Annotated in this window: 75 protein-coding genes and 1 tRNA gene (2 of these 76 only partly in view); 34 read left to right on the top strand and 42 right to left on the bottom strand. The window is 62.0% G+C overall.

Translation table 11 applies throughout. The features are described from left to right. From B4I46_RS01380 to B4I46_RS01290, 19 genes are all read right to left on the bottom strand, one after another. On the bottom strand, positions 1–1475 hold the 5' portion of the coding sequence (locus B4I46_RS01380; RefSeq protein ID WP_286898232.1) for an anti-CBASS protein Acb1 family protein. It extends 313 nt beyond the left edge of the window; the window shows 1475 of its 1788 coding nt (coding positions 1–1475); it begins with the start codon at positions 1473–1475; its stop codon lies beyond the left edge, outside the window. Beyond that, the gene (locus B4I46_RS01375) at positions 1475–2761 is read right to left on the bottom strand and encodes a terminase large subunit domain-containing protein (RefSeq protein WP_286898230.1); all 1287 of its coding nucleotides are present in this window, start codon (positions 2759–2761) and stop codon (positions 1475–1477) included. The genes B4I46_RS01380 and B4I46_RS01375 overlap by 1 nt, the downstream gene beginning before the upstream one ends. Beyond that, positions 2748–3209 carry a DUF2280 domain-containing protein gene (locus B4I46_RS01370; RefSeq protein ID WP_286898228.1) on the bottom strand — a complete coding sequence of 154 codons (462 nt, stop codon included), beginning with the start codon at positions 3207–3209 and terminating at the stop codon, positions 2748–2750. The genes B4I46_RS01375 and B4I46_RS01370 overlap by 14 nt, the downstream gene beginning before the upstream one ends. A 31-nt stretch (positions 3210–3240) precedes the next feature. After that, positions 3241–3849, bottom strand: coding sequence for a putative metallopeptidase (locus B4I46_RS01365; RefSeq protein WP_286898226.1), 609 nt, complete (start codon positions 3847–3849; stop codon positions 3241–3243). Positions 3850–3896: 47 nt separating this feature from the next. Continuing rightward, the gene (locus tag B4I46_RS01360; RefSeq protein ID WP_286898225.1) at positions 3897–4214 is read right to left on the bottom strand and encodes a hypothetical protein; all 318 of its coding nucleotides are present in this window, start codon (positions 4212–4214) and stop codon (positions 3897–3899) included. Then, positions 4214–4585, bottom strand: a complete 372-nt coding sequence (locus B4I46_RS01355; protein WP_054915223.1) for a hypothetical protein — start codon at positions 4583–4585, stop codon at positions 4214–4216. Before B4I46_RS01355 ends, B4I46_RS01360 begins: the two co-directional genes overlap by 1 nt. Before the next feature lie 215 nt (positions 4586–4800). Further along, positions 4801–5025 carry a hypothetical protein gene (locus B4I46_RS01350; protein WP_054915224.1) on the bottom strand — a complete coding sequence of 75 codons (225 nt, stop codon included), beginning with the start codon at positions 5023–5025 and terminating at the stop codon, positions 4801–4803. A gap of 709 nt (positions 5026–5734) precedes the next feature. Further along, on the bottom strand, positions 5735–6325 hold the full coding sequence (locus B4I46_RS01345) for a hypothetical protein (protein ID WP_286898218.1): 591 nt from the start codon (positions 6323–6325) through the stop codon (positions 5735–5737). Beyond that, positions 6316–6447: a hypothetical protein gene (locus tag B4I46_RS01340; protein ID WP_286898216.1), complete on the bottom strand. Its 132-nt coding sequence runs from the start codon at positions 6445–6447 to the stop codon at positions 6316–6318. The genes B4I46_RS01345 and B4I46_RS01340 overlap by 10 nt, the downstream gene beginning before the upstream one ends. Continuing rightward, positions 6444–7046 (bottom strand): recombination protein NinG, encoded by a 603-nt coding sequence (locus tag B4I46_RS01335; protein ID WP_286898215.1) that lies wholly within the window; start codon positions 7044–7046, stop codon positions 6444–6446. Before B4I46_RS01335 ends, B4I46_RS01340 begins: the two co-directional genes overlap by 4 nt. Further along, positions 7043–7489 carry a recombination protein NinB gene (locus B4I46_RS01330; protein WP_210015049.1) on the bottom strand — a complete coding sequence of 149 codons (447 nt, stop codon included), beginning with the start codon at positions 7487–7489 and terminating at the stop codon, positions 7043–7045. The genes B4I46_RS01335 and B4I46_RS01330 overlap by 4 nt, the downstream gene beginning before the upstream one ends. After that, positions 7482–7673 carry a hypothetical protein gene (locus B4I46_RS01325; RefSeq protein ID WP_210015050.1) on the bottom strand — a complete coding sequence of 64 codons (192 nt, stop codon included), beginning with the start codon at positions 7671–7673 and terminating at the stop codon, positions 7482–7484. The genes B4I46_RS01330 and B4I46_RS01325 overlap by 8 nt, the downstream gene beginning before the upstream one ends. Further along, positions 7666–8091: a hypothetical protein gene (locus B4I46_RS01320; protein ID WP_286898208.1), complete on the bottom strand. Its 426-nt coding sequence runs from the start codon at positions 8089–8091 to the stop codon at positions 7666–7668. Before B4I46_RS01320 ends, B4I46_RS01325 begins: the two co-directional genes overlap by 8 nt. Continuing rightward, a complete protein-coding gene (locus B4I46_RS01315) occupies positions 8088–8384 on the bottom strand; it encodes a hypothetical protein (RefSeq protein WP_286898206.1) in 297 nt (98 codons plus the stop codon). Before B4I46_RS01315 ends, B4I46_RS01320 begins: the two co-directional genes overlap by 4 nt. Further along, positions 8384–8593, bottom strand: coding sequence for a hypothetical protein (locus B4I46_RS01310; protein ID WP_286898204.1), 210 nt, complete (start codon positions 8591–8593; stop codon positions 8384–8386). Before B4I46_RS01310 ends, B4I46_RS01315 begins: the two co-directional genes overlap by 1 nt. Further along, on the bottom strand, positions 8593–9387 hold the full coding sequence (locus tag B4I46_RS01305; protein ID WP_286898201.1) for an ATP-binding protein: 795 nt from the start codon (positions 9385–9387) through the stop codon (positions 8593–8595). Before B4I46_RS01305 ends, B4I46_RS01310 begins: the two co-directional genes overlap by 1 nt. Next, a complete protein-coding gene (locus B4I46_RS01300; RefSeq protein ID WP_258658520.1) occupies positions 9377–10216 on the bottom strand; it encodes a replication protein in 840 nt (279 codons plus the stop codon). Before B4I46_RS01300 ends, B4I46_RS01305 begins: the two co-directional genes overlap by 11 nt. A gap of 321 nt (positions 10217–10537) precedes the next feature. Continuing rightward, a complete protein-coding gene (locus B4I46_RS01295; protein ID WP_064314396.1) occupies positions 10538–10729 on the bottom strand; it encodes a hypothetical protein in 192 nt (63 codons plus the stop codon). Between the two features lie 27 nt (positions 10730–10756). Continuing rightward, positions 10757–11005: a transcriptional regulator gene (locus tag B4I46_RS01290; protein ID WP_210015055.1), complete on the bottom strand. Its 249-nt coding sequence runs from the start codon at positions 11003–11005 to the stop codon at positions 10757–10759. A 96-nt stretch (positions 11006–11101) separates the two neighbouring features. Between B4I46_RS01290 and B4I46_RS01285 the strand changes: the two genes are divergently transcribed. The 3 genes from B4I46_RS01285 to B4I46_RS01275 are packed head-to-tail and all read left to right on the top strand — an operon-like array spanning position 11102 to position 12685. Beyond that, positions 11102–11944 carry a S24 family peptidase gene (locus B4I46_RS01285; RefSeq protein WP_258658524.1) on the top strand — a complete coding sequence of 281 codons (843 nt, stop codon included), beginning with the start codon at positions 11102–11104 and terminating at the stop codon, positions 11942–11944. A 23-nt stretch (positions 11945–11967) separates the two neighbouring features. Then, positions 11968–12279 carry a hypothetical protein gene (locus B4I46_RS01280; protein WP_286898195.1) on the top strand — a complete coding sequence of 104 codons (312 nt, stop codon included), beginning with the start codon at positions 11968–11970 and terminating at the stop codon, positions 12277–12279. Next, positions 12272–12685, top strand: coding sequence for a hypothetical protein (locus tag B4I46_RS01275; RefSeq protein ID WP_258658532.1), 414 nt, complete (start codon positions 12272–12274; stop codon positions 12683–12685). The genes B4I46_RS01280 and B4I46_RS01275 overlap by 8 nt, the downstream gene beginning before the upstream one ends. Positions 12686–12718: 33 nt before the next feature. Here the strand turns inward: B4I46_RS01275 and B4I46_RS01270 are convergent, their stop codons facing one another. Further along, on the bottom strand, positions 12719–13045 hold the full coding sequence (locus B4I46_RS01270; protein WP_286898192.1) for a DUF1654 domain-containing protein: 327 nt from the start codon (positions 13043–13045) through the stop codon (positions 12719–12721). Positions 13046–13492: 447 nt separating this feature from the next. On the opposite strand from B4I46_RS01270, the gene B4I46_RS01265 reads away from it, so the two are divergent. The 14 genes from B4I46_RS01265 (at position 13493) to B4I46_RS01200 (ending at position 20593) form a co-directional block, all read left to right on the top strand. Next, entirely contained in the window at positions 13493–14137 is a 645-nt protein-coding gene (locus B4I46_RS01265; protein ID WP_258658549.1) for a hypothetical protein, read from the top strand. Between the two features lie 349 nt (positions 14138–14486). Beyond that, positions 14487–14822: a hypothetical protein gene (locus tag B4I46_RS01260; RefSeq protein WP_286898187.1), complete on the top strand. Its 336-nt coding sequence runs from the start codon at positions 14487–14489 to the stop codon at positions 14820–14822. Continuing rightward, entirely contained in the window at positions 14819–15004 is a 186-nt protein-coding gene (locus B4I46_RS01255; RefSeq protein ID WP_286898184.1) for a hypothetical protein, read from the top strand. The genes B4I46_RS01260 and B4I46_RS01255 overlap by 4 nt, the downstream gene beginning before the upstream one ends. 20 nt (positions 15005–15024) lie before the next feature. Beyond that, positions 15025–15438 (top strand): hypothetical protein, encoded by a 414-nt coding sequence (locus B4I46_RS01250; protein WP_286898181.1) that lies wholly within the window; start codon positions 15025–15027, stop codon positions 15436–15438. After that, positions 15435–15626 carry a hypothetical protein gene (locus B4I46_RS01245; RefSeq protein ID WP_254506338.1) on the top strand — a complete coding sequence of 64 codons (192 nt, stop codon included), beginning with the start codon at positions 15435–15437 and terminating at the stop codon, positions 15624–15626. The genes B4I46_RS01250 and B4I46_RS01245 overlap by 4 nt, the downstream gene beginning before the upstream one ends. Beyond that, positions 15623–15844, top strand: a complete 222-nt coding sequence (locus tag B4I46_RS01240) for a hypothetical protein (protein WP_060537438.1) — start codon at positions 15623–15625, stop codon at positions 15842–15844. The genes B4I46_RS01245 and B4I46_RS01240 overlap by 4 nt, the downstream gene beginning before the upstream one ends. Next, a complete protein-coding gene (locus tag B4I46_RS01235) occupies positions 15841–16167 on the top strand; it encodes a hypothetical protein (protein ID WP_286898176.1) in 327 nt (108 codons plus the stop codon). Before B4I46_RS01240 ends, B4I46_RS01235 begins: the two co-directional genes overlap by 4 nt. Before the next feature lie 288 nt (positions 16168–16455). After that, positions 16456–17580, top strand: a complete 1125-nt coding sequence (locus B4I46_RS01230) for a hypothetical protein (protein WP_286898174.1) — start codon at positions 16456–16458, stop codon at positions 17578–17580. A gap of 7 nt (positions 17581–17587) precedes the next feature. Continuing rightward, complete coding sequence (locus B4I46_RS01225; RefSeq protein WP_286898172.1) at positions 17588–18364, top strand: ERF family protein; 777 nt, start codon at positions 17588–17590, stop codon at positions 18362–18364. After that, positions 18348–18965 (top strand): lambda exonuclease family protein, encoded by a 618-nt coding sequence (locus B4I46_RS01220; RefSeq protein WP_282361282.1) that lies wholly within the window; start codon positions 18348–18350, stop codon positions 18963–18965. The genes B4I46_RS01225 and B4I46_RS01220 overlap by 17 nt, the downstream gene beginning before the upstream one ends. 14 nt (positions 18966–18979) lie before the next feature. Further along, positions 18980–19468: a single-stranded DNA-binding protein gene (ssb, locus tag B4I46_RS01215; RefSeq protein WP_286898168.1), complete on the top strand. Its 489-nt coding sequence runs from the start codon at positions 18980–18982 to the stop codon at positions 19466–19468. A 2-nt stretch (positions 19469–19470) separates the two neighbouring features. Beyond that, positions 19471–19659: a hypothetical protein gene (locus tag B4I46_RS01210; protein ID WP_286898166.1), complete on the top strand. Its 189-nt coding sequence runs from the start codon at positions 19471–19473 to the stop codon at positions 19657–19659. 81 nt (positions 19660–19740) lie between these two features. Continuing rightward, a complete protein-coding gene (locus tag B4I46_RS01205; RefSeq protein ID WP_019751313.1) occupies positions 19741–20106 on the top strand; it encodes a hypothetical protein in 366 nt (121 codons plus the stop codon). Beyond that, entirely contained in the window at positions 20081–20593 is a 513-nt protein-coding gene (locus tag B4I46_RS01200; protein ID WP_286898160.1) for a hypothetical protein, read from the top strand. Before B4I46_RS01205 ends, B4I46_RS01200 begins: the two co-directional genes overlap by 26 nt. A gap of 3 nt (positions 20594–20596) precedes the next feature. On the opposite strand, the gene B4I46_RS01195 is transcribed toward B4I46_RS01200, so the two are convergent. Then, complete coding sequence (locus tag B4I46_RS01195; protein WP_286898157.1) at positions 20597–20785, bottom strand: hypothetical protein; 189 nt, start codon at positions 20783–20785, stop codon at positions 20597–20599. 150 nt (positions 20786–20935) lie between these two features. Here B4I46_RS01195 and B4I46_RS01190 point away from each other — a divergent pair, with 150 nt between their 5' ends. The 10 genes from B4I46_RS01190 (at position 20936) to B4I46_RS01145 (ending at position 27510) form a co-directional block, all read left to right on the top strand. Continuing rightward, the gene (locus B4I46_RS01190) at positions 20936–22645 is read left to right on the top strand and encodes a DNA cytosine methyltransferase (RefSeq protein ID WP_286898154.1); all 1710 of its coding nucleotides are present in this window, start codon (positions 20936–20938) and stop codon (positions 22643–22645) included. Positions 22646–22875: 230 nt separating this feature from the next. Then, positions 22876–23607, top strand: a complete 732-nt coding sequence (locus B4I46_RS01185; protein ID WP_286898153.1) for a hypothetical protein — start codon at positions 22876–22878, stop codon at positions 23605–23607. A gap of 90 nt (positions 23608–23697) precedes the next feature. Further along, a complete protein-coding gene (locus B4I46_RS01180; protein WP_063611983.1) occupies positions 23698–23991 on the top strand; it encodes a hypothetical protein in 294 nt (97 codons plus the stop codon). A 60-nt stretch (positions 23992–24051) separates the two neighbouring features. After that, the gene (locus tag B4I46_RS01175) at positions 24052–24642 is read left to right on the top strand and encodes a hypothetical protein (protein WP_286898150.1); all 591 of its coding nucleotides are present in this window, start codon (positions 24052–24054) and stop codon (positions 24640–24642) included. Beyond that, positions 24639–24947, top strand: coding sequence for a hypothetical protein (locus tag B4I46_RS01170; protein WP_286898148.1), 309 nt, complete (start codon positions 24639–24641; stop codon positions 24945–24947). Before B4I46_RS01175 ends, B4I46_RS01170 begins: the two co-directional genes overlap by 4 nt. Then, the gene (locus B4I46_RS01165) at positions 24944–25360 is read left to right on the top strand and encodes a hypothetical protein (protein WP_286898146.1); all 417 of its coding nucleotides are present in this window, start codon (positions 24944–24946) and stop codon (positions 25358–25360) included. Before B4I46_RS01170 ends, B4I46_RS01165 begins: the two co-directional genes overlap by 4 nt. Positions 25361–25406: 46 nt before the next feature. Beyond that, entirely contained in the window at positions 25407–25604 is a 198-nt protein-coding gene (locus B4I46_RS01160; protein ID WP_286898145.1) for a hypothetical protein, read from the top strand. Between the two features lie 56 nt (positions 25605–25660). After that, the gene (locus tag B4I46_RS01155; protein ID WP_286898143.1) at positions 25661–26017 is read left to right on the top strand and encodes a hypothetical protein; all 357 of its coding nucleotides are present in this window, start codon (positions 25661–25663) and stop codon (positions 26015–26017) included. Positions 26018–26056: 39 nt separating this feature from the next. After that, positions 26057–26461 (top strand): hypothetical protein, encoded by a 405-nt coding sequence (locus B4I46_RS01150; protein ID WP_286898141.1) that lies wholly within the window; start codon positions 26057–26059, stop codon positions 26459–26461. Then, complete coding sequence (locus B4I46_RS01145) at positions 26347–27510, top strand: tyrosine-type recombinase/integrase (protein ID WP_286898266.1); 1164 nt, start codon at positions 26347–26349, stop codon at positions 27508–27510. The genes B4I46_RS01150 and B4I46_RS01145 overlap by 115 nt, the downstream gene beginning before the upstream one ends. A 79-nt stretch (positions 27511–27589) precedes the next feature. On the opposite strand, the gene B4I46_RS01140 is transcribed toward B4I46_RS01145, so the two are convergent. From B4I46_RS01140 to thrS, 9 genes are all read right to left on the bottom strand, one after another. Then, positions 27590–27666 (bottom strand) — tRNA-Pro (locus B4I46_RS01140). 106 nt (positions 27667–27772) lie between these two features. Continuing rightward, the gene (locus tag B4I46_RS01135) at positions 27773–28129 is read right to left on the bottom strand and encodes a MerR family transcriptional regulator (RefSeq protein WP_043860798.1); all 357 of its coding nucleotides are present in this window, start codon (positions 28127–28129) and stop codon (positions 27773–27775) included. Beyond that, complete coding sequence (gene ihfA / locus B4I46_RS01130; protein WP_002553164.1) at positions 28110–28412, bottom strand: integration host factor subunit alpha; 303 nt, start codon at positions 28410–28412, stop codon at positions 28110–28112. The genes B4I46_RS01135 and ihfA overlap by 20 nt, the downstream gene beginning before the upstream one ends. Positions 28413–28415: 3 nt before the next feature. After that, the gene (gene pheT / locus B4I46_RS01125; RefSeq protein ID WP_054915261.1) at positions 28416–30791 is read right to left on the bottom strand and encodes a phenylalanine--tRNA ligase subunit beta; all 2376 of its coding nucleotides are present in this window, start codon (positions 30789–30791) and stop codon (positions 28416–28418) included. A 35-nt stretch (positions 30792–30826) separates the two neighbouring features. Beyond that, positions 30827–31843, bottom strand: a complete 1017-nt coding sequence (gene pheS / locus B4I46_RS01120) for a phenylalanine--tRNA ligase subunit alpha (RefSeq protein ID WP_054915262.1) — start codon at positions 31841–31843, stop codon at positions 30827–30829. Between the two features lie 107 nt (positions 31844–31950). Beyond that, complete coding sequence (rplT, locus tag B4I46_RS01115; protein ID WP_043860801.1) at positions 31951–32307, bottom strand: 50S ribosomal protein L20; 357 nt, start codon at positions 32305–32307, stop codon at positions 31951–31953. A 29-nt stretch (positions 32308–32336) separates the two neighbouring features. Then, a complete protein-coding gene (gene rpmI, locus B4I46_RS01110; RefSeq protein WP_027620572.1) occupies positions 32337–32531 on the bottom strand; it encodes a 50S ribosomal protein L35 in 195 nt (64 codons plus the stop codon). 60 nt (positions 32532–32591) lie between these two features. Then, positions 32592–33143 (bottom strand): translation initiation factor IF-3, encoded by a 552-nt coding sequence (infC, locus tag B4I46_RS01105; protein ID WP_173925091.1) that lies wholly within the window; start codon positions 33141–33143, stop codon positions 32592–32594. Continuing rightward, positions 33143–35065, bottom strand: coding sequence for a threonine--tRNA ligase (thrS, locus tag B4I46_RS01100; RefSeq protein WP_043860803.1), 1923 nt, complete (start codon positions 35063–35065; stop codon positions 33143–33145). The genes infC and thrS overlap by 1 nt, the downstream gene beginning before the upstream one ends. A gap of 370 nt (positions 35066–35435) precedes the next feature. Here thrS and B4I46_RS01095 point away from each other — a divergent pair, with 370 nt between their 5' ends. Both B4I46_RS01095 and B4I46_RS01090 read left to right on the top strand, forming a co-directional pair. Beyond that, positions 35436–35732 (top strand): hypothetical protein, encoded by a 297-nt coding sequence (locus tag B4I46_RS01095; protein WP_054915263.1) that lies wholly within the window; start codon positions 35436–35438, stop codon positions 35730–35732. Positions 35733–35895: 163 nt separating this feature from the next. Continuing rightward, positions 35896–36108, top strand: a complete 213-nt coding sequence (locus B4I46_RS01090) for a cold-shock protein (protein ID WP_003179963.1) — start codon at positions 35896–35898, stop codon at positions 36106–36108. Between the two features lie 81 nt (positions 36109–36189). Here the strand turns inward: B4I46_RS01090 and B4I46_RS01085 are convergent, their stop codons facing one another. Both B4I46_RS01085 and B4I46_RS01080 read right to left on the bottom strand, forming a co-directional pair. Next, positions 36190–36510: an I78 family peptidase inhibitor gene (locus B4I46_RS01085; RefSeq protein ID WP_043860805.1), complete on the bottom strand. Its 321-nt coding sequence runs from the start codon at positions 36508–36510 to the stop codon at positions 36190–36192. Positions 36511–36649: 139 nt separating this feature from the next. Next, on the bottom strand, positions 36650–36952 hold the full coding sequence (locus B4I46_RS01080) for a hypothetical protein (protein WP_054915264.1): 303 nt from the start codon (positions 36950–36952) through the stop codon (positions 36650–36652). Between the two features lie 324 nt (positions 36953–37276). Between B4I46_RS01080 and B4I46_RS01075 the strand changes: the two genes are divergently transcribed. Then, complete coding sequence (locus tag B4I46_RS01075; RefSeq protein WP_043860807.1) at positions 37277–37507, top strand: hypothetical protein; 231 nt, start codon at positions 37277–37279, stop codon at positions 37505–37507. Here the strand turns inward: B4I46_RS01075 and B4I46_RS01070 are convergent. From B4I46_RS01070 to B4I46_RS01040, 7 genes are read right to left on the bottom strand one after another with little or no spacing between them, the layout of a single operon-like run. After that, a complete protein-coding gene (locus B4I46_RS01070; RefSeq protein ID WP_058541296.1) occupies positions 37479–38504 on the bottom strand; it encodes a nucleoside hydrolase in 1026 nt (341 codons plus the stop codon). The genes B4I46_RS01075 and B4I46_RS01070 overlap by 29 nt on opposite strands. Before the next feature lie 30 nt (positions 38505–38534). Continuing rightward, on the bottom strand, positions 38535–38939 hold the full coding sequence (gene rbsD, locus B4I46_RS01065) for a D-ribose pyranase (protein ID WP_043860809.1): 405 nt from the start codon (positions 38937–38939) through the stop codon (positions 38535–38537). Continuing rightward, on the bottom strand, positions 38936–39853 hold the full coding sequence (rbsK, locus tag B4I46_RS01060; protein ID WP_054915266.1) for a ribokinase: 918 nt from the start codon (positions 39851–39853) through the stop codon (positions 38936–38938). Before rbsK ends, rbsD begins: the two co-directional genes overlap by 4 nt. Positions 39854–39865: 12 nt before the next feature. Continuing rightward, on the bottom strand, positions 39866–40888 hold the full coding sequence (locus B4I46_RS01055) for a LacI family DNA-binding transcriptional regulator (protein WP_043860811.1): 1023 nt from the start codon (positions 40886–40888) through the stop codon (positions 39866–39868). A gap of 3 nt (positions 40889–40891) precedes the next feature. Continuing rightward, positions 40892–41887: an ABC transporter permease gene (locus B4I46_RS01050; protein ID WP_286898138.1), complete on the bottom strand. Its 996-nt coding sequence runs from the start codon at positions 41885–41887 to the stop codon at positions 40892–40894. Further along, a complete protein-coding gene (locus B4I46_RS01045) occupies positions 41884–43434 on the bottom strand; it encodes a sugar ABC transporter ATP-binding protein (RefSeq protein ID WP_286898137.1) in 1551 nt (516 codons plus the stop codon). The genes B4I46_RS01050 and B4I46_RS01045 overlap by 4 nt, the downstream gene beginning before the upstream one ends. Positions 43435–43480: 46 nt before the next feature. After that, positions 43481–44437 (bottom strand): sugar ABC transporter substrate-binding protein, encoded by a 957-nt coding sequence (locus tag B4I46_RS01040; RefSeq protein ID WP_043860814.1) that lies wholly within the window; start codon positions 44435–44437, stop codon positions 43481–43483. Positions 44438–44772: 335 nt separating this feature from the next. Here B4I46_RS01040 and B4I46_RS01035 point away from each other — a divergent pair, with 335 nt between their 5' ends. From B4I46_RS01035 to B4I46_RS01025, 3 genes are all read left to right on the top strand, one after another. Next, complete coding sequence (locus B4I46_RS01035; protein ID WP_043860815.1) at positions 44773–45861, top strand: asparaginase; 1089 nt, start codon at positions 44773–44775, stop codon at positions 45859–45861. A 197-nt stretch (positions 45862–46058) separates the two neighbouring features. Further along, positions 46059–46304: a DUF1654 domain-containing protein gene (locus tag B4I46_RS01030; protein ID WP_043860816.1), complete on the top strand. Its 246-nt coding sequence runs from the start codon at positions 46059–46061 to the stop codon at positions 46302–46304. Positions 46305–46391: 87 nt separating this feature from the next. Continuing rightward, positions 46392–47459, top strand: coding sequence for an endonuclease/exonuclease/phosphatase family protein (locus tag B4I46_RS01025; RefSeq protein ID WP_236176631.1), 1068 nt, complete (start codon positions 46392–46394; stop codon positions 47457–47459). A gap of 43 nt (positions 47460–47502) precedes the next feature. Here the strand turns inward: B4I46_RS01025 and B4I46_RS01020 are convergent, their stop codons facing one another. Together B4I46_RS01020 and B4I46_RS01015 are read right to left on the bottom strand one after the other, a co-directional pair. Beyond that, entirely contained in the window at positions 47503–48468 is a 966-nt protein-coding gene (locus B4I46_RS01020) for a DUF559 domain-containing protein (RefSeq protein WP_278929106.1), read from the bottom strand. 145 nt (positions 48469–48613) lie between these two features. After that, positions 48614–49282 carry an FMN-binding negative transcriptional regulator gene (locus B4I46_RS01015; protein WP_058541302.1) on the bottom strand — a complete coding sequence of 223 codons (669 nt, stop codon included), beginning with the start codon at positions 49280–49282 and terminating at the stop codon, positions 48614–48616. A 98-nt stretch (positions 49283–49380) separates the two neighbouring features. On the opposite strand from B4I46_RS01015, the gene B4I46_RS01010 reads away from it, so the two are divergent. After that, a complete protein-coding gene (locus tag B4I46_RS01010) occupies positions 49381–50874 on the top strand; it encodes a PLP-dependent aminotransferase family protein (RefSeq protein ID WP_123752364.1) in 1494 nt (497 codons plus the stop codon). On the opposite strand, the gene B4I46_RS01005 is transcribed toward B4I46_RS01010, so the two are convergent. Then, positions 50853–51027: the end of an HD domain-containing protein gene (locus B4I46_RS01005; RefSeq protein WP_286898132.1), read on the bottom strand. The gene runs 251 nt beyond the window's last position; the window shows 175 of its 426 coding nt (coding positions 252–426); its start codon lies off the right edge, out of view; its stop codon occupies positions 50853–50855. The two genes, B4I46_RS01010 and B4I46_RS01005, sit on opposite strands and share 22 nt — an antisense overlap.

Below are 51027 nucleotides of genomic sequence, written 5' to 3'. Positions count from 1 at the left end.
CTGTAGGCGATGGTGACGTGCAGGTCATCTGCAGAGACGGTGGTCTCGAAGCCCTGGTCCTTGGCCCATGCCAGGATGTCGGAACCGTTGGTGACCTTGCGCTGCACGTAGAGAGGTCTCGGCGCGGCATCGCCAATGGCGGTTGATCGCGACTGGGGTTTGTCGCCCGCAACGTCGTCCTCCTGATCCTCGTCAGGCAGCTCGGCGCCGTACTTAGCGATGGCCGCCTCCAGCCCAGGTACCACTCCCTCCTCCACCAACAACGTGGCAGCGGCAACGCTCAGGGCTTCCTCAGGGAACAGGCCAGACTCCTTGAGTGCCTTGATGGTCTCTGCAGTGCGCTTGCTGTTCTCCGACTTCTCGGCAGCGGTTGGCTGCCAGAGCGGGAGCCATGAGTAGTGGATCTTGGGATCGCGGGTGCCTAGGGCTGAGCGGATAAGGCACTCGTCCAGCACAGCCATCGCAGGCCGTACATCCAGCTCCTGCATGGCCTGGATGCGGTCGTAGTAGTTGCGCAGGTCCGACTCGCCCGTGCTGCTCATGCCGGCTGGGGATTGTCCGGCCAGGCGCGTCAGCGGGATGTCGGCAGCACCAGCTACGGCCTGGAGGAAGCGGTCGATGACGTCAGGCAACCCACTGAAGCTGGCCGACTTGCTCTCGTACTCTTCTTCAGCGTCGAGCAGCACCTGGCCATTGATACCCTTGGCCATGGCGGCGAGGCGCAGGCGCTCCATAACCTGCTTGGTGAACTCCTTGTCCTGCAGGTTCTGCATGAAGTTCGGGATCTTTATCACGTCGACCTTCGCCTCAAACACGAGACTTGCCACGTTGGCCATGGTGCCGTCCGACTGCTTGATCGAGTCGAGGATCGCCTGCAGGACCGAGTCGCCCCAGCCCTGATCGACGCCGAAGTCGATTTCGGGATCTGGCAGCTCGGCGCCGATGAAGACCACCAGCCGCGACGGGTGAACCTTGATCTGGCTCCCAGTGAGCGTGTACCACTTGGGCAGTCCGAACAGGTCGGACTGTGGGTCCTGCTCGATGTCGCCACGAGCCAGTTGACGCTTGCTCATCACCGTGAGGTAGCGGATTCCGCCTTGCTGGAGACGGGACGGATCGAGCGGCAGAGACGTATCGCGATCGTTGGTGCCGATGTATAGCGCAGCCCCGCCGAACAGTCTCGCCCGCGTCATTGACCGCTTAACCTTGCGGCGCACGTCGAGCCTCTTTTCCTCTGCCTCCAGTAGTTGGATCTGGTCCTTGCTGGCCTGCCAGCCCCGCCAGCGCCGTGTTGCGTCCAGCGGGGGGATATCGACGATCTTGCGCGGCAGCCAGGCCCCACGGTAGGCATTGCTCAACTCCTGCTCGGTAAGCAGCACCGGTGCATAGGTGGAGCTCGACGCCTTGTCGCGCTCGGTACCCAGGTTCGCCACCAGGTTGACCAGCTTGTCGCTGAAGTATCGGACGACGCCCATTAGGAAACACCTGAGAGGGAGTACTTGTTGATTGGGTACTCTTTATGGATGAAGTAGCCGCCGGCGTCTGGCCGGTGGTCGTTGCCCTGCTTCTTGTCCGGCTCGCCGTTGTCGCCCCAGATCTGCTGCTCGAGGTCATCGGCGTAGGTCGGGCACTTGTCGGCGTTGATCCGGTACCGGCGCTGGCCGGCGGCGTTGCAGAACATGGCGTTCATGGAGTTGATTCGGTCTTTCACCGGAGGGTTTGCACCGGGCGCCGAGACCATGAAACCGGCCTGCTTGAGCAGTGAGATGTCGGTCTCGCTGGCCCGGACGGACTTGCGAGAGTCGCCCGAGGCATCCGGATAGACCCGGATCTGTCGGGTGTTGCGGTAATCGCTGCCGTCGTAGAGCCAGTAGCGCTCCTTGATCTGTTTGATCATGTCCGGCGTGTCGTAGCCGTTGATGATCTCGTCCACCGCGTGCGGCAGGCCCAGGCGCTTCACGTGCACCACTGCCGACATCTTGCCGACGTTGAAGTCCATGCCGATGAACAGGGCCTCGCCAGGCTGGATAGTCTCCTGACTGCCGTTGAGCTTGCGGTCGTAGGCGGTGTAGATCGTCCCGGACGTCAGGTTGACGAACTGGCCGTTCAGGTAGGCCATGATCAACTGCTCAGGGTACGAGTCCATCAGCGACGGAATGTAGTCCGGCGGCAGGTTCAGCTCGTTGTCGAACGTGCTCGCCTGCACCAGGCCGTACATGTCGTTCAGCGCCGGCTTCTCGCGCAGCTGCTTCACGAACTGCTGATAGACGAACTTGAACCCCTCGGGGGTCGTGGTGACGTCTACACCGTTCTTGAGCCCGTCCACGTTGTAGCGCATACGGGCGATGATCTTTCGCCAGGCGTGCTCAGCCTTGAGCTTAGGCAGGACATCCAGCTCATCGACCAGGGCGTGCCCGATCTTGAAGCCGACGATGGTCTGGGGCTTCTCCATCGAGCGGCAGATGGTCGTGCTGCGGTACTGGCCGCCGCTGTAGAACTCGACCTCCTTGTCGCTCTCCTTCGTCTTGACCTTCAGGCCCCAGTCGAAGGCGACCTCCTCGATAGTCGGGAAGAAGATGTCGCGGATCTGCGGGTACGTCGGGGCGAAGTAGCCGGAGTTGATCCTGGGCCATTCCCACACGTGCTTGCAGATGCCTGCGCAGCCTACCCAGGTCTTGCCTGAGCCGAACCCGGCGACGAAGCCGCGGAACTTGTGCGGCATGTTGATGAAGGTGGCCTGGGGGCAGTTAAGCGTCGGCATCGCGCTTCCTCGCATCCATCACCGTGACCTGCACCGAGGTGGGTACCGCATTGTCGAGCAAGCTATCAACCTTCGTCTGCCGGTTCACGTACACGTCGCCGACCTCCTTGGCTGCCTGCTCCAGTAGCTGGGCAGTCAGGGCCATGTTCTTCATCGACTCGGCCTTCTCAGCCATCCGCCCCAGCGCACGGAGGCGGTATGCGCGGTGCGCGATCGGAATGTCGGCCGTCTCGGCGGTGAACCGCTCACGGCATGCGTGGAACATGTCCGCCCAGCGCTTGGCCAGGCCGCGCCCGGCGTACTTGGTTGGGTCATGCCCTTCGCACACTTGGCGACTGACATCTACACCGAATTCTTTCTTGACGGCCTCCACCACCTGGCTGGGTGTATCGAAGCAGGCCAGAGCCTGAACAATGAAGGCTTTGACCTCGCTTCGTAGTGCTGCCATGTGAATGTCATCCGTCAGGACCTGTCAGGATTCAGGCCGACTTGAGCAGGCAGGTTCCGCAGGCCCTCGAAATGTTGATCTTGGCCACCTCAGGCGGCCGGCTTGCAGCGTCGATCAGCTGCTGTACGTCGTTGCTGGCACCGTAGCGCTTCACCACACCGACAAACTCTTCGACGTCATGCCCCCGCATCTCAAGCTTGGGCATACCGTCCTGGGTGAATGCCGGGGCACCGTACTTATCGAGCTTGTGCGCTATGTGGTAGAGCTCGTGTTCGACCAGGGCGCAGAACTCAGCCTCGGTGCACTGGGCGCAGTAGTCCGCGGCGAGGGTGATCAGGAACTCAGGCTCTTCGCCGAACCAGTCGCGCATCTGCTGCTCTTGGCGTGCCTTCTGCCAGCCACCCGCGCGGATCATCAACTGCTCAGCTTGGCCCAGCACTGACCTGCCCTTCTTCGCGAAGCTGGACGACGCCCACATGACTCCGACGCTCGCATCGATCAGATGGCCGTGTTCTTCGTTGTGGATGCTGCCGGTGGTAGCGAGGATCTCGCGCTGTATCCACTCCCAGACTTCAGGTGCGGGGCGCAAGGTCAACCAAAGCGATTCGAGCAGGTCGGCCGGTGGCTTTGGTCTGCTCATGCTCACTCCCGCGCCACGAAACGGCGCAACTCGATTTTGTGGCGCGGCTATGGGGAAACCCGATTGAGCGCCTCATCAGCCTTGTCGGCGGCTTTGGTAGCTGCGGTCGCCGCCTTGGTGGCTTTCTCGGCTGCCGTGCTGGTCTTGTTGGTCAGCTCATCGAGTCGATGGTCACGCTGCCGAGTGGCCTCGTCGTAGGCGGCGCGGATCTCGGCGACCTGCTGACGGTAGGAATCTGCCAGTGCCCACTGACCAAGCTGGAAGCCGAAGAACACACCGCCGGTGACCAGCAGCATGGCGATGAACCACACCTCAACCCGGCGCCACCAGTGGCGGGCCATGAACTGGATTGCGCACTTGTCCATCAGGTAGTGCCTCCCAACTTGATGCGCAGGCGGGCGATCTCGTCGCTTTGAAGCGTCACCCGCTCTGTGAGGTTGGCGACCTGACTGGTCAGGGCTTCGATCTTCCCTTCCATGCGGCCAACGGTTGCGGCTAGGTCATTGCGCTCCTTGGCAAATTGGTCGGCGCGGGCCTCGGCAAGCTTGCGGGCCTCACGCTCGGAGTCGAGCAGTTCGTTCAGCCGGCGGACGGTGCCTATGTCGGCATTGTCCATGGCGCGGTCAGCTGCATCCTTGGACAGGAACTTACGCAGCCATAGGAAGCCGCCTAGCAATACGGTGCCTGTTCCACCCAGCCAGGTGGCTGTGCCTGGGCCGAGGTCGGTAGGGTCCATTCTTAACTCCGGAAACGAAAAAGCCCCGGCAAATGCCGAGGCTTCAATAAAAAACCCGGCCTTTCGACCGGGTATCCCGAACCGCCTTGCCGACCCGTGTTGCCACGAGCATGTGCAGTTCGGATATCCATACTGCCAGGTACTCGCTGCATCCGCCACGTCAGCCGGAGACGCACGTCACCGGTGAACCGCAAAAGCTCAACGCAGATAGAGCTTCACGCTTGCGGGGCGGGAACTTCATCAACGCTGATGCAGTGCTCAATTTCGGTGATCTTCACAAGGGCCTGCTCTGCGAGCGGATAAGCGCCAAACACCCGACCTTGGTAGAACACAACCCATACGAACTCTACCGGTTCAGAGCCACCGAAAGTGCGAACCAGATCTTGGAACCTCTCAGCCAAGTCATCGAAATGCATCTGCGCCATGCCACGCAACACCATGCTGAACGCTCCTTCACTCAAAGCTGCATTCTGCGCTCAGTGAAATGTGTGGGCAACTCGCTGGTTGACTTCAAGGGATGCAGAGGGCCGGTGCTTACCCGGCTTGATGGGCTGGATCGCTGGGTCACGTACCCCAGCCCCTCATCGCGTAACCGATCAGGGCGCGCAAGGCTTTGATCGATGCCACTACCGACTTAGCCCAGCTGCTTGGGCGTGTCATCTGCATAAAACGGGACGGCCGACACAGCCAAGATCCTCGGCATTGCCTAGACTGCAGCCCAGACCGACATGATAGGAATCGTGATGAGATTTAGAATTGACTATTTCCTGAGGGGAAAGGAGCGATGGTGGTGCTGCGAGGCATCAACTGACACCCTATCGCTCGATGATGCTTTGCTCGCACTCATCACGCTCCACATGTCCTATGAGGACCAGGTGTTGCGCGTCGATCTGCCTCGCACCTCAGCTCTGGATCACATTCAGCTGGCGAAGGAGCTCGGTATCTCAGACGTGAGAGTGAGCCCCTCAATGACAAAAAACCCTGACTTGTAGGCCTGAGCTCGCCTGTGTCGTTCCGCTTGCAAGCCGCATAAACGAAAAGCCCAGCACGACGGCTGGGCCTTGTTGGATCTTAAGAGTAATTTGCCAAAGGCAAAACTCTAACAATGGCGATACAGTATCACCAGCCGTGCGGGAACGCAATAGGCCCTCAAGCGGCCTCCTTCATTTCGTAAATTGCGGCTGCCACCGGCGACAGAGCACGCTTGTCCAGGTCCTCGCAAACCTCGAAGCAGATCTGCACGAAGGGCTCCCAATCGCGGGCCCAGGCGCAGGACGGCAGCGTCACCCCATAGACCTCGTCGATCCAGCGCTTGAACCACTCCGGGCTGGCGAATGGGTCCTGCGCTGAGGATTGCCCGCCCTGGTGCATGCGGCGATACCGGAACATCACGCCCTTGGCAACGTACTCACAGCGCTCGACCTTCGCCGCGGTCATTCGCCCGGTCCGACTCATGGCCATGCTGAAGACAGCCTCCTCTGCCGCCTCACGGTCGTCATCGCTGCAGCTTGGCGCGTACATGAAGTTGCCGAACGCTCGCAGCTGGCTGGGCAGTCTTGAGATTGCCGCCTGCACTCCGCCTGCCAGCACCTGGTGCACAGCATGACTCGCATGCCGCTGCTTCTCCGTGGCCTGGACCATCGCACCCAGCAGGCCAAGCTGCTCAATGAACGATCCCTGGCTGTCCCAAGGCTGGTAGTAGCAATCGTGCCAGACCTGACGCGCGCTGTTCAGTTGCATGGGCCGCCCTCCTCGCGCTTGCGCTTTATCGCGATCAACTGGCCGCGCCCGAGGCACCAGGTGGAACCGATTGCCATGGCCAGCAGGAACATGCAGGCCGTATCGGTGATAGTCCAAGTCATGCTGCAGCCTCCTTCAGCTGTTTGATCTTTGCCCGGTACTCGGACTTGATGGCCTTGAGGTCGTCGATTGTGTACTTGCGGGCCTGATGAGGGCCTTCCAGCCAGTCCACCTGGTCGGCGCCGATGCGCTGCACCAGCCGGATGCGGTACTCGACCGCGTTACCCGACAGATTGCGATTGCACTTCACGCACTGGCGGTGGACGTTGAGCGGCTCGAAGCGCAGTTCCGGGCATGCGCCCACCGACCGGTAGTGACCGGCGTCCCAGCGGCTGCCTGTGATCAGGTCGTGATCGCTGGGCAGCGAGTCGCAGCTGATGCACGGCAGGTGCTGGTCGCGCAGGCGGATGTAGGTGTTGAATTCGGCCTGGGCCTCGCGCAGGTAGTCGGCGCGGCTCTTCAGCTTCTCCTTGCGCACCTTGATGTCGCGGCGCTCACGCTGGTCGATGGCCTTGCGGGCCTTGTCACGGTTCACCGGCGCGATGGCCAGGCCGCAGGCTGGACTGCAGACGGCCTGGCCCAGGCGGCGCGGCGGGAAGCTGGCGCCGCACGCAGGGTTCTTGCACTTCTTCGGGCGTGGTTGTTTGGCCGGGAGACTCATGCGGCCCTCCCCCGGCGCTCGCCGTAGATCGCCATCATCAGGTCATCCGGGTGCGGCAGCAGGAGCTGCAGGTGCTCGGCGCTGTAGGCGTCCAGCAGCTCTAGGTAGGTGGTCATCTGCTGGGTGTTGAACTTGCGGGTCTTGGCCCGGCCTACGCGGTACCGGGTGCCGTCAGGCAGTTCCACCGGATGCACTTCGGCAGGCCAGAGCTTGGCCACGAGGATCTCGTGCCACTCTTCGGCGCTGGCCAGCTGGCCGTGCGAGTCGCGCAGGTGCGCCTGGATCAGCCCGTTCCACATCCACAGCAGGCGGTTCTGGGCGTCGCTGCGCTTGTTGCGCACTTCGACGATGGTCAAGCGGCGCGGCTTGGCCAGGTCAAGTCCGGTGAGGTAGCCGATCAGGCGGGCGCGGTCTTGCTCGGTGCGAAGCATGAGGTCAGCCATGGAAAGCCACCTCCGCCTTTGCAAGCGCTCGGTCATGGCAAACAAGCCCGCGCGCCTTCGAGTGCAGAGCAAGTCGGCGGATATCGCCGTCACGGTGATCCTTGAAACCCTCCCAAGTCGTGTACCACTGCTCAAGCATGGAGAGGGAAATCTGGATGATCAGGAGTCGGCGGTTATCAATCACGATTCGCCTCCTTGGCCATGGCCGCGCGCCCGGCGATATACTCGGGCAGGTTTCGGCAACCTTCGTCATCCTCATAAAGGGCAAGAGGATCGCTCAGGGCATTGCGCAGCGCCTCGTTCTCGGCCTTGAGCTCGTCCACTTGGATCATCAGTTCTCCCCGTGCACGCAGATCCTGACTGCTCGCTGATTTCCATGCCTCCATTTGCTGCTGGTAGGAGACTTGGCCAGCCGGCGGCGAAAGCCGCTCGATCTCCGCGAGCAGGGCCAGAACAACAGCAGGGTTCGCGGCATCGTCATAGGCGAGCTCAGCGGAGTGCCAGGCTTCGGCAAGCTCGTCCCCACCGTGCTCGCACAGTGCCGCATAAGATTCATTGGCGGCTTCGGCCAGCGCCTTGAGCTTTGCCTTGTCGATGGTCATGGCGCCACCTTCAGGCCCTGGGCCTCGATTACAGAGCGGCACTCACCAAGGGCGTGGTTGTAGGCGTCTTGGGCTGCCTCCTCCTTCGACGTACTGGTCCTGCAGGTGTCCTCGGACGGCAGCTCCACCACCACGGCCTCGCGGGAGGCCTGCCAGCCCCACCACGCAATCGACATATCGCCATGCGCCTTGGAATCGCCAGACTTGGCTGCAGCGAAGGTCAGGGGGTATTTCTCGCTGAAGACGGCTTGGAACTGCTCGCGGCTGATGTCGCGCATCTTGTTGGTGTCCATCAGTGCTTCTCCTCGAGCTTGTTCATCAGCCAGGCGGTGGGTATTGCGGCCAGCAGGATCGACGGGCCTGCCATGATCGCCAGCTTCGCGGGCCACGGCAGATCCAGTGACACGGCAAACTTGACCCACAGGGTGAAGGCCGCAGATGCCCCAAGGATCACGGTCGGAGCCAGCAGGATCATCAGCACAGCTTTGAGATAGGTACGCATCACACCCCCTCCTTGCCGCGGTGCGATTCCCAGGTGAACGGCAGCACGATCACCCCGCCTTCACGCAATCGGTCGGCGGAGCGCTCACCCATCGCCGCTGGCAGTTCGCGAACATCCAGATTGGAAATCACGATGGTGGGCAACATCCGCTCGTAGCGGCCGTTGATGATCGAGAACAGGCGGCTGAGCTCGAAGTCGCTCGGGGCTTCCCTGCTGGCGCCGACCTCGTCCAGCACCAGCAGCGTGGGGCGCACCAGCGCGTCGAGGATGCTGCCCTCGGTCTGGCTGGAGCTGCCGTCGAAGGTCGTGCGGATCGCTTGCAGGATGCCGCCAAGCGTGCGATAGACTGCGGTGTACTCGGTCAATTCCATAACGGCCTGAGCCATGGAAACGCCCAGGTGGGTCTTTCCGGTGCCAGGGTGGCCGACCAGGATCACGCAGCGCCCGGCTTCGAGGTTCTGCTGGAACTGCTCGACGTAGAGCCGGCAGCGCGCCAGGGCCTTGGCCTGGCCAGGGCTGGAAGCTTGGTAGGTGTCGAAGGTCTTGTCCTTGAAGCGCTTGGGCACCAAGGCATCGCCGAGCTTCCAGGCCAGTTCGTGGCGTTGACGCTCGACGAGCTCAGCCTTCTCCTTCGCGATCCGGGCGGCCTTGCAGTGCGGGCACGGCGAACGGAACGTGTGGCTCAGCACCTGGGTGACGGTGGCCGAGTACTCCCCGTGATCCTCGCAGACTGCCATCGAGGTGACTTGTGGGCTGGCCATGCTGGACAGGTGCACGACTTTCTCAGAACGCATAGGAACCATCCTCTCGGGGGATCAGGCCGGCGGTGTAGTCACGGTCAGCGAAGCCGTGGTGGCGCGACTGGGTGGCTGGAGCGGCTTCGGCCAGGCGCTTGATCACCCAGGACGCCTTGAAGCCCTGCCACCCGGAATTCAGCGCTTCGGTGATTGCGTCGTTCGCGGAGATACCGGCGTCGGCGCACTTGGCCAGCTCGGTGTTCACGGTTGCCCAGACGGTGGCAGTCACAGCAGCGCGCTTGACCTTTCGCTGGGCCAGCCAGTCGGCCAGCAACTGCTCAGGGACGTTGTGCGGGTTGTCAGCCAGCAACTGGGCCATGCCGAACGGTGCCTTGCGCTCAGCCTTCGGTGGCTCGACCGGCTCTTGGGGGGGATTAATCTCTTTCGAAGAAAGAGTTAATAGGGGTTCTTTCTTGGAATAGAGAAGGGAGTCGTCGGTTTCGGTCTGTTTCGCAGCAGATCCGATTCGGACGATTTGAGCCGAGTCAGACGATATGGTCTGTTTCGGATGCTCAACAAATACCCACTCCTTCGGGTCGCACAGGCCGATATCGCCACGGGCACCACCCTCACGGAACAGCACCCGGCGCCGCAGCAGGCCGGAGATAGCCTTGGAGATCGTGTCGGGGTGAATGTTGGTGGCCTTGGCGATAGCGGTGGCCGGGATGCGCTGGGCGCCCTCGTTGAAGTTCAGGGTGGCCTTGGCCACGTACAGCACGACCTTCATCTCGTGCGCCGACAGGTTGATGGCCATCAGGCCATCCATCAGATGATTGTCCATCCGGGTAAACCCCCCGGTGTTGCGTAGCGGGATGATATTTGTCATGATTCGTCTCGTTGAATAGCTGTTGAAGAAGCCGGTCTAGCCACCGGCTTTTTTGCGTCTGCGGTTTGGGTGCTGTTGTTTTCAACGGCAGTTCCTCATGAGTCCCTCAGGGGCTTATAAGCCCTTGCGAAACGACCGAACGTTGCTTCGGCCAGGCTCCGTTCTCGTCATTCGGTCGAGAGCCTCATTGATGATTTGTGCCGCCAGTTGCTCAGGGGTTAAGCCCTTCTGCCTGGCGAGATACGCCAGATCCGAATTGCCCTTCCCGTCGAGCTGGATCTCCAGCTCTTTGCTTTCTGGCACAGGGCCTCCTCGGCCACTTCAGGCCACGTCAGTGTTCGCGTTAAGCTCTTGCATCATCTGGTCGAGACCGCGCTCCAAAATTTCCCTGGCGAGCACAGCCTTCTGCGTGCGCTTGAAGCGAGCCATCGCCGAAAGCAAGTCGTCGGCAGCCTCATCCAAGCGAACCTTGGTGGGCTTGTTGTGCAGGTGGTCGGGGTCGAAATACGACACGGTGGGTTCCTTTGTGGTTGAAAGTGGTTAAGCGGCGGAAAGCGCGTGGGTCGGGTTGCTGTCGATCTGGCCCCATGGGAACGAAGGGCACAGATCGGCACGATTCACGACGCCATTCGTAAGCGCCTCAATCTGTAATGCGCGCTTGGCTGGGACCGTGCGCTCTCCTGAACACCATTGATTGACGGTGGGTGCCGCAACATTCAGCCGGCGCGCCAACTCCGCCTGGCTGCCCAGCACGCGGGATGCTTCTTTGGCTGCTTCTGCTGATTTCATGAGTTCTCTCCTGGAGATTTACCGATGAATATAAGGCATTACCTTATTACGCACAAGCCATTGCCTAACCACGCTGGCGATAGGCCTAATTAGGCAATGCTTACCGGACCAGAACTAGGTGCAGCCATTGATGCTGCGCGGATCGCCAAGGGCGTATCCAAGAAACAGCTCGCAGACGACTTCCAGGTGAAGCCTCCGTCGGTGCAGGGCTGGGTGAAAAACGGCCGGATCGACAAGTCCAAGCTGATGGACGTGATCGCTTACTTTTCTGACGTGGTTGGCCCTGAACACTGGGGGCTTCGCCCTGGCTTCTCCTACGAGAGCATCCAGGACGTCACTTCTGAGCCTGCTGCAGAGCCGGCGCCAACCTCAGCTGCCGATATGGTTCGCGCCATGCTCGCCAAACAAGGCAAGAACTTGTCGGATTCGGCGCGCGCGCAGTTGATCGCAGCCGCCGAAGCGACCGATGAGGGAAATGTGATTACAGCGGATTTCTCCCGGCCTGGCCTGGTCGGTGATGAGGTTAGGATCGCTCACTACGACATCCGCGCAGCCATGGGCGGAGGCCAGATTCCGCACGATTACCCGGAGATGCTCAAGGACATTCGCGTCAGTCCGAGACATCTACGCGAGCTGGGGGTCGAGTTCGAGGAGCATTACCACCTGAAGGTAGTCACCGGCTGGGGCCAGTCCATGGAGCCCACCATCAAGCACCGCGACCCGCTGATCGTGAACATCAACGTCCGCGACTTCGTGGGCGATGGGGTGTACCTATTCGTCTGGGATGACCTGCTCTACATCAAGCGTCTGCAGGTGGCTGATGAGGAGCACTACGAGATGATCTCGGACAACCCGCGGCACAAGGATCGGCTGATCCGGAGGGACATGACCTACATCCAGGCCAGGGTGCTGCTGGTATGGAATGCGCATTTGGTCTAGGCGGATGCCTACAAGGGAGCAAGATGACTGCATCTAGTGATGAAAAAACTGTGATTCATTTCAACGAGCTGATCAATTTCTTGGCTGCACGTAGGCCCGATCAAAAGTGCTCAGTGTGCGGGCAGGATGAAGGCTGGAAATTTCATGCAGAGGCAAAATCCAAGGAGGAGAATCCGAAGATGACAATCTTTGAAGTTCCCGTGCAGGGCGATCCCTCTGTAAAGAGCTGGATCGACTCCGTCTGCATCGAGTGCCCAAAATGCGCCACGATGAATTTCCTTGGAGCTAATGCTGTAGCCGCTTTCACCGCTGAGCGAGCGAAAGGGAATGGCTGATAATATTGTTTATGGCGGCTGGGGTGACAACCGTTCTGGGGTCAAGGATACTGACATCATGAACGATATTACTCGCGAAGAAATCAACGCCAGGCTCGAAACCATCGAGGTCAAAATGGACGCTCGGGTTGAGGCCATTTCGTCAAAAATTGACGGATTTCTCGCTGCCCAAGCGGAGCGGGATCGCCGCTTGGATGATTCTATTGCCGGAGTTCGCCGTGACATTGATAGGCTCGGGAGCCTGAAGCTCAACATCTGGGGAGCAATGGTCACTGCGGTTACCGTGGGGATTGCCATCACTGCCCTGAGCCTAACCTTCTACCAGACTGGAAAATCCGAAAACTCATCCAACCAGACGGCTGCGCCGGCGATATCTCAGCCCCCGGTCGCCCAGCCTAATAAGTAAACAAGCCCGCCCCGGCGGGCTTTTTTCTGCCTGTCAAAAAGGCGCAGCCTCCTCTACCCTCTCCTCCTCCCAACCCTTCTCCACGACCAAGTCGTCTCGATCCTCGGCGCTCTGTTCCTCCCAGCGGACCGTCACGCTCTCGTCGTCGTTGAACGTCAGGTCCAGCTCCGGCGTCTCGGCCAGCAGCCCCATCACCTCCTCCCACTCCATGTCTCCGTCCGTATCCAAGCGATGGATCGTCACCCAGCGCTGCGATTGCGCGATCGGGTGATTGATCATCGACGAGACCCGCAGGCCCAGCCGCTCGAGGGCTGTCATTTCTTGGCGCGCTTGTGGAGTCGACTTCTTCTGCTTGGCCATACCTTCCTCCGCTAACTGTACATCCATCCAGTATTAGGCAGAGCTTACCCGAGCTATCGAACGATGCAAGCCCGGAAGGCGGATTAGGCACTCTCGAAAAAAGTTAGGCATTACCTATTTACAATGATTAGGCATTGGCTTATCGTTCATTCCATCGAGGCGCTCCAAAGCCCCTCGGGAGGCCCTCAACCGGGCCGCCGCTCTTTAACAGCCAGCGCAACAACCAACAGACCGCATTGCCTCTACCGGCGACCGGCGATCAGACAGCCCCGAAAGGCTGCCCACGACAGGGAGAACCCTGTACGGCTGACGAAGGTGAAACACCTAAACCGAGAGAACGACCCGGGCATGCAATGCGCCCCGCCACCCCGGCGGTAATGGGACAGAACGATTCACTGAAGCACCTGGGCGACCGGGTGCTTTGGGAATCCACTGGAGGAAAACGAAATGCCAAATTGGGTAACCAACAAGGTCAAGGCGCCGCAGGAAGTCATTCAGGCGATGCTGAATGAGGAAGGCCGGATCGACTTCGGAAAGATCATCAGCTTCGAGGGCGAGTTTCCATGGAATGGTGTGATTGGCGATGCTGAAACCGCTGCTGAGCATGTGCTTCGCGTGCCGGTCAACGACCACCCGCTTGTTGGCGCCATGCAGTTGGAAAGCCGGAACCGCGTTGATCTGTCGAAGCTGAGCGATGAAAGCTTCGAACAGTTCGTGCAGATGCTGCGCAATCACCGGAAGACCGGCTTCATGCACAGCATGGACTTCGCCAGATCCGCCTGGGGCACCAAGTGGAATGCCTGCGAGCCGAATGTCGATGGCCCTGAGTCAGCGAGCTTTGAAACCGCCTGGTCCTTCCCTGAACCGATCTTCCTCAAGCTGAGCTCAATGTTCCCTGAGGCCACCATCGTGCTCACCTATGCCGACGAAGATATCGGCAGCAACTGCGGGACTGTGACCTTCAAGGGTGGCGAAGCGGTTTCTCGCGATGAGTCGGCTGGCTGGAACAGCATGTCAGAAGCTGACCAGCAGAAGTGGCAAGCCTTCGCTTACGAGGTGAAGGGCTGGGAGCCTGAGCCAGACGAAGACTGACCAACCAGCGCCACGTCAGCCTGACGTTAACTGCCCGATGCCCTGCTCCCCATCGCAGGCTGCATCGGAGTGTGATCTGAATGCGCAGGCTGATGCGCAGGGAAAGACCCAACGGGCTTTGCACGACTTTCCTTACCCGACTCTCGTGCATCGACGCTCCGTAGGGCTACTCATCTAACCACCGCCATTTGATGCGGCAAGCCGGAAAGAACGCAGCACCGGCCAGATCACACCCCGATGCATCCCCTTCCCTTCACATCGACCGCATTGGCAGGCGCCAGGCCACCTTTCACGGTGGGTTTGGTCACCTTCGCCTGGCTCCTGGCCAATGCGGTCCTGAGGACAATCCATGTACCAGTCACCAGAGCCATCTGGCGTAGGCCACTGCCTGCGCTGCAAAAGCTGCATCGACGAATCTGAACAGGTCGGCGGTATCTGCTACGACTGCCAGCCTGCCGAAGCCGGTGAGCAACCAGCTTTCCCGGTTGCGGCCAGCGAGTACGGCGGCCACGGCACCTGCTTCGGTGTGACCATTCGCGACTATTTCGCCACCAAGGCGTTGCAGGGTCTCATCTCAACCGCGGGCGCTCCGTGCCTGCTGGGCATGGGTGGGCGCGAGAACGAAACCGCAAGCACAGCTTACAAGCTGGCCGACGCCATGCTCGCCGCCCGGGTGAAGCCATGAGCGCCGCGCAGCTCACCTGCCCGCAGTGCGCCGACCCTACCGAGAACCTGCATGAAGGGTACTGCGCGGAATGCTGCGAGGAAAATCAGTCCTCTTTGGATGCTCACAACTTCCAGCACGATCGCTGGCAGCGCCTGAGCGATTCCGATCGCGCTGCCGAGATCAAGCAGCAGACCCGTTAACCCACCATCTGGAGGCGACCATGGGCGCACTTCGAGCAGCACAGTTTGAGTACGACAACCGGCAGCCGCCTCCAGTGATCGATGCGGCGGATGCGCGCTTGGCCTGGCAGGAAGAAGCCGGGGAGCGGCTGGCCCGGGGTAGCGACATCAAGGTGCAGCGCCGCCTGCGCGCACCGCGCATCGTCACCTTCGCTGAGTTCAAGACCCACATCCAGATGCTCCTGCTGAAGCGCTGGGAGGACGGCGAGGACAAAGGCGACTGGCTGGCCGAGATCGTCATCCAAGCGGCCTTTGGCGAGCCCTGCAGGACCACAGCAGCGAGCCTGCTGGGCGACGACAAGCCGGATCAGCGTCTCATCGATATTGCGGCAGAGTTCCTTGAACCGCTGGCCGATGACGCACTGATCGCCCAGCAAGAGGATGCCGAGCTATGAGCCCTCACATCCTGATCGACCAGGAACTGGATGCAATGGCGCATCCCGGAACGCCGCTCAGTTGGAGCGTCATGCTCCAGCGCCAGCTCACCGAAATGATGGCGGATCAGCGCATCACCATCGAAGAGTTCAACCACTACTGCGGGCGCCTCAACAAGATCGTTGATGGGCGCAAGGAGGTTGCATGACCACGCCAATCGTTCAAACGCTCATCGACGAGCAGATCGCCGAACTGCCCGAGGCTCAGGCCATGCCGGCCGACCGGGTGCTGATGCTGTTCAAGGGGTCTACGTTCGCCGCCGCGGTGAATGAGGCTGCGCTGGCCAGCATCGAGAACCCCCAGGCATGGAAATGCCGAGCCTGCATCTGCGGCGAGTGGACGGTCGGGTATGAGGTGCGGGCATGAGCTACTCACGGACCGACTACTACGCCGAAGGGCTTGCGGAGGCCTTTGAAGAGCACGGTGTTGCCGCGACGCCAGAGCAGATCCGTGCCATCGCAGAAGATGTGACTGGCTGGGCTGAGAACGTCGGCATGGCCTTCCACACCCCTGCAGGCGACCCACGCGATAGCGAGCTGGGTGATCTGCGCAAGCAACTGGAGCGGGAGCGCAATAAAGTCGCCTGCACGACGTGCAAAGGGTCAGGAACCCTTCACTTCTCAGGCCCCTATCACGGCTCTACGAGCAGCTGCCACAAGTGCAATGGCGCAGGTAGACACGACCCATGACCGGTTACCGGCGTGCACGCCGCTTCGCCAACTGGCGCGGCTCCTTCATCGCTCTCACCTTCTGCACCGGCTGGCTCCTCCTGAGCGCCCTGGCCGGCACCATCACTTCCTGAATTCACACCCGGCGCACGGCGGGCCCCATCGGGGATAACCGTACCCCTCCGGGAGCGTAAGCGGCGAGAGCGCGCAACCATCCACCGCAGCCAGGGCCTGGGTCAACCTCATGCCTGGGTGACCTGGCATTTCCCTATTCCAGCTGACGGCGCCGGCCTGGCGCGAGGTGCACCAATGTCCGCACAACAGCAACTGATCAAGATCGAAGAGATCAGCGAGGCGAACGCCCCGGCCATCTACGTGGCCGGCGGTCTGCAGCAATTCATTGACCTGGTGAAGGGGGAGGTGCTGGGCGAAGTGCCAGACCTGAAAACCCGCAAGGGCCGGGAGCGTATCGCCAGCCTGGCCGCCAAGGTCAGCAAGTCAAAGACCGCTGTCGAGAAGCCGGGTCGTGACTACCTGCGCCGCCTGAAAGAAATGCCGAAGGTGGTCGAAGCTGAGCTGCGCGAGTTCGTGACCAAAATGGACGCGCTGAGGGATGAGACCCGCCGCCCGCTCACCGAGTGGGAAGCCGCCGAGGATGCCCGGATCGACCGCCACAACGACGCCATCGACCACATGAAGGGGCTGTCCACCGAACTGGGCGCGCTGGATGCCGAGCAGCTGCAGGCTCGCATCACAGAGCTGTCCGCATTCCAGTTGGGCGAAGCTTGGGAGGAATTCGAAGCTGAGGCGGCCCGGGTCAAAGAGTCGTCTATGAGCGCCATCCAGGCAGCAATCACAGCCCGGCAGAAGTACGACACCGAGCAATCCGAACTGGCCCGCCTGCGCCGTGAAGCAGAAGAGCGCGCCGAGCAAGACCGCATCCGTCTGGCACAGGAAGCCGCCGTCGAGGCAGAGCGCGAGCGCGTGGCTCAGGCGCAGCAGGCCGAGCGTGAAGCCGCCGCCCGCCGCGAGCAGGAGCTGATCGACCAGGCCGCCGCACAAGAACGCGAAGCCGAGAACCAGCGCCTGCAACTCAAGCTGCAAGCTGAACAAGCCGAGCGCGCCCGGATTCAGGCAGAGGCCGACCGCGTTGCTACCGAGCAGCGGATGGAGCAGGAGCGCCAAGACGCCGCTCGACGGCAAGAGGAGGCAGCCGAGCAGGCGCGCCAGGAAGAACGCCGCCGCGCTGATGCCGCTGCCGCCGAGATCCTTCGCCAGCAAGAAGCCCGCGAGCGCGACCAAGCCCACAAGACCAAAGTCATGGGAGAAGCCAAAACCGCGTTGATGTCACTGAACATCACAGAGGAGCTGGCCAGGGCCATCGTGCTCAAGATCGCCCGCCGCGAAGTCCCAAACATCACCATCAACTTCTGAGGTCGCCATGAGCCAAGTAGCCAGGGTCGAAACCCACTCCCAGCCGCCGGCCGTAGCCGCCGAGTCTGTCACCGTCCTGCAGATCATCCAACAGGTTGCCATGTCCCCCAACGCTGACATCGACAAGATGGAGCGCTTGATGGTCATGCATCAGAACATCCAGGCCCTGCAGGCCAAGCAGCAGTACGACGAGGCCCTGGCCGCGATGCAGGAGGAACTGCCCGTCATCGGCGAGCGTGGGGGCATCAAGGACAAGGGCGGCCGCATCCAGAGCACCTACGCGCTCTGGGAGGACATCAACGAGATGATCAAGCCGGTGCTCGCCCGCCACGGCTTCGCCCTCTCCTTCCGCACACCACGCAACGAGCGCGGCATCGAGGTCGAAGGGGTGCTGAGCCACCGGGCCGGGCACCGCGAGACCACGTCGCTGGTCCTGCCAGCCGACACCAGCGGCAGCAAGAACAGCGTGCAGGCCGTCGCCTCCAGCGTGAGCTACGGCAAACGCTACACCGCCGGCGCCCTGCTCAACTTCACCACCACTGGCGAGGACGACGACGGCAACGGCGCCGTGATCACGCCTCGGGTTACCTCGGTGCAGGCCACCCAGCTGGCCATGCTGCTGGAGCGGTGCAGCGACAAGGCCAAGAAAGCGTTCGCCAGCATCCACGGCACACCGTCGGCCGTCGAGAAGGCCGCCTTCGACCAGGTGCTCGGCATGCTGAGCAAATCGGTGAAGCAACATGAGACAGCAGCCCAGGAGGCTCAAGATGCAGATCATCACTGATATCGAACAGGGCACACCTGAATGGCTTGCCCTTCGCCTAGGGATCATCACCTGCTCCGAGCTGGACTGCCTGTTGGTCGCCGGCAAGGGTGAAGCCGGCTTTGGCGTGGCCGCCTTCACCTACATGGACCAGTTGATCGGCGAGCGCATCACCGAGGAGGCTGCCGAGATCCCCTTCCAGACCAAGGCGACGATTCGCGGTCATGAACTAGAGGGGGTCGCGCGCGGGCTTTACGAGGACCGCGAGAGCATCAAGACGCGTTCGGTCGGAATCATCCTCAACCACGGCATCGGGTACTCGCCGGACGCTCTGGTCGGCGACCAGGGCCTGACCGAGATCAAGACCAAGCTCCCCAAGTTTCAGGTCAGCGTCATCTTGAACGGTGAAGTGCCCAAGGAACACGTCGCACAGTGCCAGGGTGGCTTGTGGGTTTCCGAGCGTGAGTGGCTGGACTTCATCAGCTACTGGCCGGGCATGCCGCTCTTCGTCAAGCGTGTGTACCGCGACGAAGTGATGATCCGCAAGCTCACCGAACGGGTGAAAACCTTCCACGAAATCCTCGACGAGCGCATGAACAAGGTGCTCGGCGCGGCCGCATAACCAAAGGAATCACGATGCCTACTCTTACCGATATCGGCCGCCTGGGCCGCGACGCTGAACTGCGCTATACACCTGATGGAAATGCCGTCGGCAACCTCGCCCTGGCCTGCGAGTACGGACGCAAAGTCCAAGACGGAAAGCGCCCCACCCAATGGGTCGATGCCACGCTATGGGGCAAGCAGGCTGAGGCCATGGCGCCATACCTGCTCAAGGGGCAGCAGTTGCACTTCACCATCGACGATGCCCATATCGAGACCTACACCAAGGGCGACAACTCGCAGGGCGTGAAGCTCACCGGGAAGGTGATCATCATCAAGTTCGCGGGCAACCCGCCACAGCAGGCGCAGGGTAACCAGTCTGCGCAACAGCCACGGCAACAGCAGCGCACCCAGCAACAACGGCCGGCGCCGCAGCAGAGCCAGCAAGGAACGAACGGTCCCGAATACGAAAGCTTCGACGACGACATCCCGTTCACCCCGCTCCATCACCTCGCAGGTGCATAGCCATGCCGCTCGCCACCATGCTCGACCTGGTCCAGCGCCGGAAGGAACTGGAGCAGAACCTGCAGTTGCTGTTCAACCGTAGCTGCCAGTGGAGCCGCGCCGAACGTGTGCGCGGTGCTGCCACCATCGAGAACCTGACCCAGCAGCTGTTCGAGATCACCGAGCAGATCGACTCGGTGCGCGCGGCATGAGGCGGATCAACTCCCTGGTCCGCCAGCGCCGGCGGCAAGAACAGTTCCACCTGCCGCCCAGCGGCCTAACGGAGCACAGACATGCAGAAAGCACCCTCTGGAGTCGTAACCCTGCCGGCCTGGATGAATCGGCCGGTCAAGAAGCTGTACAACACCCGCAGCGGCGGACAGTACCGGCCTGACGATGTGGCCCTGGCCTTTGCGCTGAGCCTGCGCGAGCACGACAGCGCCGACCACCTGCGCAGGCTGGCACGGCGCCTGGTCGACAAAGTCTGCCTGGAGCACCAGCCAAACATGAAGCGCCTGGCCCGCGAGCCGGACGACGCCAAGGTGTTCGACGCCGCGCTCAAGATCATCAACCGGGTGTGCGATCTGCTCGACATCGGGCCGGGCGCCACCTTCGTGCGCAATGGAGGCGATGATGGCTCTGACGCAGCAGCAGCGTGACGAGAAGCGCCGCGCCAAGGCCGAGCGCCTGCAGGAAGAAGACCTGCGCTTGAAGGTTCGCCCAGGGACTAAACAGGCCCTGCTTGAACTGATGGAGTGGGCCGGAATCGAGGAACAGGGCGAGGCGATGACGCTTATGGTTCATCACGTCGAAGCGCTCGGGCATCACGCGCTGTTCAGGATCGCGCGCCACGAAATCGAAGGTCACCGCAATGTGGCGCGCAATGAGCCGCTGAGGCTGTCGGCCAGGAAGCGGACTGGCCAGCACCTGCGGGCGATCTGCGGGTGGGCTGACGCCACGTACAGCCAAATGGTCGAGGCGCTGATCCATGGCATCCATGCACTTGGCAGGCTGCACGCGGAGAAGTTTCTAACGCCGCCGAAGCACGAAGTCAGCATATCGCCCCGCCTGGCCCTGGCCTTCGACCGGAAGAGCATGCTGATGATTCAGCAGGACCCGGGCGACGAGGTGATCGCTCCGGCTTGAAATTTATTCCTTGCCGGCCAGGTCGTCCGCCTCCTTGACTGCTCTTTCCAAAGTATGAAGCCACGTCGGATCCGATTTAGGGCCGACTACGTGATACCCCTGGACCTCCGTTTTGTTGTTAAGGAAGGTTTCGACCACTTCGTAAACCTTGTAGTCACCAGCCTTGTGAACAACGTTTCCGCGATTTGCCATCTAGATCTCCACACCCAGCCCCATGCCGGTGTCTCTTGATACCCCGAAAGGCGTGACCAAAAAAAGCCTTTTTAGAAGTTTTCACGCCCCGCGCTGCCCGCCAGCGCCTTCCCCTATTCAACGATAACGCCTCCCCGGCGAGGATCGCCCATGTCTGCATTTCAGAAAAAGAACGCTCTCGACTTCAAAACCCAGTACGGCCTTGGCTTCGATCCGCAAGACGACGAGATCGTGGTCGACTTCTTCTGCGGTGGCGGCGGCGCCGGTACCGGGCTGGAGATGGGCCTGGGCCGGCCAGTCACCGTGGCCAAGAACCACAGCCCGGCGGCCATCAGCATGCACACTGCCAACCATCCGGCGGCGCGCCACTTCACCACCGACGTCTTCGATGGTGACCCGGATGAGGAATGCCAGGGCCGGCCGGTTGGGTGGTTCCACATGAGCCCGGACTGCACCCACCACAGCCAGGCTGCCGGCGGACAGCCGCGCAAGCGCGAGATCCGCAACCTGTCATGGATCGGCCTGAAGTGGGCGGGCAAGAAAAAGCCTCGCGTGATCAGCCTCGAGAACGTGAAGCAGATCCTGCAATGGGGCCCGCTGATCGCAAAGCGCGACAAGGCCACCGGCCGGGTGATGAAACTGGATGGCACCGTGGCTGCCACGGGCGAGCGCGTGCCGGTGCACCAGCAGTTCCTGGTACCGAACCCGAAACGCCGCGGCATCACCTGGCGCCGCTTTGTGCACCTGCTGGAAGGAATGGGCTACCAGGTGGGATGGCGAATCATCAAGGCTTGCGACTTCGGCGCGCCAACCAGCCGGGAGCGACTGTTTATGATCGCCCGCTGCGACGGCCAGCCCATCGTATGGCCGGAGCCGACCCACGCCAAAAACCCAGCCAAGGGCCAGCAGAAGTGGCGCACCGCCGCCGACTGCATCGACTGGAGCGTGCCGAGCAAGAGCATTTTCGGCCGCAAGAAGGACTTGGCCCCCGCCACGCTGCGCCGGGTCGCTAAGGGCATGAAGAAGTTCGTGCTGGACAACCCGCAGCCCTTCATCGTGCCGATTGCGAACTGGTCTGGGGAGCTGGCCCAGTCGGCAAATGAGCCGCTGCGCACTGTGACTTCCTGGCCGCGGGGCGGGTCCTTCGCCGTGGCAAGCCCGGTAATGATTGGGGCCGGCGGCCCGATCTATGCGGGTAAGCCGGTGCCTGCCGATCAACCCATGGGCACCCTTATGACCCAGAGCCACCGGGCGCTGGTGACAGCCTTCATTGAGCAAGCCAACGGCGGGTTCAACACCACTCCAGCGAAGGGCGCCGACGAGCCATTGACCACGGTTACCAACACCGGCAGCCAGCAGCGCCTCGTGACCGCCAGCCTGGCCACGCTCCGCCGCAACTGCGTAGGCCGTCCCGTAGATGACCTAGTGCCGACAATGACCGCCGGCGCCGAGCACCACGCCCTGGTCGAATACACGCTCTCGCCAGAGCACGAAGCTGGGGCGCTGCGCGTAGCGGCCTTCTTGGTCAGCTACTACGGCACCGAGAACACCAGCGCGGCAGACGCGCCAGCGCCGACGGTCACCACCAAGGACCGCCTGGGCCTGGTCACGGTGTTCGTGAAGGGTACGCCTTACGTGATCGTCGACATCTGCCTGCGCATGCTGCAGCCGCACGAGCTCTACCGCGCCCAGGGCTTCCCGGCCAGCTACATCATCGACAAGGGTGCCGACGGCAAGCCTTTCACCAAGACCGAGCAGGTGCACATGTGCGGAAATAGCGTCAGCCCGCCTCCGATGGCGGCTCTGGCCCGCGCCAACGACCCTTGGCGTACAACCGAAAGGCTTGCCTCAGCTGCATAGCAGGGTCTTTACCAGCGCCCAAGCCCAGGCCACCAGATCCAGGATGCCCTGGGCTATTAGCTCAACGATCACCTCTTCTATCACTCGCTTCTTCATCTCGGTGCAGCTCCTCTGTATTTGAGGAAATTCTGCAAGCCGGTGAAAAGCTCGTCCTCTTGGGTTTTTTCCAAGAGCGGGCGCCGGCGCCGCGCGGCGAATCAACTCCCATCACCAGTTTTACGAGGCGCCCCATGCCCACAGAAAACCGCCCCAGCAACACCGAACAGATGGTCAGCGTGCCGCGCAGCCTCCTTGAGGAAGCGTGCAACGGACTTCGAATCACCCAAGAACGAGCGCGGAAGGAGCTGCGCGCCCTTCTCGCCCAGCCGCCCGCCCAGTACCAGGGCGAGCCGGCCTGGTACATGATCGAAAATGGCCTTAGCGCAGTGCATGCGAAAGATAAAGCCAAAAGCGAACGGCAGGGATTCGACATGAGGGCTTACTGTGTGCCCCTGTACCGCCATCCACCAACCTCCGCCGACGCTGGCGAGCTGGAGCGCCTGCGCGCTGCGTTGAAGTTCTACGCCGACCGCGAGCACTACCACTTCGAAAGCGGCAACTGGGACACGGTGAGCGGCGAGCCCCTGAACATCCTGTGGTGCGGCGACGATCCGGACTTCATTGAAGACGGATCTGTTGCCCGCGCCGCCCTATCCACCAGCGCAGACCCGAGCAACGACCTGTGCGCAGAAGGTGCCCATGAGTTCGTGCCGTTTCGCAGCAAGTGCGTGAAGTGCGACGAGCCGTACAGCGCAGAGCCAAGCGCACGAGAGGCGCAGACCCTGAAAGACGAGAGTCGTTTGGGCATCGAACGCCTGCCAGCAGAACCCAGCGCGCCGAATGAGCTGGAGGGAGTCGAAGACCTGGCGCGCAGGATCGCCGCGAGGGTAAAAGCCCGCGCCGCCCTGGAGCGCAAGCCATAGCAGGAGAACATTTGTACTCCACCCGACGAAGCGCCATCGACGACCGCGCGAAGCGGGCACAAAATACTGTTTATTTGAACAGTACTCTCTATGCACTTCCTCATCGTTCCAATGCGCGTGCGCGGCGTGCCCCGCAGCAAGAAAGAGATCAACACCGCCGTGCCGATCCGCGGCGACGTGCACCTGTGCGTCGATGCGTTCTCACCCATGGGCCGGCCTTCCAGCTCTGCGTCGATCCTGAAGATTCACCCGGGGGAGCCGCTTCTGCCGCCGCTGTATGAGGCGGTGATGACCGGCATGTCCACCATGGGCGCCACATTCACCGGCATCGAGTTCATCGACGGAGTGGCCTACGCGCAGTCCTGGTGGGTTCGCGTTCCGTAGCAACACCCCTACCCCTCTCCCCTCTATTCACTGCCGCGATATGGCGGCCAAGGAATCCCCGTGCGCGAAGAAAAAGTCGTGATGTACGAATCCCCCGAAGCCGCCAGCCTCCAGACCGTTACCGGCTGGGTCGACCCGTCCGGCCGGTTCTGGGGTAAGGACGAGCACATGGCCCGCTATTGCGGGTCGACCCACCGCCACTGCGCGAAGAACCCGGCACATCCCATCCATGCCACCAATGGATGGTGCGCGACATGCCATGCAGAGAGCCGGGCAGCAAAGTTCGAAGCCATGCCAAAGCGTGTATGGGCCGGCGAGGCAATCACCGAATACGACGGCGACCGGTACTTCTTCGACGAGGAAGACCTGCGGGACTACCTGCTCGATCATGATCTCGACCCGCTCGACCTGAAGCTGGTCTTCTGCACCCCGAACTACCCCAGCGAGATCGATCCCGCCGACCACTTTTGCGACGACCTGCCGGAAGACGGCGAGATCAACGACGACCAGCTGCTCGCGGCATTCGAATTGCTCAACGAGATGATTCGCAAGTGCCCGCCATTGTCCTGGTCGCCGGGCTATGAGGCGGTTGAGCTGCCTCAGGCATTCCTGGATATGGTCGCGCATGAACGCTTGGAGGCCCAGGCATGACCCGCCTCGCCCTCTGCCTCCTGCTGCTGGCCACCGGCGCCAGCGCAGCAACACCCGATGCAGAAATTCGCCGGATTGAGCGTGAAGACATGAGCTTTGGCGATGGCGTGACCGTCATTCACGACGATCGTCGCGAGGTTACGTGCTGGGTAGCAAGTAGCTGGTACGGGAAAGGCATCAGCTGCATCCCCGACAGCCAGCTGCAGGCCGGAAACGAACGCCAGCTCTCCCCGCACGAAACCCAACCCGAACCTACACCCGCACTGGCGCCTGGGCGCTGGATTGATGAGAGGTATGAGCTGTGATCGACAAGGAAAGGCTGAAGGCATTGGCCCTGTTGGCGACCAAATCAAAGTGGACCACTGATGACCTCAACGAGGTCATGAGCGCCGAAAGCGACCAGCTCAATGGTGGCTACATCATCGCCGATTGCCAAGGGCCTGATCGCTGGAGAAACGCGGAATTCATCGCAGCTGCCAGCCCTGCCCGGGTTCTAGCTCTGCTCGCGGAGATCGAGCGGCTGGAGAGCTTGAAGCCTGAATGGCCACCGCGTCCGCCTGATGGCGAGGGCTTGCCACGCTATGGCCTGCGCTGGAATGGCCCGCAGCAGCCGCTGGCCGTGCCTATGACGGATGGCTATTGGACCCCTTGGCATCTGGCCGAACAGCTGCGCAAGGATCGCGATGCCCTTCTCGAAGCTGGAGGCCACCTCCTATGATCCTGCCCCTGATGTACATGGCCTACCTGATCTACAGGGGGCCGCGATGAAGCTGCTCTACCGTATCAATCGCTGGCTCCCATTCGGTGGCCTGCCGATCGCCAAGATCCAGCATGGCCGCAACACCTGCACCTTGTACAAAAACGGCTGGGTACTCATCAGCGACGGAAAGAGCACCGACGCTCTCCCGATAAGCTTCACCAGCCAGGCCCTGGTCGACGCGTTCGCCGCCGAACTCGCCTAACCCCTCCCCCAACAACTCAACTCAAGCCCGCCGACATGCGCGGGCGAGGAGCAACCATGTCTGATTTTCAGACCACGACCGAACCCGTGGCCCGGAAGCGCCATACCTGCTGTGAATGCCGCGGGCACATCGATCCCGGGCAACGGTACCAGCTGGTGGCTGGCAGCTGGGAAGGCTCGATGGAAAGCTTCAAGACCTGCCTACCGTGCGTGCAGGCCCGCGACTGGGCGACAGCCCAACCTGAGTGGATGGGTGACGGAGAGCACCTGTACTACTTCGGCATGCTGGAAGAGGACTTGGCCAACCTGGCTCCGGAGGTTTCACCAGGTGACGGCCGCCGTTTCCGAGCCTATCGGCTGCAGGTGCAAATCTGCCGCCGCCGTGACGCTGTGCACTCACAGAAAGCAGCTTGACCACCAACCTGCCGCCACCGGCGGCGTGGAGACCATCCCATGGCGAACGCCAGCGCGGCACCTGCCGCACGCATTCTGCCGCGCATTATCCGCGCCGGCGAAGCCCCGCAGTACCTCGGCATGTGCCGGGCTGAATTTAACAAGACCGTCAGGCCGTATGTGAGCGAATTCCCAATCGGGGAGCGCGGCATCGGCTTTGACCGGGAAGAACTTGATGTCTGGGTGAACGACTACATCCAGGCAATGGCAATTGCGAAAGAAGGCGCTCAGCGACGACAATCACCCGGCAGCGAGCGCCCATCAGGAGATAAGGGATGGCGCGAAAGACAATCACAGGCCTTTCCCAAAGGAACGGCATCTGGCACATCGACAAGAAGATCAACGGAGAGAGACTTTACGAAAGCACTGGAGTTGGTGACCGGGCGGAAGCAGAAAAGTACCTGATTCACCGCCTGGAGCAGATCCGCCAGCGCAAGGTGTATGGCATCCGGCAGATGCGGACGTTCCGCGAGGCGGCCACCAGGTACTTGCTCGAGCACAAGGATCAGCCGTCGATCAAACTTACGGCTTTGTGCTTGCAGCAACTGGACCCATACCTGGGCGACCTGCCACTGACCCACATCGACGACCAGGCGCTGGCCCCGTTCATTCGGGACCGGCAGACGGACGAAGACTTGCCGGATGGGAAGGTGAGGAAGGCAGTCAGCAACAGAACGGTCAACATCGCGATCGAGCGTGTGATTCGCGTTCTATCGCTGGCTTGCCGGAAGTGGCGGGATGAAGAGCGCAGACCCTGGCTCGACAGCATTCCGCTGCTGGCCAAGCTGGAGGAGAAGAGAGCCAGTCGAAAGCCCTACCCGATGTCGTGGGACGAGCAGTCGATTCTCTTCGGAGAATTGCCGGACCACTTGCAGCGAATGGCCCTGTTCAAGGTGAACACGGGCTGCCGCGAGCAGGAGGTCTGCAAATTGAGGTGGGACTGGGAAATCTCGGTACCCGAGCTGGGCACCAGCGTTTTTCTGATACCTGCCGACTTCGGCGGCCGGCACGAGAACTCAGGCGTGAAGAATCGGGACGAGCGCCTGGTGGTGCTGAACACCGTGGCCAAATCGATCATCGACGGGCAGCGCGGAATCAGCCGGGAGTGGGTGTTCCCCTACAACGGCATCGGGATGCACAGGATGAACGACTCGGCCTGGAAAAAAGCGAGGGTGCGCGCGGCAAAGCTCTGGCAGGAGCAACACTTGCGGCCGGCACACCCCGGGTTCGCTTCTATCAGGGTTCACGACTTGAAGCACACTTTCGGCAGGCGCCTGAAAGCAGCGGGTGTAACAGAGGAAGATCGGAAGTCGCTACTTGGCCACAAGAACGGAAGCGTGACCAGTCACTATTCTGGCGCGGAGCTGGGACAGTTGATAGAGGCGGCAAACAAAGTTTCAGCGACGGACTCGCGTGGGCCGGTGCTGACAATTTTGAAGAGGAGACAGGCGTAACAACCTGAGAAGTCACGCAAAAGTCACGCACATGAAAAAGGCCATCCCTTTCGGAAATGGCCTAAGTCATTGAAATATATGGTCGGGACGGAGTGATTCGAACACTCGACCCCTTGCACCCCATGCAAGTGCGCTACCGGGCTGCGCTACGCCCCGACTGGGCTTGAAGCATGTTCCCCTTGTTGCTGAGAACGATGAAGAATTTACCTTAACCTTTTGAATTATGGAAGCTTTTTTTCCAAAATTCCTGAAACGGCTTCGGTCACTTCTTCAACACCACCAGCACATCCTCCAATTCGACAATCATCTGCCGAATCATCTGTTTGTACTGGGTCGTATCATCCTTGGCTTCATCCCCCGAAAGGCGCAACCGCGCACCGCCGATGGTGAAGCCCTGGTCATACAACAGCGCCCGGATCTGCCGGATCATCAGCACGTCCTGGCGCTGATAATACCGGCGGTTACCGCGGCGCTTCACCGGGTTAAGCTGGGGAAACTCCTGCTCCCAGTAACGGAGCACATGCGGTTTTACCGCACAAAGCTCGCTCACTTCACCAATGGTGAAGTAGCGTTTGCCTGGAATCGGCGGAAGCTCGTCGTTATGACTTGGTTCCAGCATAGGCCTCAACTCGGGCTTTCAACTTCTGCCCTGGACGAAAGGTGACGACTCGACGCGCCGTGATCGGGATCTCTTCACCCGTTTTCGGGTTGCGGCCCGGGCGCTGGCGCTTGTCACGCAAGTCAAAGTTGCCGAAACCCGACAATTTGACCTGCTCGTTGTCTTCAAGAGCGTGCCTGATCTCTTCAAAAAACAGCTCGACCAATTCCTTGGCCTCGCGCTTGTTCAGGCCCAGCTCCTCGTACAGCCGTTCGGCCATCTCAGCTTTCGTCAGAGCACCCATACGCTATTTCCTTAACGTGGTGTTCAACCTTTGTTCAAGCGAGGTGAGAATGTTTTGCGTGGTGGCGTTCACCTCATCGTCGTTAAGAGTGCGCGATGGATGCTGCCAGGTCAAGCCGACGGCCAGGCTTTTTCTATCAGGATCAATACCTTTACCCTGATACACATCAAACAGCCTGAGGTCGGTGAGCCACTCGCCGGCGTTTTCACGGATTACATCCAGCACCGCGCTGGCCGCCACATCACGCCCTGCGATCAACGCCAGGTCACGGCGTACTTCGGGGAAGCGCGACAGTTCGTGGAACTTCGGCAGGCGCCCTTCCACTACATCCGCCAGCACCAGCTCGAACACATACACGGTGCGATCCAGGCCCAGGGTCTTGACCAGCTCGGGGTGCAAGGCGCCCAGGTAGCCGACTTCGACGCCGCCACGCTCGATGCGCGCGGTCTGGCCTGGGTGCAGCGCCGGGTGTTTGCCGGGCACGAAGGTGAAGTCGTCGAGCGAACCGGAGAAGCCCAGTACCGCTTCAACGTCGGCCTTCACATCGAAGAAGTCGATGGTGTCGCGGCCGTTGGCCCAGCCTTCCGGCAGGCGGCTGCCGCAGACCACACCAGCCAGCATCGGCTGTTGCTTGAGGTCGCCCAGCTGGCCGACGAAGCGCTGGCCGCTCTCGAACAGGCGCACGCGGTCTTGCTGGCGGTTGAGGTTGTGCTGCAGTGCCTTGACCAGGCCCGGCCACAGGCTGACACGCATGGCCGCCATGTCGCTGGAAATCGGGTTGGCCAGCAGCAGCGGCTCTACGCCAGGGTTGAACAGCTCGAACTGCTTGGGGTCGATGAAGCTGTAGGTGATCGCTTCCTGGTAGCCACGGGCAACCAGCAGGCGACGCAGCGCAGGCAGTTCGCCACGCACTTCAGACCTGGCCTGCGGGGCCAGGCGCGCTTGCGGGTAACGGACCGGCAGGCGGTTGTAGCCGTACAGACGGGCCAGCTCTTCGATCAGGTCCACTTCCAGGCTGATGTCGAAGCGATGGCTGGGCACTTCGACCTGCCACTGCCCGGCCTCACCGCTGGTTTTCAGGCCCAGGCCGTTGAGCAGTTGCTCGACTTCGGCGCTGTCCATCTCCATGCCCAGCATCTGGGTGATGCGCTCGGCACGCAGGGTGACCGGGGCGATGTTGGGCAGGTGCTCTGGGCTGACGGTCTCGATGATCGGGCCGGCTTCGCCGCCTACGATATCCAGCAGCAGGCCAGTGGCGCGCTCCATGGCTTCGCGGGCCAGTTGCGAGTCGACGCCACGCTCGTAGCGGTGCGAGGCATCGGTGTGCAGGCCGTAGGAACGGGCCTTGCCAGCCACCGAGATCGGCTCGAAGAAGGCGCTTTCAAGGAAGATATCCTTGGTGGTGGCCGCAACGCCGCTGTGCTCGCCACCCATCACGCCGGCAATAGCCAGGGCGCGATCGTGGTCGGCGATGACCAGCGTGTCGGCACGCAGGGCAACTTCCTGGCCGTCGAGCAGGACGAGCTTCTCGCCCTCCTCGGCCATGCGCACCCGGATGCCACCGTTGATTTCAGCCAGGTCGAAGGCGTGCAGCGGCTGGCCCAGCTCGATCATCACGTAGTTGGTGATGTCGACGGCAGCATCGATGCTGCGCACGTCACTGCGGCGCAGACGCTCGACCATCCACAGCGGGGTCGGGCGTGACAGGTCGACGTTACGGATAACGCGGCCCAGGTAACGCGGGCACGCGGCCGGCGCCAGCACGTCTACCGGGCGCACGTCGTCGATGCCTGGCGCAATGGCCGGCACGGTCGGGCGGGTGACCGGGGCGCCGTACAGGGCGCCGACTTCACGGGCGAGGCCGGCCAGGGACAGGCAGTCGCCGCGGTTCGGGGTCAGGTCGACCTCGATGCTGGCATCGTCCAGGTCCAGATACACGCGGATGTCCTGGCCAACCGGGGCGTCTGCCGCCAGTTCCAGCAGGCCGTCGTTCTCTTCGCTGATCTGCAGTTCGGCAGCCGAGCACAGCATGCCGTTGGACTCGACGCCACGCAGCTTGGCCTTCTTGATCTTGAAGTCGCCTGGCAGTTCGGCGCCGATCATGGCGAACGGGATCTTCAGGCCAGGGCGCACATTAGGCGCGCCGCACACTACCTGGAAGGTCTCGCTGCCATTGCTGACCTGGCACACGCGCAGCTTGTCGGCGTCGGGGTGCTGCTCGGTGCTCAGCACCTCGCCCACCACGATGCCGCTGAATTGACCGGCGGCCGGGGTTACGCTGTCGACCTCAAGACCGGCCATGGACAGACGTGCCACCAGCTCGTCACGGGATACCTGCGGGTTGACCCAACCGCGCAGCCACTTTTCACTGAATTTCATCCTGCTCTCCTAAAGATTCGTTACGGGTGCGCGACCTAGCGAAATTGCGCAAGGAACCGCAAGTCGTTGTCGAAGAACAGGCGCAAATCGTTGACGCCGTAACGCAGCATGGCCAGGCGCTCGGCCCCCATGCCAAATGCGAAGCCCGAGAACTCTTCGGGGTCGATACCAGACATGCGCAGCACGTTCGGGTGCACCATGCCGCAGCCCATGACTTCGAGCCAACCGGTCTGCTTGCACACACGGCAGCCCTTGCCGCTGCACATCACGCACTGGATATCGACTTCAGCCGAAGGCTCGGTGAAGGGGAAGAACGACGGACGGAAACGTACCGCCAGCTCTTTTTCGAAGAACACGCGCAGGAATTCTTCGATGGTGCCTTTGAGGTCGGCAAAATTGATGTCGCGATCGATCAGCAGGCCTTCGACCTGGTGAAACATCGGCGAGTGGGTAATGTCCGAGTCGTTGCGGTACACGCGACCCGGGCAGACAATGCGAATCGGCGGCTGAGTGGACTCCATGGTCCGCACTTGCACCGGCGAGGTGTGGGTGCGCAGCAGCATGTTGGCATTGAAGTAGAAGGTGTCATGCATTGCCCGGGCCGGGTGGTGGCCGGGAATGTTGAGCGCTTCGAAGTTGTGGTAGTCGTCTTCGACTTCCGGGCCTTCGGCGATGCCGTAGCCGATATGGGTGAAGAACTGCTCGATGCGTTCGAGGGTACGGGTGACAGGGTGCAAACCACCGGAGGTCTGGCCACGGCCAGGCAAGGTGACGTCAATGCATTCGGCAGCCAGGCGAGCGCTGAGCTCGGCTTCTTCATAGGCGGCCTTGCGGGCGTTGAGCACCTCGGTCACGCGTTCCTTGGCTTCGTTGATCAGCGCGCCGACTTTGGGCCGCTCTTCAGCCGGCAGGTTGCCCAGGGTCTTCATCACCTGAGTCAGTTCGCCTTTCTTGCCAAGGAATTGAACCCGGATCTGCTCCAGGGCATTGATGTCTTCAGCGCGCTCCACAGCCTCGAGGGCTTGGGAGACCAACGCATCCAGGTTTTCCATGTACAGACTCCAGATACAAAATAGGGGAAGAGCTTACAGGCTCTTCCCCTATCTATGACGTTTAACATCCGCCGCCGACATCGACGGCGAATGATTGTCGTGGGTACTTAAGCCAGAACGGCTTTAGCCTTTTCGACAATCGCAGCAAACGCCGCTTTTTCGTTCACTGCCAGATCAGCCAGAACTTTGCGGTCGATTTCGATCGACGCTTTTTTCAGGCCAGCGATCAGGCGGCTGTAGGACAGACCGTTGACGCGAGCACCAGCGTTGATACGAGCGATCCACAGAGCGCGGAACTGACGTTTTTTCTGGCGACGGTCGCGGTAGGCGTATTGGCCTGCCTTGATGACCGCTTGCTTGGCAACACGGAATACGCGCGAGCGAGCGCCGTAGTAACCTTTAGCCAGTTTCAGAATTTTCTTGTGACGCTTACGAGCGATGACGCCACGCTTTACACGAGCCATGAGTAATTTCCTCTATCTATAACCAAAAATTAACGAAGGCGCAGCATGCGCTCGACTTTTGCAACGTCCGACGCGTGCAGCAGGCTGCTACCGCGAAGTTGACGCTTACGCTTGGTCGACATTTTGGTCAGGATGTGGCTCTTGAAAGCGTGTTTGTGCTTGATGCCGTTAGCCGTTTTCAAGAAACGCTTGGCTGCACCGCTTTTGGTTTTCATTTTTGGCATGTTCGGATACTCCGCATTCAGTTGATAAACATAACCGCAAGGCCTGCCGTGCCCTGGTGGTTATTTCTTTTTCTTGGGGGCGATGACCATCAAAAGCTGGCGTCCTTCCATCTTAGGATGCTGTTCGACGGTCCCGTATTCGGCAAGATCAGCTTCGATCCGCTTCAACAGTTCCATACCCAGCTCCTGGTGGGCCATCTCACGACCACGGAATCTCAGAGAGATTTTGGTCTTGTCCCCATCAGTAAGGAAACGTACCAGGTTGCGTAGTTTTACCTGGTAATCCCCTTCCTCCGTCCCTGGACGAAACTTGATTTCTTTGATCTGGATGATCTTCTGGTTCTTCTTCGCCGCAGCCTGCTGCTTTTTCTTCTCGAACAGGCTTTTGCCGTAGTCGAGGACTTTGCAGACAGGCGGAACGGCGTCAGCAGAAATTTCTACCAGGTCCAGTTTCGCTTCTTCAGCGATACGAAGCGCTTCTTCAATCGAGACGATGCCCAACTGCTCGCCGTCAGCGCCAATTAACCGAACCTCACGTGCCGAGATATTCTCGTTGATCGGGGCTTTCGGTGCAGCTCGTTTATCTTGTCTCATATCACGCTTAATAGTAATTACTCCGAATCTTGGCGACCACGCCGGGAAACCGCTTGCGCGAGCAGGTCCGCAAATTGGGCGACGGGCATGGAGCCCAGGTCAGCACCTTCGCGGGTACGCACAGCGACAGTTTGCGTTTCGACTTCCCGATCCCCGATAACCAGGAGATAGGGAACCTTGAGCAAGGTATGCTCGCGGATTTTAAAGCCGATTTTCTCATTTCTCAAGTCGGACTTGGCACGGAAGCCGCTTTCGGCCAGAGTTTTTTCCACTTTCTGGGCGAAATCCGCTTGTTTGTCGGTGATATTCATGATCACCGCCTGCGTAGGCGCCAGCCAGGCTGGGAATGCACCTTCGTAGTGCTCGATGAGAATTCCGACGAAACGCTCGAACGAACCGAGGATGGCACGGTGCAGCATCACCGGATGCTTGCGGCCGTTGTCTTCGGAGACGTATTCGGCGCCCAGACGGATCGGCAGGTTGAAGTCGAGCTGCAGGGTACCACACTGCCACACACGGCCAAGGCAATCCTTCAGCGAGAATTCGATTTTCGGGCCGTAGAACGCCCCTTCACCCGGCTGCAGGTCGTACGGCAGGCCGGCGCTGTCGAGCGCGGCGGCCAATGCGCCTTCGGCACGGTCCCACAGGTCGTCGGAGCCCACGCGCTTTTCAGGGCGCGTCGAGAGCTTGAGCTCGATGTCCTTGAAGCCGAAGTCCTTGTACACATCCAGGGTCAGCTTGATGAACGCGGCGGACTCGGACTGCATCTGTTCTTCGGTGCAGAAGATGTGCGCATCGTCCTGCACGAAGCCGCGCACACGCATGATGCCGTGCAGGGCGCCCGAAGGCTCGTTGCGATGGCAAGCGCCGAACTCGGCCAGACGCAGCGGCAGCTCGCGGTAGCTCTTCAGGCCCTGGTTGAACACCTGTACGTGGCACGGGCAGTTCATCGGCTTGATGGCGTAGTCGCGATTCTCGGACTGGGTGGTGAACATGTTGTCACCGTAGTTGGCCCAGTGCCCGGACTTCTCCCACAGCGTGCGGTCGACCACTTGCGGGGTCTTGATTTCCAGGTAGCCATTGTCGCGCTGCACCTTGCGCATGTACTGCTCGAGCACCTGGTACAGGGTCCAGCCATTGGGGTGCCAGAACACCATGCCCGGCGCTTCTTCCTGGAGGTGGAACAGGTTCAGGCGCTTGCCGATCTTGCGGTGGTCGCGTTTCTCGGCCTCTTCGATGCGCTGGATGTAGGCGGCCAGCTGCTTCTTGTCAGCCCAGGCCGTGCCGTACACACGTTGCAGTTGCTCGTTCTTGGCGTCGCCGCGCCAGTAGGCACCGGACAGCTTGGTCAGCTTGAACGACTTGAGAAAGCGCGTATTGGGCACGTGCGGGCCGCGGCACATGTCGACGTATTCTTCATGGAAGTACAGGCCCATGGCCTGTTCGTTCGGCATGTCTTCGACCAGGCGCAGCTTGTAGTCTTCGCCACGGGCCTTGAACAGCTCGATCACCTCGGCGCGCGGGGTGACCTTCTTGATGACGTCGTAGTCCTTCTCGATCAGCTGCTGCATGCGCTGCTCGATCGCCGCCAGGTCTTCCGGGGTGAAGGGACGCTCATACGCGATGTCGTAGTAGAAGCCCTCGTCGATGACCGGGCCGATCACCATCTTGGCGGTCGGGTACAGCTGCTTGACGGCATGACCGACCAGGTGAGCGCAGGAGTGACGGATGATCTCCAGCCCCTCTTCGTCCTTGGGCGTGATGATTTGCAGGCTGGCGTCCTGCTCGATCAGGTCGCACGCGTCGACCAGCTTGCCGTCGACCTTGCCGGCCACGGTGGCCTTGGCCAGGCCTGCACCAATGGATGCGGCGACCTCGGCTACGGTTACGGCCTTGTCGAACGAACGTTGACTGCCATCGGGAAGAGTAATAGTGGGCATGGCGCCTCCTCTCCTAGTGGTGACCCCTACCAAAGGTCACGTGGGTTGGGATGAGCCAGTACGCGATTCGACCCTGTCTTTGCAATGCAAAGCCTGCCTCACAGTGGCAGAAGCCCAAGGGCCTGCCAGGGTACGAACCAGAGTGACTGGATACATATATATAGAAAGATTTGAGCGGCAAGACGAATCGGCCAAATCCTGAGCCAGGCATGCTAGCACAAAGCTTTCGGCGCGTAGGGCCATGGGCCGGGGATATGCAGAAATATTCTGAATTTAGACCGATGCGGTGAACTTGAGCGGTTTTTTTCCGCTCAGAGATTAGGAAGCGACCTACTCTAGATACACCCGACCTAATAAAGGAGTGACCGGTATGCGACTTCATTCTCTTCTGGCCTTGGCGGCCACTGGTGCCCTGCTGCTGCCGCTTGGCGCCAACGCAGGCACTGTTCCACCAGGCTACCTGACGTCCTGCGTGGCCACCGCCTCTGCCCAGCCGGGCATGACGAAACAATCCGCCGAAAAGCACTGCAGCTGCAGCGTGAATGTGATCGAAAAAAACTTTTCGGACGCAGAGATCAAAGAGCTCAACAGCACTGACGGCGTAGACCAGAAGCTTATAGACAAGGCAAAACAGCTGGTTACGCAGGCCTGCAAGCCCCAGAAATAAGGGCGTAGGCCATACAAAACTCAGTTAATTTGCGCCAGATCAGCATTCGGCACACGTAAAAGTCACCACAAGCGCAAAATTAGACTATGATGCCTCTGTGCACCTTGTTGGCCTCGGCGACACCGCACTACTGAAAAACATCATGTTTCCTGGAGATACACCCATGTCCAATCGCCAAACCGGCACCGTCAAATGGTTCAACGATGAAAAAGGCTTCGGCTTCATCACTCCACAAGGTGGCGGCGACGACCTGTTCGTACACTTCAAGGCCATCGAGTCTGACGGCTTCAAGAGCCTGAAAGAAGGCCAGACCGTCTCCTTCGTTGCCGAAAAAGGCCAGAAGGGCATGCAGGCTGCACAAGTTCGTCCAGAGTAAGTTCTGACGAATTAAAAAAACCCGTCCTTGGACGGGTTTTTTTGTGCCTGCCGTTTATGCAACGGCAGGCCTGGGGCGGAATCAGCCGCAGTTGACCCGGGTGACCACGCCCTTGTCGTCGGCGTTGAGGTTCAAGCGCTCGGAACGGTACTCCAGGGTGATCATGTCGGTCGGCTTGAGCACGCGGGCGATCTGCGCCCCGCTCGCCTTGCGCGCCTGCTCCAGCAGCTCGGGGGTTGCTGGCTTGCCGACGGTGAATGCGGCGTTGCTGGCATCGCAGCGACCATCGAGGTTCGGTGCTGCCGCTACCTCTGGCGCCTTGGACGATGAGCCATCGGTACTGCAACCTGCCAGAACCACGGCTGCCAACAGGCTCGCCAATGTTGCACGCGTGCGGAACATGAATCCTCCTTTCAAATACTGGAATGCTGTCTGATACGACAGTTTTAAGCACTTTTGGTTGCAAAACGTCCCAGTCTGCCTGAGACGTGCTCGTCAGGGAAACCTCAATCGTGACCGGATTTTGCCTGAGCGCAGCGGTTCAGTAGATATCGATGTAGTCGCTGGCGGGCTTGGGCCAGTTGCTGGCCAGCACGTTGTACACCTGCATGACCCAGCGTTCGTCGTCGGCGGCAACAGGGCCCACGCAGCCCGAGCCAGCGGCCCAGGTCTCGAGGCGAAACAGCAGGCCATCGAGCTCGCGCCCGCCGGTAATCTGCGACAGGTAGGCAATGCCGCCGCGGGTGACGCGCAACTGGTTGTGGATTCGGTCGTTGCCTTCGGCCAGCAGCTGGCGCACCTGCTGGGGGGTGAGCTGCTCGGGGGTGTTCAAGTCGATCTGCACGGGGTGTCCTCGGGCGTGCGCGGTGGCTGTGGGGTGCAGGGTACATCAGGCGGACTCTGTTCGCCCTCTTCACTGGCAAGCCAGCTCCACGGCTACCGCGCCGACCCAAGTGCCAACGACGAATCGGTACAGACGTCACGAATAAGCGAACCCAACCACCATTTAGTTTGCCTAGCCCCGCTGCTTATGCATAAGTAGCAGTGCTGGCCCTGTTGCAACATGTTTAACTTGTACCTGTTGGCGGAGCGCAATCATGCCCCCGCTGTAGACGCCAGGGCCCGGCATCTGCACCAAACAGCACGCGTATTTTCGATCGAGACCCCCATGAATAGCCCCACCCTGGACACCAACATCAAGGTCACATGGCCTGACGGCCATCGTTCCTACAGCCCCGGCACCACCGAAGAGCTGTTCATCATCGCCGCCGACCTGCTGCTTCAAGACCTCGGCCACGAAGCTGCCCGCACCTTCGTCGACCAGGTGTTCGAACGCCACTGGCCCGCGACCGAACACCAGCCCACACCCATTACTGCAATCGAGCAAGACGCTCGCTGAGCAGATCGAAAAAGCCCTGGGCATCGCCGCTCTCGATCCACATCACATTGGCCGGTAGCTCGAGCGTGCCGTACCAGTCCGCAATGGTCTGACCAAAGGTCGGGCCTTCGCGGCTATCCACGCTCATGTGAATCTGCCGGCCACTGAACAGCTCGGGCTTGAGCAAGTAGGCAATCACGCTGGCATCGTGCACCGGCCCACCCGGCAGGCCGTAGTGCGCCATGTCCCCCTTGACGTAAGCATCCAGAATATCGCCCACCAGCTTGCTGGCGTGGTTGTTCAACCCGCGAATCTGCTTCAGGCGCGCCTCGCTGGTGAGTACCTTGTGGGTCACGTCCAGCGGCAGGTAGGTGAGCTTGACCCCGCTGCGCAACACGACCTCTGCCGCCTGTGGGTCGGCGTACAGGTTGAACTCGGCCACCGGGGTGATATTGCCGCCATTGAAGTGGGCACCGCCCATCACCACCACTTCCTTGATGCCCTTGACGATCTGCGGGGCCTGAATCAGCGCCAGTGCCAGGTTGGTCTGCGGGCCGAGCATGGCAAGGGTGATGCTGTTGGGTTCAGCGCCACCGAGGGTGTCGATCAGGTACTGCACCGCGCTGCCCTGGGCCAGGCCCTTTTTCGGCTCGTGCACCGCCACGCCAGGCAAGCCCTCCTCGCCATGGATGTTCTCGGCATAGATCGGCGTGCGCACCAGCGGCGTGGGCGCGCCGGCGTACACCGGCACCTCTTCGCGCCCCGCCCACTCCCGGGCCAGCCGTGCGTTGCGCGAGGTCTTGTCGAGTCGCACATTACCGGCCACGGTGGTAATGGCGCGCACCTTCAGTTCCTCTGGCGACGCCAGGGCGAACAACAACGCCACCACGTCATCCGCGCCGGGGTCGGTATCGATGATCAGGTCGCGGGGCGCGGCCAGCACGGCAGTACTCGACAGGGCAGACATAAGCACTAAACCTCGTAGCAAACGTTTGGCGTTATGGACACGTTCAGGCATTGGGCACTCCTTGTGCTCAGGGGACAACAGTCAAAAGGTCACGCCCGCCACCAGCGCGATGTTGGTATAGGGCTGGCATTCGCCGGTGCGTACGATGGCCCTGGCCTGCGCACCGAGCTGCTTGAACGCCGCATGGCTCATCAAATGGCGCGCGCCCAGCTCGCCGCGGGCATGCAGCAGCTCGATGCCTGCCAGGGCCGGCGGCCTGTGTTGCAGGGTCTCGTCGGCCAGCACGTGGCTTTCGACCTGCATTTCGGCCAGCACCGTGTGCAAGGTACTGATGAAATCCGGTATGCCGGGCGTCAGTGCAAGGTCGATCAGCTCGACACCGGCAGGCACGGGCAGGCCGGCGTCGCCGATCAGCACCACATCGCCATGCCCCAGCGACGCGATCAGGCGCGACAGGGCGATATTGAGCAACGGGGTCTTCTTCATGGCGTGCTCCCCTGCAGTTCGCTCAGATACGGAATGGAGGGCTGGGCACCGGCGCGGGTGACCGAAATGGCGGCGGCCTGCTGGCCAAAGGCAATGGCCTCGCGCTCCGACCTGCCAGCGGCCAACGCAGCGGCAAAGCCACCGACGAAGGTATCCCCGGCCGCCGTGGTGTCCAGTGGCTGCACCCGCGTCGCCGGAAAATGCGCAAAACCCTGGCCATCGGCGAACAGAGCGCCTTGCGCGCCCAGGGTGACGATCACCTTGCCCACCCCCAACGCCAGCAGTCGGCTGGCGGCTGCCTGCGCCTCCTGCAGCGAAGCCACCGGCAGCCCGGTCAGGGCGCTGGCCTCGCTCTCGTTGGGGATCAGGTAGTCGATGTTGGCAAACCAGTCAGCCGGCAGCGGCCCGGTGGCCGGTGCCGGGTTGAGGATCACGGTCTTGCCCAGCGCCCGGCCACGGGCCAGGGTATGTGCCACGGTGGCCTGCGGTACTTCGAGCTGGCAGATGATCACATCGGCAGCCTGCAGCAGGCGGTCCAGGCGCTGTACCGATGCCGGCAGCAAGTGCCCATTGCCACCGGCCACGATGACGATGGCGTTCTGGCTGCTGGCATCCACCACAATCAGTGCCACACCACTGGAAACACCCGCCGCCGTGTCCACGCCCTGGCAATCGATGCCCTCGTCGAGCAGCGCCTGACGCAACTGCGCACCGTAGGCGTCCTCCCCCACACAGCCGATCATCGCCACCGCCGCCCCCAACCGCGCAGCTGCTACCGCCTGGTTGGCGCCCTTGCCGCCCGGCACGGTGCCGAACCACTCGCCGGCCAGGGTTTCCCCCGCCTGCGGCAGGCGCTCGGCGCGGGTCACCAGGTCCATGTTCAGGCTGCCTACCACCACTACATTCGCTTGCATGGCATGTCGGTCCTAGCGGTAATCATTGAAGAGGTCGGGACGCGGCCCGGTGGACTCGCGCAGCACGATGCTCGGCGCGACGATGCGCTGCTCTACCCCACTGCGCTGCGGCTCACCGATACGCCGCAGCAACAGCTCGGACGCCATCTCGCCCAGCTCGCGGATCGACTGCCCTACCGTGGTCAGCGCAGGGTAGACGTACTGGCTCATCTGGATATCGTCGAAACCGATCACCGACAGTTCGCTCGGCACGCAGATGTTGCGCTCGGCCGCGGCACGCAGCACGCCCATGCCGATCATGTCGTTGGCCGCGAAGATCGCGGTCGGGCGGTCGTGGCCCAGCAGTTGCGCTGCGGCGCCATAGCCGCCCAGGCTGGTGAAGTCGCTGTCCACCACGCGGCCCTCGCGCAGGGGCACCCCGGCCTGGGCCAGTGCCCGGTGAAAGCCGGCCAGGCGCATCTTGGCCACGCTGGTGTGTGCCGGGCCGTTGATGCAGGCGATGTCCTGGTGCCCCAGCTCCAGCAGGTGTCGGGTGGCCAGGTAGGCCCCCTGCTCGTGGTCGATGCGCACCAGGTCGGCGTCGACGCCCGCCAGCGCGCGGTCGACGATCACCATGGGCGTGCGCACGCTGGCCAGGCTGTCGAGCAGGTCGGCCTCCTCGCCCACCGAGGCCACGATCAGACCGTCGATGCGTTTCTCCAGCAGCACGCGCAGGTAGCTGCGCTGCTTGCGCGGGTCGTCGTCGGAGTTGCACAGGATCACGCAGTAGCCATTGCGCTCGCAGCCATCCTCGATGCCCCGCGCCAGTTCGGCGAAATACGGGTTGACGCTGTTGGGCACCAGCAGGCCGATGGTGGCCGTGCAGCGCGCCTTGAGCGAGCGCGCCACCGCACTGGGCACGTAGTCCAGCTCGGCAATCGCCGCTTCTACCTTGCGCCGCACCGGTTCGCTCACCGGGCGGGTCTTGTTCAGCACGTGGGAAACGGTGGTATAGGAAATACCCGCCAGCGCCGCTACATCTTTGATGGTTGCCATTGTTCAGGTCCGCCGGCGCGCGCGCCGGCTGCGGTAAGTGTCGAGAACCACGGCGATCACGATGACCGCCCCGGTGATGATGCGTTTGGTCGGCTCGCTGGCGCCGATCTGCGCCAGCCCTGCGGCCAGCACCGAAATGATCAGCACACCGAAGAGGGTGCTGATGACCGAACCGCGACCGCCCATCAGGCTGGTGCCGCCGATCACCACGGCGGCAATCACCTGCAGCTCCAACCCGGAGCCGGCATTGGGGTCGGCGGCCTCCAGCCGCGAGATCTGGAACAGCGCCGCCAGGCCGGCCAGCAGGCCCATCAGCGAGAACACCAGAATCTTGTACGGGCGCGGATCGATGCCGGCCAGGCGCACGGCCTCTTCGTTGGTGCCGATGCCGATCAGGTAACGGCCGAACACGGTGCGGGTCAGTACCAGTTGCGCCACCACGATCACCAGCAAGGCGATGATGAAGGCCGGCGAAATGCCGAAGGCCACCGGCTCCGACAGCCAGGCAAAGGCATCACCGATGTACGCGGTGCGCGAGTCGGTGAGCTGGTAGGCCACGCCACGCGCCATTTCCAGCACACCCAGCGAGACGATGAACGAAGGGATGCGCCAGGCCACGGTGATCGAGCCGGTAAGGGTCCCGGCCAGTGCCGCGCACCCCATGCCGAGCAGTGCCGCCGGCAGCACGCTCCAGCCCCAGCCCAGAATCGCCACACTGACCGCCGACGCGGCCAGGGCCAGTACCGATCCCACCGACAGGTCGATGCCGCCGATGATCAGTACGAAGGTCATGCCCACCGCCAGCACCATCAGGTCGGGGATCTGGTTGGCCAGGGTGCTGAAGGTGCCGTACGATAGAAAGTGGCTGCTCAGCAACGAGAACAGCACCACCATCGCCAGCAGCGCACCGGCCAGGCCCAGGTAGGTCCCCAGGCCGAGGTAGGTACCGCTGCGCCGGGCTGGTGGGCCAGGCGGTGTGTCTATCGGGGAAGTGTTCATGCGGGGTTCCTGGGCACTGCGTCTTGCAGCAGCGCGTCACGTTTCTGATAGCCGGCAAAGGCGGCGGCCAGTAGCTGGTCCTGGCTCCAGTGCTCACGCTCGAAGGTTTCAATCAGGCGCCCTGCCGAAAGCACACCGATGCGATCGCAGATCAGCATCAGTTCGCGCAGGTCGCTGGACACCACCACCAGCGCCTTGCCCTGGCGGGTCAGCTCGGCGAGCAGCCCATAGATGTCGAACTTGGCGCCCACATCGATACCGCGCGTGGGCTCGTCGAACAGCAGCACGGCGCAGTCGCGCTCCAGCCAGCGGCCGATCACCACCTTCTGCTGGTTGCCACCCGACAGCTCCCCCACCGTTTGTGCGGGCCCGGCGCTGCGGATGCGCATGGCCTGGATCTGGCGCTCGGCCAGGGCACGCTCGGCAGCACCATCCACCAGGCCCGCGCGTGAGATCGCCGGCATGTTGCCCAACGCCAGGTTGGCGCTGACCGACTGCGACAACAGCAGGCCTTCGCCCTTGCGGTCTTCGGTAATCAGGGCCACGCCGTGGCGCACTGCAGCCATGGGCGAGTCGATACGCACCGGGCGCAACGGGCTGCCCAGCTCGATGCTGCCGCTGTCGGCCGTGTCGGCACCGAAGATCAGGCGCAGCAGCTCGGTACGCCCGGCACCGATAAGCCCGGAGATGCCGAAGATTTCGCCGCTGCGCACCTCGAACGAGACGTCCTGCACCTTGTCGCCCCGGCCCAGGCCGCTGACACGCAGTACCGGCTCGCCGATCGTGCGGCGCCCCAGGTCGATATGCTCGCCCAGCTCGCGCCCCACCATCAGGTTGACCAGTTGCTCGCTGCTGTAGCGCTGCATCGGTTCCACGCACACCAGCTTGCCGTCGCGCAGCACGGCAATGCGCTGGGCGATGCGCTTGAGCTCTTCGAGGCGGTGGGAAATGTAGATGATCGACACACCCCGTTGCTGCAGGCGCTCGATCTGGCGGAACAGCAGCTCCACCTCGCGTGCGGTGAGCATCGCGGTGGGCTCGTCGAGAATCAGCACATGGCAGTCGCCGATCAGGTTGCGGGCGATCTCCACCATCTGCTGATGGCCGATGCCCAGCTCGCCGACCAGCGTATCGGGGTCGATCGCTTCGAGCCCCACCTGCGCCATTGCCGCGGTCGCCAGTTGGCGCAGGCGCGTGCGATTGACCCAGCCGGCGCGGCTGGGCAGGTTGTGCAGAAACAGGTTCTCGGCCACGCTCAGGGTCGGCAGCAGGTTGAGCTCCTGCATCACCATGCGCACGCCCTGGCGCTCGGCCGCGGTGCGGCTGGCGGGCTGATACACCTGGCCCTGGTAGAACATCTGCCCGGTGGTGGGGGTTTCGAGCCCGCCGATGATCTTCGACAGGGTGCTCTTGCCCGCACCGTTCTCGCCAGTCAGGGCCAGCACTTCGCCGCGCAGCAGGGACAGTTCGATATCGCCCAGCACGGGCTGGGCGTAGGTCTTGCCGATTGCACTGACCGACAACACGACATCCGCAATCGCCGACATAAGGTGTTCTCCTGGCGCCCGCACCACGGCAGGCACCGTCAGCGGGCTAGGGCTGCTTGACCAGCTCGACCGGGGTCTGGATGACGTTGTCGGCATCCACGTCCGGCTTCTCGCCGCGCAGCATCTTCAGGGCCGCCTCGATACCGAACACCGCTTGCTTGGCGGCGTATTGATCGGCCGTGGCCAGCACGCGACCGTCGCGCAGCATCGGCTGGATCGCCTTGATGTTGTCGTAGCCCACCACCTGCACCGCACCGACCTTGCCTGCCGCGCGCACCGCCGACACCGCGCCGAGCGCCATGCTGTCGTTGCCGGCCAACAACGCCTTGAGGTCGGGGTATTCGTTGAGCATGGCCGAGGCCACGGCATTGCCCTTGTCGATCTCCCAGTTGCCCGATTGCACCGAGACGATCTTGATCTTGGCTGCCTCCATGGCGTCCTTGAAACCGGCGGTACGCTGCTGGGCGTTGGTGGTGGTCGGCACGCCCTCGATGATGCCGACCTGATCGCCCACGCTCAGGCGGGTGGCCAGGTACTCGCCCACCAGGCGCGCGCCCTTGCGGTTGTCGGGGCCCACGAAGGGCACGCTGAGGTTCTTGCTCTTGAGTACATCCGGGTCGAGGCGGTTGTCGATGTTGACCACGGTGATCCCCGCGTCCATGGCCTTCTTGACCACTGGCACCAGGGCCTTGGAATCGGCCGGGGCAATCACCAGCGCGTTGACGCCGGAGACGATCATCTGCTCGACGATGCGGATCTGATTGCTGGTATCGGACTCGTCCTTTATGCCATTGGATACCAGGTCGAACTCGCCTGCGTGGTCTCTCTGGTAGGCCTTGGCACCGTCTTCCATGGTGAGGAAGAACTCGTTGGCCAGCGACTTCATCACCAGGGCCACCTTGGGCTTGGCGGTGTCGGCATGGGCGTGGCTGAAGGGTACGGCGGTGGCGAGGGTGGCCAGCATGGCAACGGCCAGCAGGCGTCCAGCGAAGGGCAGCGTCATGGGTTCACTCCGAATCTTATGATTTTTGTCGGGTCGCAAACGTTTGCGGTTAACAACTATGGAAACGCTACCGGGTTTTGTCAAATCTGCCGACCGCCCTTCATGGCCCCAATAGTGCCGGGAATTATCCTTAAAATCTTCGGAAAACCGAACATCCGGCACCGCAATAATTCGGGTTTCCGAAAGCAGTGCCAGGCAACACGGGGCATAAACTTAAATAAATTTCTTATAAATCAATGAATTGACGTAAACGCTCAGTTAATTGGGCAACTGGTACGCTTTCTGCTGAACTTGTGTGGGCAACACAGCAATTTCACTCATAAGGAACAATAACGATGAAAGCTGCGCTTCACTCCTTCGCTCCGGCCGCCCTGGCCCTGTTCATGTTCTTCCCTGCTGGCGCCTACGCCAAGGAAGCCGAAACCCAACAGAAACTCGCCAACGTGGTTATCCTCGCCACCGGCGGCACCATTGCCGGTGCAGGTGCCAGCGCAGCCAACAGCGCTACCTATCAAGCCGCCAAGGTGGGCGTCGACAAGCTGATTGCCGGTGTTCCGGAGCTGGCCAACCTGGCCAACGTGCGCGGCGAGCAGGTGATGCAGATCGCCTCCGAAAGCATCACCAACGAAAACCTGCTGCAACTGGGCAAGCGCGTTGCCGAGCTGGCCGACAGCAAGGACGTTGACGGCATCGTGATCACCCACGGTACCGACACCCTCGAAGAGACCGCCTACTTCCTCAACCTGGTGGAAAAGACCGACAAGCCGATCGTGGTCGTGGGCTCCATGCGCCCCGGTACCGCAATGTCGGCTGACGGCATGCTCAACCTGTACAACGCCGTGGCCGTGGCCAGCGACAAGCAATCGCGCGGCAAGGGCGTGCTGGTGACCATGAACGACGAGATCCAGTCCGGTCGCGACGTGAGCAAGTCGATCAACATCAAGACCGAAGCGTTCAAGAGCGCCTGGGGCCCGATGGGCATGGTCGTGGAAGGCAAGTCGTACTGGTTCCGCCTGCCGGCCAAGCGCCACACGATGGATTCGGAGTTCGACATCAAGACCATCAGCAGCCTGCCTGCCGTGGACATCGCCTACAGCTACGGCAACGTCAGCGACACCGCCTACAAGGCCCTGGCGCAAAATGGCGCCAAGGCCATCATCCATGCCGGTACCGGCAACGGTTCGGTGTCCTCGCGCGTAGTGCCGGCCCTGCAGGAACTGCGCAAGAACGGCGTGCAGATCATCCGTTCGTCCCACGTCAACCAGGGCGGGTTCGTGCTGCGCAACGCCGAGCAGCCTGACGACAAGAACGACTGGGTAGTGGCGCACGACCTGAACCCGCAAAAAGCGCGCATCCTGGCCATGGTCGCCCTGACCAAGACCCAGGACAGCAAGGAGCTGCAGCGCATCTTCTGGGAATACTGAGTGCAGTAGCCCGGCAGGCCGCCCTTCCTACAGCGGGGCGGCCTAACCTCTTGTAACTTCGCCACTTTTATTTTGCCCACGGTGCAGCAAAGCCTGCGCCGTGTGGTCACATGGGTTCTTTGAGCGACACGCAGTTGCGAAAAGCCTTACAGTAAAATACTGTATGCGCATACAGCAAAAACAAGGAACCTGTACCTGTGGCCACCTCCTCTGCCGCCAAGCCCGTCAGCAGCTACGAGCAACTGGGCATCCGCATTCAGAAAATCATCAACTCGCCAACCGCGCAGAAGTCCCGCGCGGCGCTGATCTTTCGCCTGGAGCACGAGTCGCCTGCCGACTGGGAGACCCTGCTCGAGGAAATCGCCGAAAACGACAACGTCACCCTGGCCTACCGGGATGACGGCGGCGTGCAGATTTTCTGGGTTGTGCCCAAGGAAGACTGAAGCCGTCGCCAGGCGCTGCCCGCCCACCCTGCTCCGACTTGTCGCCCTTCTGGGCGATGGTGTTATCCGTAGAATCTGGAAGTAATGATGTTCAAGAATCTTGCAGCTGCAGTGATGCTGCTGATGTTGTTGTGTGGCCAGGTGTTTGCTGAAACGCGTATCGGCACCTGGAACCTGGAACACCTGAGCGACCGCCCCAACAAGGACTTCAAGGCCATTGCCAAGGTCGCCAAAAATGTGGATTTTCTGGCTGTGCAAGAGCTGATGAGCGAAGCGGCCCTGGACAAGCTGGCCAGGGAACTCAGCCGCCAGAGCGGCGAGCCCTGGAGCCACATGGCCTCCGATGCGGTAGGCAGGTCTTCGTACAAGGAAATGTATGGTTTCGTGTGGAAGGACAGCAAGGTCGCCTATGAAGACGGTGCGGTGTCCTACCTGGACCGCAAGAAGATCTTCGAGCGCGAGCCCTACTCCGCGCGCTTCAAGTCACTCACCGACAATGCCTATTTCGTGGTGGCCACGGTGCATATCGTGTACGGGAAAAAGCCGTCTGACCGGGTCGCGGAAATCGATGCGCTGTCGAGCTACTGGACCTGGCTGAAGGAAGTCTACCCCGGCAACAATCACATCCTGCTGATGGGCGACTTCAACATGCCGCCCACTTCGCCTGCCTGGAAGTCGCTCAATGCCGCAGCCAGACCACTGGTGGTCGCAGGCGCCAGCACGCTGTCAACAACCGACGGCAAATTCGCCAACCTTTACGACAATATCTTCGTCAGCCATTCCTCGCCGCTGAAGGTCAACAGCGTGGGCGTGTACGACTACCCGAAACACCTGGGCATGACCCACCAGCAAGGCCGGGCGAACATCTCCGATCACGCGCCGATATTCCTGCGTGCAGAGCTGGGGCAAGGCAAGGGCACGGCCACGACCGCCGCTTCACCGGCAAGACCCGCCGCCCCCGCCAAAACCAAGGCTGCAACCGTAGCCGACGCCACCGGGCAAGTGCGCGGCAACCTGGCCAAGAAGCGCTACCACCGCCCGGACTGCCCGTCGTACAACAGCATTGCCGAAAAGAATCGGGTCGAGTTCAGCAGCGAATCTGCCGCCCAGGCAGAGGGCTACAGCATCGCCGGCAACTGCCAGAAGGCCGGCTGAGGGGATAACGGTGCAGCCTTGACGCCAAGGCTGCACCTGAAGATCACTTGACCAGCTGGAACTGACTGGCGCCCTGCAACTCCAGACGCGGCACGCCCTTGTACTGCTCGATACGCCCTATCACGCACACCGTGCGCCCCTCCAGCGGCTGCGCCAGCAACGAGGCGAACGCCGGGCGATGCTCGCCCCATACCACCAGCCCCAACCGTCGCTTGCTGGGGAAGCTGGCACCCAGGTCGATCCAGGTCGGCTGGCCCCTGGACGACGGTTTGTAGGTCACCTTCATGATCGGGCCCAGCACCGCAGCGCTCTGCCCGATATGGTCGGCGGCCTGACGCCAGTCCAGCGGGTTGTCGCAGGTGGCGCCCTGCAAGGTGGCGGGTGACGCCGGCGCCGCCACTGCCTGGCTGACCACGGCCGAGCCTGCAACCGACTCGGTGCCCTTGAACGCAAACACCACGATCAGAACCCCGATCAGCGCAGTGAATGACATGATCGTGTACTTCATGACCGAAACCTCCTTGTTGAGCCCTTTGATCCGGCTGCCCTGCGCCTGCGCCAACTGCTGCACGCTGGCGCTCTGGCGCGTGCTCGACAGCAGGTCGTGGGCTTTTTTTCGCTCGGCATCGAGCAGTACGCTGATATCCCGAGCGCAACGCTGCGGGTGATCCCTGACGTCGCGGTTGGCAAAGCGCAGCACCCGCCAGCCCTGGGAAGTGAGTGCAGACTGCCGCCGCTGCCAGTCGATGAACTCGGGGTGCGACATGCCGGTACCCGTACCGCTTTTGTCATAGCCATCGATTTCGATGGCGATGCGCACGTCTCCCTCTTCATTGATGACAAGGTCGCAGTAGCGTTGCCCGCCGTCATTGTCCTTGAAGGGGTATTGCGCACTCAGCGACTCGTAACGGATGCCCGCCACGAGGCTGAGCACGTTGCTGGCGAACAATCGTTCGTAGTCACTGCCGAAACGCGCCGCATTGGCCTTCAACCACTCGTCCTGGGTCATGTGCTGTCGTCTGCGCTGGAAAGTCGGGCCGGTGCAAAAGCACCCACTCTCGACCGATGCAGTCAAAAAGCCATAACGCAGCCGAGCCGCCGATTCTGGCCGACTCTGTAGGAAAAGTCGATTTTCAGGTGGGATCAAGCGGCGGTCATTCGGGCGCCTTCGCCGGCAAGGCCGGCCCGTGCAGCGGGTGACCGGTGGCGCTCAACATGGCTTCGCCCACTGCTGGTTTGCCCGACGCCTTCAACCCCTGGGCGGCGCCCTGGATATCCCGCGCCTCCTTATTCTGGCCCAGCTTGAACTTGCCGACCAGACGGGTGATCTCGATCTCGAGCCCGACGATGGCCTTGAGCATGTCGCGGATGTAGTCCTTCGGCGCGTCGGACATCTTCCACGGCACGGGCTGGGATGCTTCGTGGGTGCGCGTGAGCAGGGCCACCAGGCCACGCACGTAGTGCTCGTCATCGTGCAAGGTCACGCGGCCATGGGCGTGCACCACCTGATAGTTCCAGGTGGGCACCTGTTTGTGGGTCTCGTGCTTGCTGGGGTACCAGTTGGGCGAGATGTAGGCATCGGCGCCGCGGAAGATCACCAGCACTTCATCGCCATCCTTGAGTTCGCGCCACAGCGGGTTGGCCCGCGATACGTGAGCATGCAGCACCCCCTGCGTGCCCTCCTGCGGCTTGAAGTGGAACGGCAGATGGTTGGCATCCAGCCCACCCTCGCCGTGGCTGACCAATACACCCAGCGGGTTCTGCATGATCAGTTGATGCAGCACCTCGGGGCGCGACTCGTTGAAAGACTGCGGTACGTACATGGTTTGCATCCATCCGGCACAGGGCGATGGCAAATTGTGTGGCGCAACTGGCCCATGGTATAGATCCACTATCGAACAAAATAACTGGACCAGAAAACATGGCGCGCAAAGCCAACGTGGTGGATATTCCTTCGCTGGGCATGCTGGACCGCAGCAGCGGCCAACTGGGGCGCCAACTGGCCCAGGCGCTGCGTGCGGCGATCCGGCGCGGCGACCTCAAGCCCGGCGAGGCGCTGCCCTCGACCCGCATGCTGGCCAGATCGCTGATGATCGCGCGGGGCACGGCCATCGAGGCGTTCGAGCAACTGACGGCCGAGGGGTTTCTGGAGTCCCGCGGCCGTGCCGGCACGCGGGTCGCGCACAGCCTTGAAGAGCCACCTGCCGCGCACACGACAGGTGTGGCGCGGCCCGCCGCCAGCTCGGCACGCATCGAACGCTTTGCACAACTTGCCCGCCGCTTCGGCGAGGTACCCCAGGTACCGTTCGCCGTCTCGGTACCGCTGGGCAAGGCCGCGCCGGATGATATCTGGCGGCGCCTTGGCAACCGGGTGCGCGCCCGCGGCCCGGGTGCCCCTGCCGGCTATGGCGACCCGCTGGGGGAAATCGAGCTGCGCGAGGCGGTGGTGGACTATGTGCGCAAATCCCGCTCGGTACGCTGCGAGGCCAGCCAGGTGATCATCACCTCCGGCACCCAGCAGGGCCTGTACCTGGCCTGCCAGGTGCTGCTGGACATCGGCGACTTCGCCTGGGTCGAAGACCCGGCCTACCGCGGTATCACCGCCATTCTCGAAAGCGCCGGGCACAGCGGGCAGATGGTGCGCGTGCCGGTGGACGCCGAGGGCATGGACGTGGAACACGCCGTCGCTACCTGCCCCCACGCCCGCGCCGCCTTCGTCACCTCTTCGCACCAGTACCCGCTGGGCATGCCGATGAGCATGACCCGGCGCGAGGCACTGCTGAGCTGGGCCAGAACCCACAATGCATGGGTGATCGAGGACGACTACGACGGCGAGTTGCGCTATGCAGGGCACCCGTTCCCCTCGTTGCAGGGGCTGGACCCTGAACGGGTGATCTACCTGGGCACCTTCAGCAAGATCCTGTTCCCGTCACTGCGCCTGGGCTATGCGATCGTGCCGCCGGACCTGGTGGACGCCTTCTGCGGTGCCCGCGTGCTGATGGACCGTCATCCGGCCAACGCCGACCAGCAGGTACTGGCGGCCTTCATCAACGAAGGCCATCTGGACCGGCACATCCGCCGCATCCGCGGTGTGTACGCCACCATCCACCGCCAGGTGAACGAAGCGGTGGCGCGCTGGCTGGAGCCTGAGCTGGCCTGGCTGCAACCGACCGACCAGGGCATGCACCTGGTGCTGTGGCTGGCAGCCGGTATCGACGACAGGCAGGTAGCGGACCAGGCCGCAGAGGCCGGGGTGGTGGTGCGCGCGGTATCCCCCATGTATGCGGGGCCGCACGGCAGGCCCGGGCTGGTGCTCGGCCTGGGTGGGTTCAGTGGCGAAGCCATCGATGCGGCGATGCAGCGCCTGGCACGGGTGATCGAAAGCGCCAGCGTTCAGGCCAGCGCCTGCAGGTAGGCGCTGGCCTGTTGATAGCGCTGCAGGCGCACGATGTCTTCGGGGCCGGGCATGGCGATGCGCGAAAGGTCGCTGTTGTCGGCAAGGTCGGCAAGCTTTACCACCCGTGCCAGCGGGTCGCTGCCCAGCCGCGCGACGAAGGCCTCGTAGCTT

This window comes from Pseudomonas sp. UBA7500, from assembly GCF_002478435.1.
Lineage (GTDB): Bacteria > Pseudomonadota > Gammaproteobacteria > Pseudomonadales > Pseudomonadaceae > Aquipseudomonas > Aquipseudomonas palmensis.
The sequence above is the reverse complement of the archived record's forward strand: the minus strand, read 5'-3'. Positions and strand labels throughout refer to the sequence as shown.

Coding starts and splice junctions, on each gene's coding strand:
- B4I46_RS01365 (WP_286898226.1), bottom strand. CDS start 3,849: ATGAGCAGACCAAAGCCACCGGCCGACCTGCTCGAATCGCTTTGGTTG.
- B4I46_RS01350 (WP_054915224.1), bottom strand. CDS start 5,025: ATGGTGTTGCGTGGCATGGCGCAGATGCATTTCGATGACTTGGCTGAG.
- B4I46_RS01090 (WP_003179963.1), top strand. CDS start 35,896: ATGTCCAATCGCCAAACCGGCACCGTCAAATGGTTCAACGATGAAAAA.
- B4I46_RS01245 (WP_254506338.1), top strand. CDS start 15,435: ATGAGCCCTCACATCCTGATCGACCAGGAACTGGATGCAATGGCGCAT.
- B4I46_RS01360 (WP_286898225.1), bottom strand. CDS start 4,214: ATGGACAAGTGCGCAATCCAGTTCATGGCCCGCCACTGGTGGCGCCGG.
- B4I46_RS01340 (WP_286898216.1), bottom strand. CDS start 6,447: ATGACTTGGACTATCACCGATACGGCCTGCATGTTCCTGCTGGCCATG.
- B4I46_RS01235 (WP_286898176.1), top strand. CDS start 15,841: ATGAGCTACTCACGGACCGACTACTACGCCGAAGGGCTTGCGGAGGCC.
- B4I46_RS01205 (WP_019751313.1), top strand. CDS start 19,741: ATGCAGAAAGCACCCTCTGGAGTCGTAACCCTGCCGGCCTGGATGAAT.
- rplT (WP_043860801.1), bottom strand. CDS start 32,307: ATGGCTCGTGTAAAGCGTGGCGTCATCGCTCGTAAGCGTCACAAGAAA.
- B4I46_RS01015 (WP_058541302.1), bottom strand. CDS start 49,282: ATGTACGTACCGCAGTCTTTCAACGAGTCGCGCCCCGAGGTGCTGCAT.
- B4I46_RS01225 (WP_286898172.1), top strand. CDS start 17,588: ATGAGCCAAGTAGCCAGGGTCGAAACCCACTCCCAGCCGCCGGCCGTA.
- B4I46_RS01180 (WP_063611983.1), top strand. CDS start 23,698: ATGCACTTCCTCATCGTTCCAATGCGCGTGCGCGGCGTGCCCCGCAGC.
- B4I46_RS01055 (WP_043860811.1), bottom strand. CDS start 40,888: ATGGCAACCATCAAAGATGTAGCGGCGCTGGCGGGTATTTCCTATACC.
- B4I46_RS01375 (WP_286898230.1), bottom strand. CDS start 2,761: ATGCCGACGCTTAACTGCCCCCAGGCCACCTTCATCAACATGCCGCAC.
- B4I46_RS01345 (WP_286898218.1), bottom strand. CDS start 6,325: ATGCAACTGAACAGCGCGCGTCAGGTCTGGCACGATTGCTACTACCAG.
- B4I46_RS01250 (WP_286898181.1), top strand. CDS start 15,025: ATGGGCGCACTTCGAGCAGCACAGTTTGAGTACGACAACCGGCAGCCG.
- B4I46_RS01170 (WP_286898148.1), top strand. CDS start 24,639: ATGACCCGCCTCGCCCTCTGCCTCCTGCTGCTGGCCACCGGCGCCAGC.
- B4I46_RS01310 (WP_286898204.1), bottom strand. CDS start 8,593: ATGCGTACCTATCTCAAAGCTGTGCTGATGATCCTGCTGGCTCCGACC.
- B4I46_RS01195 (WP_286898157.1), bottom strand. CDS start 20,785: ATGGCAAATCGCGGAAACGTTGTTCACAAGGCTGGTGACTACAAGGTT.
- pheS (WP_054915262.1), bottom strand. CDS start 31,843: ATGGAAAACCTGGATGCGTTGGTCTCCCAAGCCCTCGAGGCTGTGGAG.
- B4I46_RS01370 (WP_286898228.1), bottom strand. CDS start 3,209: ATGGCAGCACTACGAAGCGAGGTCAAAGCCTTCATTGTTCAGGCTCTG.
- B4I46_RS01275 (WP_258658532.1), top strand. CDS start 12,272: ATGGCTGATAATATTGTTTATGGCGGCTGGGGTGACAACCGTTCTGGG.
- B4I46_RS01300 (WP_258658520.1), bottom strand. CDS start 10,216: ATGACAAATATCATCCCGCTACGCAACACCGGGGGGTTTACCCGGATG.
- ssb (WP_286898168.1), top strand. CDS start 18,980: ATGCCTACTCTTACCGATATCGGCCGCCTGGGCCGCGACGCTGAACTG.
- B4I46_RS01155 (WP_286898143.1), top strand. CDS start 25,661: ATGTCTGATTTTCAGACCACGACCGAACCCGTGGCCCGGAAGCGCCAT.
- thrS (WP_043860803.1), bottom strand. CDS start 35,065: ATGCCCACTATTACTCTTCCCGATGGCAGTCAACGTTCGTTCGACAAG.
- pheT (WP_054915261.1), bottom strand. CDS start 30,791: ATGAAATTCAGTGAAAAGTGGCTGCGCGGTTGGGTCAACCCGCAGGTA.
- rbsK (WP_054915266.1), bottom strand. CDS start 39,853: ATGCAAGCGAATGTAGTGGTGGTAGGCAGCCTGAACATGGACCTGGTG.
- B4I46_RS01020 (WP_278929106.1), bottom strand. CDS start 48,468: ATGACCCAGGACGAGTGGTTGAAGGCCAATGCGGCGCGTTTCGGCAGT.
- rpmI (WP_027620572.1), bottom strand. CDS start 32,531: ATGCCAAAAATGAAAACCAAAAGCGGTGCAGCCAAGCGTTTCTTGAAA.
- B4I46_RS01305 (WP_286898201.1), bottom strand. CDS start 9,387: ATGCGTTCTGAGAAAGTCGTGCACCTGTCCAGCATGGCCAGCCCACAA.
- B4I46_RS01255 (WP_286898184.1), top strand. CDS start 14,819: ATGAGCGCCGCGCAGCTCACCTGCCCGCAGTGCGCCGACCCTACCGAG.
- B4I46_RS01270 (WP_286898192.1), bottom strand. CDS start 13,045: ATGGCCAAGCAGAAGAAGTCGACTCCACAAGCGCGCCAAGAAATGACA.
- B4I46_RS01190 (WP_286898154.1), top strand. CDS start 20,936: ATGTCTGCATTTCAGAAAAAGAACGCTCTCGACTTCAAAACCCAGTAC.
- B4I46_RS01330 (WP_210015049.1), bottom strand. CDS start 7,489: ATGGCTGACCTCATGCTTCGCACCGAGCAAGACCGCGCCCGCCTGATC.
- B4I46_RS01040 (WP_043860814.1), bottom strand. CDS start 44,437: ATGACGCTGCCCTTCGCTGGACGCCTGCTGGCCGTTGCCATGCTGGCC.
- B4I46_RS01285 (WP_258658524.1), top strand. CDS start 11,102: ATGCTTACCGGACCAGAACTAGGTGCAGCCATTGATGCTGCGCGGATC.
- B4I46_RS01210 (WP_286898166.1), top strand. CDS start 19,471: ATGCCGCTCGCCACCATGCTCGACCTGGTCCAGCGCCGGAAGGAACTG.
- B4I46_RS01320 (WP_286898208.1), bottom strand. CDS start 8,091: ATGACCATCGACAAGGCAAAGCTCAAGGCGCTGGCCGAAGCCGCCAAT.
- B4I46_RS01335 (WP_286898215.1), bottom strand. CDS start 7,046: ATGAGTCTCCCGGCCAAACAACCACGCCCGAAGAAGTGCAAGAACCCT.
- B4I46_RS01200 (WP_286898160.1), top strand. CDS start 20,081: ATGGCTCTGACGCAGCAGCAGCGTGACGAGAAGCGCCGCGCCAAGGCC.
- B4I46_RS01135 (WP_043860798.1), bottom strand. CDS start 28,129: ATGCTGGAACCAAGTCATAACGACGAGCTTCCGCCGATTCCAGGCAAA.
- rbsD (WP_043860809.1), bottom strand. CDS start 38,939: ATGAAGAAGACCCCGTTGCTCAATATCGCCCTGTCGCGCCTGATCGCG.
- B4I46_RS01240 (WP_060537438.1), top strand. CDS start 15,623: ATGACCACGCCAATCGTTCAAACGCTCATCGACGAGCAGATCGCCGAA.
- B4I46_RS01050 (WP_286898138.1), bottom strand. CDS start 41,887: ATGAACACTTCCCCGATAGACACACCGCCTGGCCCACCAGCCCGGCGC.
- B4I46_RS01185 (WP_286898153.1), top strand. CDS start 22,876: ATGCCCACAGAAAACCGCCCCAGCAACACCGAACAGATGGTCAGCGTG.
- B4I46_RS01150 (WP_286898141.1), top strand. CDS start 26,057: ATGGCGAACGCCAGCGCGGCACCTGCCGCACGCATTCTGCCGCGCATT.
- B4I46_RS01220 (WP_282361282.1), top strand. CDS start 18,348: ATGCAGATCATCACTGATATCGAACAGGGCACACCTGAATGGCTTGCC.
- B4I46_RS01070 (WP_058541296.1), bottom strand. CDS start 38,504: ATGCCTGAACGTGTCCATAACGCCAAACGTTTGCTACGAGGTTTAGTG.
- ihfA (WP_002553164.1), bottom strand. CDS start 28,412: ATGGGTGCTCTGACGAAAGCTGAGATGGCCGAACGGCTGTACGAGGAG.
- B4I46_RS01230 (WP_286898174.1), top strand. CDS start 16,456: ATGTCCGCACAACAGCAACTGATCAAGATCGAAGAGATCAGCGAGGCG.
- B4I46_RS01085 (WP_043860805.1), bottom strand. CDS start 36,510: ATGTTCCGCACGCGTGCAACATTGGCGAGCCTGTTGGCAGCCGTGGTT.
- B4I46_RS01025 (WP_236176631.1), top strand. CDS start 46,392: ATGTTCAAGAATCTTGCAGCTGCAGTGATGCTGCTGATGTTGTTGTGT.
- B4I46_RS01035 (WP_043860815.1), top strand. CDS start 44,773: ATGAAAGCTGCGCTTCACTCCTTCGCTCCGGCCGCCCTGGCCCTGTTC.
- B4I46_RS01075 (WP_043860807.1), top strand. CDS start 37,277: ATGAATAGCCCCACCCTGGACACCAACATCAAGGTCACATGGCCTGAC.
- B4I46_RS01160 (WP_286898145.1), top strand. CDS start 25,407: ATGAAGCTGCTCTACCGTATCAATCGCTGGCTCCCATTCGGTGGCCTG.
- B4I46_RS01045 (WP_286898137.1), bottom strand. CDS start 43,434: ATGTCGGCGATTGCGGATGTCGTGTTGTCGGTCAGTGCAATCGGCAAG.
- B4I46_RS01010 (WP_123752364.1), top strand. CDS start 49,381: ATGGCGCGCAAAGCCAACGTGGTGGATATTCCTTCGCTGGGCATGCTG.
- B4I46_RS01355 (WP_054915223.1), bottom strand. CDS start 4,585: ATGGACCCTACCGACCTCGGCCCAGGCACAGCCACCTGGCTGGGTGGA.
- B4I46_RS01260 (WP_286898187.1), top strand. CDS start 14,487: ATGTACCAGTCACCAGAGCCATCTGGCGTAGGCCACTGCCTGCGCTGC.
- B4I46_RS01280 (WP_286898195.1), top strand. CDS start 11,968: ATGACTGCATCTAGTGATGAAAAAACTGTGATTCATTTCAACGAGCTG.
- B4I46_RS01290 (WP_210015055.1), bottom strand. CDS start 11,005: ATGAAATCAGCAGAAGCAGCCAAAGAAGCATCCCGCGTGCTGGGCAGC.
- B4I46_RS01265 (WP_258658549.1), top strand. CDS start 13,493: ATGCCAAATTGGGTAACCAACAAGGTCAAGGCGCCGCAGGAAGTCATT.
- B4I46_RS01095 (WP_054915263.1), top strand. CDS start 35,436: ATGCGACTTCATTCTCTTCTGGCCTTGGCGGCCACTGGTGCCCTGCTG.
- B4I46_RS01315 (WP_286898206.1), bottom strand. CDS start 8,384: ATGGACACCAACAAGATGCGCGACATCAGCCGCGAGCAGTTCCAAGCC.